Annotated in this window: 53 protein-coding genes and 1 pseudogene (1 of these 54 running past the window's edge); 24 read left to right on the plus strand and 30 right to left on the minus strand. The window is 75.3% G+C overall.

Annotation, left to right across the window (positions count from 1 at the left end; all coding sequences use genetic code 11):
• The 5 genes and pseudogenes from ABD994_RS16310 to ABD994_RS16330 all read left to right on the plus strand — a co-directional run.
• Positions 1–1,118, plus strand: a pseudogene (locus ABD994_RS16310) (hypothetical protein); the annotation flags it as partial.
• A gap of 40 nt (positions 1,119–1,158) precedes the next feature.
• Positions 1,159–3,066 carry a dynamin family protein gene (locus ABD994_RS16315; RefSeq protein ID WP_345416874.1) on the plus strand — a complete coding sequence of 636 codons (1,908 nt, stop codon included), beginning with the start codon at positions 1,159–1,161 and terminating at the stop codon, positions 3,064–3,066.
• A complete protein-coding gene (locus tag ABD994_RS16320; protein WP_345416877.1) occupies positions 3,066–4,658 on the plus strand; it encodes a dynamin family protein in 1,593 nt (530 codons plus the stop codon). Before ABD994_RS16315 ends, ABD994_RS16320 begins: the two co-directional genes overlap by 1 nt.
• A 31-nt stretch (positions 4,659–4,689) precedes the next feature.
• Positions 4,690–6,516 carry a hypothetical protein gene (locus ABD994_RS16325; protein WP_345416880.1) on the plus strand — a complete coding sequence of 609 codons (1,827 nt, stop codon included), beginning with the start codon at positions 4,690–4,692 and terminating at the stop codon, positions 6,514–6,516.
• Between the two features lie 38 nt (positions 6,517–6,554).
• Positions 6,555–8,426 carry an Hsp70 family protein gene (locus ABD994_RS16330; RefSeq protein ID WP_345416883.1) on the plus strand — a complete coding sequence of 624 codons (1,872 nt, stop codon included), beginning with the start codon at positions 6,555–6,557 and terminating at the stop codon, positions 8,424–8,426.
• Positions 8,427–8,462: 36 nt separating this feature from the next.
• Here ABD994_RS16330 and ABD994_RS16335 read toward each other — a convergent pair whose 3' ends face one another.
• Positions 8,463–9,650, minus strand: a complete 1,188-nt coding sequence (locus ABD994_RS16335) for a lysylphosphatidylglycerol synthase transmembrane domain-containing protein (RefSeq protein ID WP_345416886.1) — start codon at positions 9,648–9,650, stop codon at positions 8,463–8,465.
• A 219-nt stretch (positions 9,651–9,869) separates the two neighbouring features.
• On the opposite strand from ABD994_RS16335, the gene ABD994_RS16340 reads away from it, so the two are divergent.
• Genes ABD994_RS16340 through ABD994_RS16350 form a run of 3 tightly spaced genes read left to right on the plus strand, consistent with a single transcriptional unit; the run spans position 9,870 to position 13,331 of the window.
• Positions 9,870–10,931, plus strand: coding sequence for a hypothetical protein (locus ABD994_RS16340; protein WP_345416889.1), 1,062 nt, complete (start codon positions 9,870–9,872; stop codon positions 10,929–10,931).
• Positions 10,932–10,948: 17 nt separating this feature from the next.
• Entirely contained in the window at positions 10,949–11,836 is an 888-nt protein-coding gene (locus ABD994_RS16345) for a hydroxymethylglutaryl-CoA lyase (RefSeq protein WP_345416892.1), read from the plus strand.
• 22 nt (positions 11,837–11,858) lie between these two features.
• A complete protein-coding gene (locus ABD994_RS16350) occupies positions 11,859–13,331 on the plus strand; it encodes an aldehyde dehydrogenase (protein WP_345416895.1) in 1,473 nt (490 codons plus the stop codon).
• Positions 13,332–13,384: 53 nt separating this feature from the next.
• Here the strand turns inward: ABD994_RS16350 and ABD994_RS16355 are convergent, their stop codons facing one another.
• Positions 13,385–14,986: a TROVE domain-containing protein gene (locus ABD994_RS16355; RefSeq protein ID WP_345416898.1), complete on the minus strand. Its 1,602-nt coding sequence runs from the start codon at positions 14,984–14,986 to the stop codon at positions 13,385–13,387.
• Between the two features lie 314 nt (positions 14,987–15,300).
• A complete protein-coding gene (locus tag ABD994_RS16360) occupies positions 15,301–15,795 on the minus strand; it encodes an Lrp/AsnC family transcriptional regulator (RefSeq protein WP_345416901.1) in 495 nt (164 codons plus the stop codon).
• A 128-nt stretch (positions 15,796–15,923) separates the two neighbouring features.
• Between ABD994_RS16360 and ABD994_RS16365 the strand changes: the two genes are divergently transcribed.
• Together ABD994_RS16365 and ABD994_RS16370 are read left to right on the plus strand one after the other, a co-directional pair.
• On the plus strand, positions 15,924–18,260 hold the full coding sequence (locus ABD994_RS16365; RefSeq protein ID WP_345416904.1) for a transketolase-like TK C-terminal-containing protein: 2,337 nt from the start codon (positions 15,924–15,926) through the stop codon (positions 18,258–18,260).
• A gap of 146 nt (positions 18,261–18,406) precedes the next feature.
• Entirely contained in the window at positions 18,407–18,730 is a 324-nt protein-coding gene (locus ABD994_RS16370; RefSeq protein ID WP_345416907.1) for a hypothetical protein, read from the plus strand.
• Here the strand turns inward: ABD994_RS16370 and ABD994_RS16375 are convergent.
• From ABD994_RS16375 to ABD994_RS16390, 4 genes are read right to left on the minus strand one after another with little or no spacing between them, the layout of a single operon-like run.
• Positions 18,685–20,316, minus strand: a complete 1,632-nt coding sequence (locus tag ABD994_RS16375) for a phytoene desaturase family protein (protein ID WP_345416910.1) — start codon at positions 20,314–20,316, stop codon at positions 18,685–18,687. The two genes, ABD994_RS16370 and ABD994_RS16375, sit on opposite strands and share 46 nt — an antisense overlap.
• 37 nt (positions 20,317–20,353) lie before the next feature.
• Positions 20,354–20,611, minus strand: a complete 258-nt coding sequence (locus ABD994_RS16380; protein ID WP_345416913.1) for a hypothetical protein — start codon at positions 20,609–20,611, stop codon at positions 20,354–20,356.
• A 6-nt stretch (positions 20,612–20,617) separates the two neighbouring features.
• Positions 20,618–20,947, minus strand: a complete 330-nt coding sequence (locus tag ABD994_RS16385) for a DUF6247 family protein (RefSeq protein WP_345416916.1) — start codon at positions 20,945–20,947, stop codon at positions 20,618–20,620.
• A 31-nt stretch (positions 20,948–20,978) separates the two neighbouring features.
• A complete protein-coding gene (locus ABD994_RS16390) occupies positions 20,979–21,650 on the minus strand; it encodes a FadR/GntR family transcriptional regulator (RefSeq protein ID WP_345416919.1) in 672 nt (223 codons plus the stop codon).
• Positions 21,651–21,792: 142 nt separating this feature from the next.
• Between ABD994_RS16390 and ABD994_RS16395 the strand changes: the two genes are divergently transcribed.
• The 5 genes from ABD994_RS16395 to ABD994_RS16415 all read left to right on the plus strand — a co-directional run bounded on the left by ABD994_RS16395 (position 21,793) and on the right by ABD994_RS16415 (position 28,361).
• The gene (locus ABD994_RS16395; RefSeq protein ID WP_345416922.1) at positions 21,793–22,665 is read left to right on the plus strand and encodes a fumarylacetoacetate hydrolase family protein; all 873 of its coding nucleotides are present in this window, start codon (positions 21,793–21,795) and stop codon (positions 22,663–22,665) included.
• Entirely contained in the window at positions 22,662–23,441 is a 780-nt protein-coding gene (locus tag ABD994_RS16400) for an alpha/beta fold hydrolase (RefSeq protein ID WP_345416925.1), read from the plus strand. The genes ABD994_RS16395 and ABD994_RS16400 overlap by 4 nt, the downstream gene beginning before the upstream one ends.
• A 33-nt stretch (positions 23,442–23,474) precedes the next feature.
• The gene (locus tag ABD994_RS16405; RefSeq protein ID WP_345416928.1) at positions 23,475–24,773 is read left to right on the plus strand and encodes a metal-dependent hydrolase family protein; all 1,299 of its coding nucleotides are present in this window, start codon (positions 23,475–23,477) and stop codon (positions 24,771–24,773) included.
• A gap of 1 nt (position 24,774) precedes the next feature.
• Positions 24,775–25,095: a DUF1636 family protein gene (locus ABD994_RS16410; RefSeq protein WP_345416931.1), complete on the plus strand. Its 321-nt coding sequence runs from the start codon at positions 24,775–24,777 to the stop codon at positions 25,093–25,095.
• 86 nt (positions 25,096–25,181) lie between these two features.
• Positions 25,182–28,361, plus strand: coding sequence for an ATP-binding protein (locus ABD994_RS16415; protein ID WP_345416934.1), 3,180 nt, complete (start codon positions 25,182–25,184; stop codon positions 28,359–28,361).
• A gap of 152 nt (positions 28,362–28,513) precedes the next feature.
• On the opposite strand, the gene ABD994_RS16420 is transcribed toward ABD994_RS16415, so the two are convergent.
• On the minus strand, positions 28,514–29,560 hold the full coding sequence (locus ABD994_RS16420; RefSeq protein ID WP_345416937.1) for a thermonuclease family protein: 1,047 nt from the start codon (positions 29,558–29,560) through the stop codon (positions 28,514–28,516).
• A gap of 148 nt (positions 29,561–29,708) precedes the next feature.
• Between ABD994_RS16420 and ABD994_RS16425 the strand changes: the two genes are divergently transcribed.
• From ABD994_RS16425 to ABD994_RS16440, 4 genes are read left to right on the plus strand one after another with little or no spacing between them, the layout of a single operon-like run.
• Complete coding sequence (locus ABD994_RS16425; protein WP_345416942.1) at positions 29,709–30,992, plus strand: aminotransferase family protein; 1,284 nt, start codon at positions 29,709–29,711, stop codon at positions 30,990–30,992.
• A 1-nt stretch (position 30,993) separates the two neighbouring features.
• On the plus strand, positions 30,994–31,317 hold the full coding sequence (locus ABD994_RS16430) for a winged helix-turn-helix transcriptional regulator (protein ID WP_345416945.1): 324 nt from the start codon (positions 30,994–30,996) through the stop codon (positions 31,315–31,317).
• Between the two features lie 41 nt (positions 31,318–31,358).
• On the plus strand, positions 31,359–32,198 hold the full coding sequence (locus ABD994_RS16435) for an NAD(P)H-binding protein (protein ID WP_345416948.1): 840 nt from the start codon (positions 31,359–31,361) through the stop codon (positions 32,196–32,198).
• Complete coding sequence (locus ABD994_RS16440; protein WP_345416951.1) at positions 32,195–32,959, plus strand: LamB/YcsF family protein; 765 nt, start codon at positions 32,195–32,197, stop codon at positions 32,957–32,959. Before ABD994_RS16435 ends, ABD994_RS16440 begins: the two co-directional genes overlap by 4 nt.
• A 10-nt stretch (positions 32,960–32,969) precedes the next feature.
• On the opposite strand, the gene ABD994_RS16445 is transcribed toward ABD994_RS16440, so the two are convergent.
• From ABD994_RS16445 to ABD994_RS16470, 6 genes are all read right to left on the minus strand, one after another.
• On the minus strand, positions 32,970–33,326 hold the full coding sequence (locus ABD994_RS16445; protein WP_345416953.1) for a hypothetical protein: 357 nt from the start codon (positions 33,324–33,326) through the stop codon (positions 32,970–32,972).
• A gap of 167 nt (positions 33,327–33,493) precedes the next feature.
• Positions 33,494–34,849, minus strand: coding sequence for an acetyl-CoA carboxylase biotin carboxylase subunit (locus ABD994_RS16450; protein WP_345416956.1), 1,356 nt, complete (start codon positions 34,847–34,849; stop codon positions 33,494–33,496).
• Positions 34,846–35,088, minus strand: coding sequence for an acetyl-CoA carboxylase (locus ABD994_RS16455; protein WP_345416959.1), 243 nt, complete (start codon positions 35,086–35,088; stop codon positions 34,846–34,848). Before ABD994_RS16455 ends, ABD994_RS16450 begins: the two co-directional genes overlap by 4 nt.
• A 10-nt stretch (positions 35,089–35,098) precedes the next feature.
• The gene (locus ABD994_RS16460; RefSeq protein WP_345416962.1) at positions 35,099–36,073 is read right to left on the minus strand and encodes a 5-oxoprolinase subunit C family protein; all 975 of its coding nucleotides are present in this window, start codon (positions 36,071–36,073) and stop codon (positions 35,099–35,101) included.
• Positions 36,070–37,014, minus strand: a complete 945-nt coding sequence (locus ABD994_RS16465) for a 5-oxoprolinase subunit B family protein (protein WP_345416965.1) — start codon at positions 37,012–37,014, stop codon at positions 36,070–36,072. The genes ABD994_RS16460 and ABD994_RS16465 overlap by 4 nt, the downstream gene beginning before the upstream one ends.
• On the minus strand, positions 37,011–39,386 hold the full coding sequence (locus ABD994_RS16470) for a xanthine dehydrogenase family protein molybdopterin-binding subunit (protein WP_345416968.1): 2,376 nt from the start codon (positions 39,384–39,386) through the stop codon (positions 37,011–37,013). The genes ABD994_RS16465 and ABD994_RS16470 overlap by 4 nt, the downstream gene beginning before the upstream one ends.
• Before the next feature lie 299 nt (positions 39,387–39,685).
• Between ABD994_RS16470 and ABD994_RS16475 the strand changes: the two genes are divergently transcribed.
• Positions 39,686–39,976 carry a DUF1540 domain-containing protein gene (locus tag ABD994_RS16475; RefSeq protein WP_345416971.1) on the plus strand — a complete coding sequence of 97 codons (291 nt, stop codon included), beginning with the start codon at positions 39,686–39,688 and terminating at the stop codon, positions 39,974–39,976.
• On the opposite strand, the gene ABD994_RS16480 is transcribed toward ABD994_RS16475, so the two are convergent.
• From ABD994_RS16480 to ABD994_RS16510, 7 genes are all read right to left on the minus strand, one after another.
• Positions 39,961–40,383: a hypothetical protein gene (locus ABD994_RS16480; protein WP_345416974.1), complete on the minus strand. Its 423-nt coding sequence runs from the start codon at positions 40,381–40,383 to the stop codon at positions 39,961–39,963. The genes ABD994_RS16475 and ABD994_RS16480 overlap by 16 nt on opposite strands.
• Before the next feature lie 77 nt (positions 40,384–40,460).
• Positions 40,461–41,195, minus strand: a complete 735-nt coding sequence (locus tag ABD994_RS16485; RefSeq protein WP_345416977.1) for a class I SAM-dependent methyltransferase — start codon at positions 41,193–41,195, stop codon at positions 40,461–40,463.
• On the minus strand, positions 41,192–42,226 hold the full coding sequence (corA, locus tag ABD994_RS16490) for a magnesium/cobalt transporter CorA (protein WP_345416980.1): 1,035 nt from the start codon (positions 42,224–42,226) through the stop codon (positions 41,192–41,194). Before corA ends, ABD994_RS16485 begins: the two co-directional genes overlap by 4 nt.
• Positions 42,227–42,305: 79 nt before the next feature.
• The gene (locus ABD994_RS16495) at positions 42,306–43,064 is read right to left on the minus strand and encodes a CPBP family intramembrane glutamic endopeptidase (RefSeq protein WP_345416982.1); all 759 of its coding nucleotides are present in this window, start codon (positions 43,062–43,064) and stop codon (positions 42,306–42,308) included.
• Entirely contained in the window at positions 43,061–44,911 is a 1,851-nt protein-coding gene (locus ABD994_RS16500; RefSeq protein WP_345416985.1) for an alpha/beta hydrolase, read from the minus strand. The genes ABD994_RS16495 and ABD994_RS16500 overlap by 4 nt, the downstream gene beginning before the upstream one ends.
• An 87-nt stretch (positions 44,912–44,998) precedes the next feature.
• Positions 44,999–46,198 carry an amidase gene (locus ABD994_RS16505; RefSeq protein ID WP_345416988.1) on the minus strand — a complete coding sequence of 400 codons (1,200 nt, stop codon included), beginning with the start codon at positions 46,196–46,198 and terminating at the stop codon, positions 44,999–45,001.
• The gene (locus tag ABD994_RS16510; protein WP_345416991.1) at positions 46,195–46,707 is read right to left on the minus strand and encodes a hypothetical protein; all 513 of its coding nucleotides are present in this window, start codon (positions 46,705–46,707) and stop codon (positions 46,195–46,197) included. Before ABD994_RS16510 ends, ABD994_RS16505 begins: the two co-directional genes overlap by 4 nt.
• A gap of 195 nt (positions 46,708–46,902) precedes the next feature.
• Between ABD994_RS16510 and ABD994_RS16515 the strand changes: the two genes are divergently transcribed.
• On the plus strand, positions 46,903–47,538 hold the full coding sequence (locus ABD994_RS16515; RefSeq protein ID WP_345416994.1) for an L-threonylcarbamoyladenylate synthase: 636 nt from the start codon (positions 46,903–46,905) through the stop codon (positions 47,536–47,538).
• Between the two features lie 7 nt (positions 47,539–47,545).
• On the opposite strand, the gene ABD994_RS16520 is transcribed toward ABD994_RS16515, so the two are convergent.
• The 4 genes from ABD994_RS16520 to ABD994_RS16535 all read right to left on the minus strand — a co-directional run bounded on the left by ABD994_RS16520 (position 47,546) and on the right by ABD994_RS16535 (position 49,794).
• The gene (locus ABD994_RS16520) at positions 47,546–47,917 is read right to left on the minus strand and encodes a hypothetical protein (protein ID WP_345416996.1); all 372 of its coding nucleotides are present in this window, start codon (positions 47,915–47,917) and stop codon (positions 47,546–47,548) included.
• The gene (locus ABD994_RS16525; protein ID WP_345416998.1) at positions 47,914–48,405 is read right to left on the minus strand and encodes an STAS domain-containing protein; all 492 of its coding nucleotides are present in this window, start codon (positions 48,403–48,405) and stop codon (positions 47,914–47,916) included. The genes ABD994_RS16520 and ABD994_RS16525 overlap by 4 nt, the downstream gene beginning before the upstream one ends.
• Before the next feature lie 142 nt (positions 48,406–48,547).
• On the minus strand, positions 48,548–49,276 hold the full coding sequence (locus ABD994_RS16530) for a TSUP family transporter (RefSeq protein ID WP_345417000.1): 729 nt from the start codon (positions 49,274–49,276) through the stop codon (positions 48,548–48,550).
• 83 nt (positions 49,277–49,359) lie between these two features.
• Entirely contained in the window at positions 49,360–49,794 is a 435-nt protein-coding gene (locus ABD994_RS16535; protein ID WP_345417002.1) for a DUF4333 domain-containing protein, read from the minus strand.
• Between the two features lie 258 nt (positions 49,795–50,052).
• On the opposite strand from ABD994_RS16535, the gene ABD994_RS16540 reads away from it, so the two are divergent.
• Positions 50,053–50,778, plus strand: coding sequence for a PP2C family protein-serine/threonine phosphatase (locus ABD994_RS16540; protein ID WP_345417004.1), 726 nt, complete (start codon positions 50,053–50,055; stop codon positions 50,776–50,778).
• Between the two features lie 6 nt (positions 50,779–50,784).
• Here the strand turns inward: ABD994_RS16540 and ABD994_RS16545 are convergent, their stop codons facing one another.
• The 3 genes from ABD994_RS16545 to ABD994_RS16555 all read right to left on the minus strand — a co-directional run bounded on the left by ABD994_RS16545 (position 50,785) and on the right by ABD994_RS16555 (position 54,475).
• The gene (locus ABD994_RS16545; protein ID WP_345417007.1) at positions 50,785–52,263 is read right to left on the minus strand and encodes a serine/threonine-protein kinase; all 1,479 of its coding nucleotides are present in this window, start codon (positions 52,261–52,263) and stop codon (positions 50,785–50,787) included.
• A 68-nt stretch (positions 52,264–52,331) separates the two neighbouring features.
• Positions 52,332–53,777: a sensor histidine kinase gene (locus ABD994_RS16550; protein ID WP_345417010.1), complete on the minus strand. Its 1,446-nt coding sequence runs from the start codon at positions 53,775–53,777 to the stop codon at positions 52,332–52,334.
• Positions 53,774–54,475, minus strand: coding sequence for a response regulator transcription factor (locus ABD994_RS16555; protein ID WP_345417013.1), 702 nt, complete (start codon positions 54,473–54,475; stop codon positions 53,774–53,776). The genes ABD994_RS16550 and ABD994_RS16555 overlap by 4 nt, the downstream gene beginning before the upstream one ends.
• Positions 54,476–54,576: 101 nt before the next feature.
• Here ABD994_RS16555 and ABD994_RS16560 point away from each other — a divergent pair, with 101 nt between their 5' ends.
• Both ABD994_RS16560 and ABD994_RS16565 read left to right on the plus strand, forming a co-directional pair.
• Positions 54,577–55,155: a hypothetical protein gene (locus ABD994_RS16560; protein ID WP_345417016.1), complete on the plus strand. Its 579-nt coding sequence runs from the start codon at positions 54,577–54,579 to the stop codon at positions 55,153–55,155.
• 74 nt (positions 55,156–55,229) lie between these two features.
• Complete coding sequence (locus ABD994_RS16565) at positions 55,230–55,961, plus strand: HAD family hydrolase (protein WP_345417018.1); 732 nt, start codon at positions 55,230–55,232, stop codon at positions 55,959–55,961.
• Here ABD994_RS16565 and ABD994_RS16570 read toward each other — a convergent pair.
• Both ABD994_RS16570 and ABD994_RS16575 read right to left on the minus strand, forming a co-directional pair.
• Entirely contained in the window at positions 55,942–56,241 is a 300-nt protein-coding gene (locus tag ABD994_RS16570; RefSeq protein WP_345417021.1) for a hypothetical protein, read from the minus strand. The genes ABD994_RS16565 and ABD994_RS16570 overlap by 20 nt on opposite strands.
• Positions 56,242–56,304: 63 nt before the next feature.
• Positions 56,305–56,629, minus strand: partial view of a class II aldolase/adducin family protein gene (locus ABD994_RS16575; protein WP_345417024.1) — the 3' portion only. Its footprint extends 320 nt past the window's final position; only the last 325 of its 645 coding nucleotides appear in the window; the start codon falls outside the window, past its right edge; it ends in the stop codon at positions 56,305–56,307.

Consider the following 56,629-nt stretch of genomic DNA (forward strand, 5'->3'; position numbering starts at 1 on the left):
GCAACGTGAACCAGGGCGGCCTCGGCGGCAACGTCAACCAGGGCGGCGGGTTCGGCAACGTCAACCAGGGCTCGGGCGCGGGCAACGTCAACCAGGGCTCGGGCGCGGGCAACGTCAACCAGGGCGGCCTCGGCGGGAACGTCAACCAGGGTGCTGGTGGCGGAAACGTCAACCAGGGCAGCGGCGGCGGCAACGTCAACCAGGGCTCGGGTGCTGGCAACGTCAACCAGGGTGCCGGCGGCGGCAACGTCAACCAGGGCAGCGGCACGAGCAACGTCAACCAGGGCTCGGGCACGGCCAACGTCAACCAGGCTGACGGCGGTGTGGCTCCGGTGCACCTCGCCGGTGCGGCGGCGGCCGGCGGGGCGACCGGTGCCGGCGGCGTCGAGGCCGTGACCCGCTTCGACCCGTCCTCGGGCAGCGCGGCGCACGGCAACATCGGCTTCAACCCGCACGGCGGCAACCCCGAGCTCGGGGTTCCGCCCACGCAGGAGCCGCGTGAGGTCTCCTTCGGGCACACCGACCCGTTCGGCGAGGGCGCGGGGCAGCACACCCCGGCAGGCCCGACCGGCGCGGAGGGCGTCACCCAGCAGGCCATCGGCCCGGTGGGCTCGGAGGGCGGCCAGCCGTCCCACGTCCCCGGCGACCTCATCCCCAGCTCCGGGTCGATCTTCAACGGCGGGCAGAACTCGGAGGGCCCCGGCGGTCTCTCCGGCACGCTCGACCGCGGCACCGCGGGCGACCCGTTCGGGTCGCACGCCGGTACCGGCTCCGAGGGGGCCGGCCAGGGCGGGGTCTTCGAACCGACGGCCCGCGGCGGGGAGGAGAGCAGCGGCACCGGCGCCGGGCACGACGGCTCGGGCGGCGACGCACACGCCCTCTTCCGGTCCGACGACGACGGCTCGAGCGGCCACAGCGGCGGCAGCGAGGCTGCTGACTCCGGCAGCAGCGGCCACGAGAGCAGCAGCAGCCACGACAGCGGCTTCGAGTCGAGCGGCGGCCACGAGGGCGGCAGCAGCGGCGGTCACGAGACGAGCAGCAGCCACGACAGCGGCGGCAGCTCGGACCACGGCGGCGGCAGCGACAGCGGCGGTGGGGGCGAGCACCACTTCGGCTGATCTCGGCCACCACCCGACCTGACACCGAGAGAGGAGAACGATGGCTCAGCAGGCGCCGAGCGCAGCGGTCAACCACGCCCTGGAGACCCTCGACATGACCGTCAAGGGAGCCAAGGCCTACGGGCGAGAGGACATCGCCGAACGGCTGACCCGCGCTCGGCGCCTGCTGACCGACTCCACCATCACCGTGCACGTGGTGGGGGAGTTCAAGCAGGGCAAGAGCTCACTGATCAACGCACTCCTGACCGCACCCATCTGCCCCGTCGACGACGACATCGCCACGTCGGTGCCGACGGAGGTGCGCTACAACAACGAGGTCGCCGCCAGCGCCAGCTTCGACGCGGCGCCGGGATCCGGCGGTCCCGGCTGGACGGAGCCGATCTCGCCGTCGGAGATCGCGTCCTACGTCTCCGAGGCCGGCAACCCCGGCAACACCCGCCGGCTCCGGTCGGTGACGGTGGGGATCGACCGGCCGCTGCTCTCCAGCGGCCTGGTCCTCATCGACACCCCCGGCGTCGGCGGGCTCGGGTCGGTCCACAACGCCACGACGATCGGCTCGCTCCCGCAGTCGCACGCGGTGCTGTTCGTCAGCGACGCCTCCCAGGAGCTGACGTACGCGGAGGTGCGGTTCCTGCGCACCGTGCAGGACCTGTGCCCGAACATCGTCATGATCCAGACGAAGACCGACCTCTACCCGCACTGGGGCCGCATCCGCGACCTCAACGCCAACCACCTGCGGCGGGCCGGTGTCGCCATCGAGATCATCCCGGTGTCGTCCGAGATCCGGCAGGTGGCGGCCCGCTCGTCCGACCAGGCCCTGAACAACGAGTCGGGCTTCCCGGTACTGGTGAACCACCTGCACCAGACGATCGCCAACGCCGAGCGCGTCGCGCTCGACTCGACCGTCACCCACATCACCCGCGCCCTCCAGCAGCTCGACATCGCGATCGCCGCCGAGCGCGACGCGCTCGTCGCGCCGCAGAACGCGGCCCGGATCGTCGCCACCCTCGAGCGCACCAAGGCACGGGCCGACGCCCTGCGCGAGCGCTCGTCGAAGTGGCAGCTGGTCCTGCAGGACGGGTTCGCCGACATCAACTCCGACATCGAGTTCGACCTGCGCCAGCGCTCCCGCACCGTGCTCCACGAGGCCGAGGCGGCGATCGACGACGGCGATCCGGCCAAGAACTGGACCGAGTTCGAGGAGTGGCTGCGCCAGCGCCTGGCCGGCGAGGCGCTGGAGAACTACGCCATGTTCGTGCGGCGGGCGAAGGAGGTCGCCTTCCAGGTCGGCCAGCACTTCGAGCTCGCCGAGTCCCAGATCATCACCGCTCGCGACGTCTCGGCGCCGATCGACAAGCTGCGTGACTTCAGCGTCGACTCCGCGTTCGTGGAGAAGAAGGCGAAGGGCGCCGGCCTGGCCGCCATGCAGAAGGGCTACGGCGGCGTCCTGATGTTCACGATGCTGCCCGCCATGCTCGGGCTGGCGGTGCCGCTGCCGATCGGCCTCGCCGCCGGCGCCCTCATGGGCGGGTTCGGCTTCAAGGAGCAGCGCAAGCAGCAGCTCGAACGCCGCCGCGGGGAGGCCAAGAACACCGTGCGGCGCTTCGTCGACGAGTTCAACATCCAGATCGGCAAGGACTCCCGCGACGCCATCCGTCACGTCCAGCGCGAGCTGCGCAACGCGTGGTCCGAACGCATCACCGAGCTCCAGCGCTCGGCGGCCGACGGTCTCGCCGCGGCCCAGCAGGCCGCCCAGACCTCGGAGAGCGACGCGAGCACCCGCGAGCGCCTCGACAACGACCAGAAGTCGATGGTCATGCTGCGCGCCCGCGTCACCGATCTGCAGGCCCACCTCGAGCGGGCCCAGGCCGCGATCGAGAAGGCCCAGGCCGAGCAGCGCGCCCGTGAGCTGTCGGCCGCGGCGGCCAACCCGCAGGGCGTGGCGTGATGGCCGCACCGGCGCCCCCGCTGATCAACCGCGTCCGGGGCCTCGTCCACCACGCCTGCCAGATCTACGGCGGCGGGCCCGCGCTCCCCGACCTCCAGCGCGCCGCCGCGCGGCTCGACGAGCCGCTGCGCGTCGCGCTCGCGGGACGGATCAAGGCCGGGAAGTCGACGCTGCTCAACGCGCTCGTCGGCCAGGAGCTCGCGGCCACGGACGCCGGTGAGTGCACCCGGATCGTCACCTGGTTCCGCGACGGCCACACCTACCGCGTCACGGCGAATCCCCGGCAGGGACCGCCGCGCCAGCTGCCCCCCGGCCCGACCGGGGGCCTGCTCGACATCGACCTGCAGGGCATGCACGCCGACGACGTCGAGCGCCTCGTCGTCGACTGGCCCTCCCCCGCCCTGCGCTCGATGACGCTCATCGACACGCCCGGCATGGGCTCACTGACGACCGAGCTCTCGCGCCGGACCGAGTCGATGCTCGGCGCCAGCGGCGAGGAGGACGACGAGACCGAGCCGCGGGCCTCCGAGGCCGACGCGGTCGTCTACCTCATGCGCCACGTCCACGCCGCCGACGTCCGCTTCCTCGAGTCGTTCCGCGACGACCCCACCGAACGCCGGCCGATCAACACCCTCGGCGTCCTCGCCCGGGCCGACGAGGTGGGGCACGGGCGTCCCGACGCCCTCGAGAGCGCCGCCAAGATCGCCGGGCGGTACCGCGACGACCCCCGCGTCCGCGCGCTCTGCCAGACGGTCATGCCCGTCGCCGGCCTGCTCGCCGTCACCGCCGCAACCCTGCGCGAGGACGAGTTCCGGGCGATCAACGTGCTGGCCGAGGCCTCCGAGACGGAGCTCGAGCGCCTGCTGCTGTCCGCCGACCGCTTCGCGACCGCGGACACCGAGATCGGGCTCGAGCCGGCGCGCCGATCGGCGCTGCTCGACCGCTACGGGATGTTCGGCGTGCGGCTCTCGCTGCGGCTGGTGCACAGCGGTGTGGCGACGACCGCGGGCGCCCTGTCGCGCGAGCTGCTGTCCCGGAGCGGGCTCGTGCCCCTGCGCGAGGCACTGGTCAGCCGCTTCGCCGCCCGGGCCGACGTCCTCAAGGCGCGCTCGGCCCTGCTCGCCACCGAGTCGGTGCTGCGCCGCTACCCGTTCCCCGCCGCCGACGGCCTGCGCCACGAGCTGGAGGTCATCAACTCCAGCGCCCACGAGTTCGCCGAGGTCCGGCTGCTCGACACCCTGCGCGGCGGCGGCCTCATGCTCACCCCGCAGGAGCGCGCCGACGCCGAGCGTCTCCTCGGTGTGGACGGCGTCGAGCCCGAGATCCGCCTCGGGCTCCCGCCCGGGAGCCCGCAGGCCGAGGTCCTGCGGGGGGCGCAGGCGACGCTGTCGCAGTGGCAGCGCCGCGCCGAGCACCCGGCCTCCGCCCGCGACGTCCGCGAGGCCGCGCGCGTGCTCGTGCGCACCAGCGAGGGCCTGCTCATGGGCGCCCTGCCGCCCCCGGGCGGCTCCCCCATGAGCAACGCCGGCGGCCAGCCCATGAGCAACCGGCCCGTGGGCGGCGGGTACGACCGAGTAGTCGGCTGCTCATGACCCGGGCCCGGCGGCAGGCGAGGGTGGCGTCATGACCGCATCGACCGCGAGCCGACCCCCCGTCGGCATGCCCCCACACCTGTGGGAGCTCGCCAAGCGCGATGCGCACGGCGCGGTCCCCGAGCGAATCCGCCAGGCGAAGGACGACAGCGACACCGCGCCCTCGAGCATCCGTGCGATCGCCCGGCGTGCGGCGACGGCGAGCGCCACGTTCGGCGTCGCGGCCGCCGCGGTCGCCCTCGGCGCGGGCACGGCCACCGCCGAGCCGGCGGTGGACCTCAGCGGCTTCGACGGCGCGGTCCCGCCGCCCGGGCAGGGCCTCGCCGACCTGGAGGGACCCGGCGGCGGGCACGGCGGCGGCGCGGACGGCGGAGCGGGCGGTGGTCACGGCGGCGGCTTCGGCGGCAGCGCCTCCCACGAGACCCACGGCTCCCTCGGCGACGGCCCGGTCTCCTCCGGGCTGGGCGGGAGCTTCCAGGTCCACCACGGCGACGCCCCCGGCCCGGAGCACACGCTCACGGTGTCGATCTTCCAGGACGTCAACGTCGTCGAGACCGCGGACGGCAACTTCCAGGTCGACGCCTACCAGTACATCGTCATCCGCGACAGCCAGGGCCACGAGTACCACTTCGTCGAGCACTACCAGGTCACCGTCCCGGACCCGCCGGGCCAGGAGACCGACCTGATGATCCACGAGACCGGTCACGTCCAGGTCGTCGAGAACGCCGACGGCAGCTTCACCCCCGTCGCGGTCGACCACAGCATCACCGTCACGGTCGGCGCCGACGGCGACGGCCGTGACGAGATCGGCATCCGGCAGGACGAGTCGGTGCAGGTCACCGAGCACGGGCGTCCGGACCCCCACGACACCACCATCAACCTCAGCGAGCGGGCGACCAGCCAGAGCCACGACACGGGCGACGAGGCGACCACCGACGTCGACCAGAACGCCTCGGTCGGCTCCGGCCGGGGCGGGCACGGCGAGCAGCCCGGGCTGCCGGCCGGCACACCGGCGACGGGTGCGTCCGGTCAGGGCCCCGACGGCGCGACGGGAACGCCGAACGGGACGGGCCCGACCACCACGACCTCCGGTGCGGGAACCCCGGCGCCGCCGACCGGCAGCGGGGCGAGCACCACCGGTACGACCGGCACCACCACCGGCACGGGCACCACCGGCGCCACCGGGGCGCCGGCGGGCACGCCCGGCCCTGCCACGACCGCGCCTGCCACGACCGCGCCCGCCACGACCGCGCCCGCCACGACGATGCCGGCCGCGGCCGGAGCTGCGGGGGCTGCGGGGGCCGCCGGCGTGCTCCCGCTCGACTCCTCGCTCTCCCCGGCCTCCGTGCCCGTGACGACCGTGTCGTTCTCGGGACCGTCGCACGCCACCGGGCACGATCTCGACGGCCCGCCGCCCGACACGGGAGGCTTCGGTGGCCACGGCAGCCCGGCGACGGGCACCGCGACCGGGCCCGACCAGGCCCCGGCTCACGACCAGGTCTTCGCCGGCCACGGTCCGGCGGCCGGTCCGGTCGACCCGTTCCAGGGCGGTCCGGCCTCGCCGGCGGACGCGGGCGGCACGCACAGCCCATCCACCACCTCCGGGACCGGTGGCACGGGCGGGACGCACGACACGACGCACGACGGGAGCGGCGCGGGCGGTAACGACCACGACGGCACGGGCGACGCCGTCCACGAGACGAACGACATCGACGGATCCGGGCACAGCGGAACGAGCCACGAGGGCTCGGGCCACGGTGACGGCGGGCACGAGGCCGCGTCGTCGGGCCACGCCGACTCCGGCGGGCACGACACGAGCGGGACGGACGGGTCCGAGCACCTCGGGCACGTGGGCTGACGACCGGCTGACGGTTGCGGACAGGAGAGGGAAGATCGGTGGGATACGGACTCGGTGTCGACCTGGGCACCACGTTCACCGCCGCCGCCGTCGAGCGTGACGGACGCGTCGAGATGGTGACGCTCGGTGACCGGTCGGCGGCGGTGCCGTCGGTGGTGCTCGTGCGCGAGGACGGTCAGGTCCTCACGGGCGACGCCGCGGACCGGCGGGCGGCGACCGAGCCGGACCGCGTCGCGCGGGAGGTCAAGCGGCGCCTCGGCGACCCGATGCCCCTGGTGCTCGGCGGCACCCCGTACGCGGCCGCCCAGCTCATGGGCATGCAGCTGCGCGACGTCCTGACGCTGGTCAGCGAGCGCGAGGGCGGCATGCCGGACGCCGTGACGCTCACCCACCCCGCCAACTGGGGCCCGTACAAGAAGGAGCTGTTCAGCCAGATCCCGCGCACCGCCGGGCTGCGCGAGGTCCGGATGCTCACCGAGCCGGAGGGGGCCGCTGCCCACTACGCGGCCAACGAGCGCCTCGACGAGGGTGCGCTCGTCGCCGTGTACGACCTCGGCGGCGGCACGTTCGACGCCACCGTCCTGCGCACCGCGGGCAAGGGCTTCGAGATCCTCGGGACGCCCGAGGGCCTCGAGGGCCTGGGGGGCATCGACTTCGACGAGGCCGTCTTCAACCACGTCGACCGCAGCCTCGGCGGCCCGCTCTCCGCGCTCGACCCGTCCGACCCGCACGACACCACCGCCGTCATCCGCCTGCGTCAGGACTGCGCGCGCGCCAAGGAGGCCCTCTCGGCCGACACCGAGGCGACGATCCCGGTGATGCTGCCGAAGCTGCAGACCGAGGTGCGCCTCACGCGCGGCGAGTTCGAGGACATGATCCGCCCGTCCATCAGCGCGACGATCGAGGCGCTGAACCGGGCACTGCTCTCCGCCGGCGTCGCCCCGGACCACCTGAGCACCGTGCTGCTCGTCGGTGGCTCGTCGCGGATCCCGCTGGTCTCGCAGATGGTCTCCGCCGAGCTCGGCCGGCCGACGTCGGTCGACGCGCACCCGAAGCACGCGATCGTGCTGGGCGCCGCGGCGATGTCCGGGCGCGGCTACGTCGACGGCCGCGGCAAGTTCACCGGGCCGGCCAGCGGCGCGGCCCCGGTGACGACGGCGCTCGGCCAGGGCGGGCCCCGCACCGGGCCGACCCCCTCGGGCACCAACAGCGGCATGATCCCGGTCGCGTCCCGCACCGGCGGGCCACCGACCGGCGGTGGCTACCGGCCCACGACGCGGACGGGCGCGATCCCGACGGGACAGACCCAGGCCGTGCGCCCGGGCCCGCCGATCCGGCCCGCCGAGGCGGGCAGCCGGGTGCCGCCCCCGGCGCTCAACGCCGCCGGCACCCCCGCCGCGGGCATCCCCGCGCCGGCCCTGCGCGGGTCGGGCGCGCACCCCACGGGCGAGACCACCGCCACGAGCGGCGGCGCCCGGCGTCGCCTGCCGATCATCATCGCCGCGCTCGCGCTGCTGCTCCTCGCGGGCGGCGGCACGTTCGTCTACCAGCAGGTGTCGAACGCAACGCCGGCGCCGCCGGCGCCGCCGGCGGCCGTCATCGCCCCGGCACCGACCACCACCAGCGAGGCCGTGCCCGCCCAGGACCCGGCCGCGACCGTCGCGCCGACGCGCGCGCCGCGTGACACGGGGGGCGGGAGCGGCTCGAGCTCCGGGGGCGGCGGTGGCGGCGGCTGGGGCGGCGGCGGCCGCCACACGACGACCACAACCTGGAGCCGGCCCAGCAACGGCGGCTGCTGCGACAGCGGGTCGAGCGGCGGGACGGGCAGTTCCGGCACCGGGACGGGCGGCAGCGGCACCACCGACGGTGGCAGCAGCGGCGGCGGTGGCGGGACGGGCGGCACCCCGTAAGGGGCGGCCGCGTGCCGGCCGACCGCCTGCCGGGGGTCAGCCGCGTGGGCCGCGCCCCCGGTGCAACGGATCGGCGTCCGGCACGTCCCGCGCCTCGCGGGGCGGGTCGGCCACGGTCGGGAGCTCCGCGGTCGCGACGGCGTCGACCGTGTCGGTGGTGTCGGCGGTCTCGTCCGCGTCGTCGGGCAGCGCGGCGGTGGTGCGGGTGTGCACGACGAACCAGGCCACCCAGCCCGCGGCGGCGACGCCGACGAAGCTGACGAGGCGGTAGAGCAGCACCGCGGCCAGCGCCGGGTGCGACGGGACGCCGCCGGCCACCAGCGCGGCGAGCAGGGCGCCGTCGACGAGGCCCAGGCCGCCGGGCAGGAACGCCGCGCTGGAGGCGGCGGTCGCGGCGGCGTAGGCCACGAGGACCAGCGCGAACGTCATGCCCTCGGCGCCGACGGCGGCGCAGCAGGCCGCGAGGCAGGCGATGTCGAGCACCCAGTTGAGCAGCGCGCTGACCCCGACGACGGCGCGCCCGCCGCCGCGCAGCTCGATGAGCTGCAGGGCGTCGATCTGCTCGCCGAGCTCGGCGACGCCGGTGTCGCGGGGCCGGGACCGCAGGCGGTTGACCAGCCGCAGGCCCCACGTCCCGGCCGTCACCAGCAGGCCGGGCCGGCGGGCCACGACGACGACCCCGGCGCCGAGCGCGGCGACCCCGGCGATCTGCAGCACCATCCACGGCACCGAGTTCGGCAGCCCGCCGACGACCAGGCCCGAGCCCAGCGCGATCGCGGCCAGCGCCAGGCTCGCCGCGACGCCCCCGGCGACCATCGTCCACGTGGTGGCGGGCACGGTGGCGCCCCAGGCGCGGCGCCGCTTGTAGGTGTAGGCCGTGGACAGCGCGGCCCCGCCGGGCACGGTGAGGTGCAGGGCGTTCGCCGCCATCGTCACGAGCGTGACCTCGCCGAGCGAGACGCGGACCGAGGCGGCGACGAGCAGCCGGTGGTGCATCGCGGAGAACGCGACGATCGAGCCGGCCTCGCAGGCGACCGCGACCAGGACCCACCAGGGGTCGGCGCCGATCAGCGCGGCGCCGGCCGCCTCGACCGTCGGGAAGACGATGACCACACCGGTGGTGACCGCGGCGGCGACCACGACGCCGGTGACGATCCGCAGGACGCGCCGGGTGCGGGGCGTCGGGCGCGACGTGCCGGACGAGGTGGTCACGATCGCGCTCATCCCTCCAGTGTCCTCCTGCCCGGCCGGTCACCTCCGGGTGACCGATCCGGCGTCACACCACGCGCGGTGCGTCCTGCGGAACACCCGACCGGTGGTGTGCGGTCGACGGGCGGTCCACCGCACGGAGGCACCGGGATGACACCCGCCGTCGGCGGGACCATGCTGCCCGACGGCGTCACCCGGCGCCGACGTGCCCCTGCCCGACCCGGGAGGACCACCATGACCCGTCGCGTCGACAGCGACCTGCTCCTCGTCGGGAGCCTGCCCGTCGACTCGACCGACGAGGGCTTCCGGGCGGGCGCGGCGCTGTTCGGCGACCGGGTCGCCGCCCTGCCCGACGGCGAGTCCGGGGCCCGCGGCGGGTGGGTCGGCTACGACCGCGTGACCCTGCTCGAGCCGCACCCGGACATCACGGTGCTCGAGCCGTCGCCCTCCCCCACCGGGCGGGCCCGGCACGCCTACGACACCGCCCGGCTCACCGTGGCCGACGGCGTGGAGACGCTGCGCTTCGACTCCTGGCCGCGCATCGCCGAGACGCTGGAGTCGTGGGAGCGCTTCCGCACCCTGCGCGACGAGGGGGTGATCCCGCCGCACCTGCGCTTCCAGGTCGGCCTGCCGTTCCCGTCGAGCGTGTTCACCGGGGCGTTCAAGGACGCCTACGCCCGCAACTGGGCGATCGTCGGGCCCGCGCTCGAGGACCTGTGGCTGCGGTCGCTGGACGAGCTGCTCGCGGTGATCCCGGCCCGCGACCTGGCCGTGCAGTGGGACCTCGCCTACGAGACGCAGGACCTCGAGGGGGTCATCGCGTGGACCGAGGGGGACGCCTGGGATCGCTTCGCGGGGCCGTGGTCGCGCCTGGCCCCGCGGGTGCCCGAGGACGTCCTCATGGGCCTGCACCTCTGCTACGGGACGTTCCCCGAGTGGCCCATGTACGAGGCCCGCGACATGGGACTGATCGTGCGGATGGCCAACCACGCCGTCGCGCACGCGGGCCGCCCGCTCGACTGGGTCCACCTCGCCGGGCCGCGCTACCTGCGCAGCGAGGAGGACGCGTTCGTCGCCCCACTGGCCGACCTCGACGCCCCCGACACCCGGGTCTTCCTCGGCATCGTCCTGCCGCTCGACGGCGAGGCCGGCCTGCGGCGGCGCCACACCACGGCATCGCGCCACCTCGCCGACTTCGGCGTCGCGATGTACTGCGGCATGGGCCGCCAGCGCGGCGAGGACCCGGCGGCGACGATGCGCGACCACGCCGCGACGGTGGCCGCGGTCCTCGGCTGAGGGGCAGGATCAGGGACGTGGTCGGGATCGTGGAGGTCAGCCCGCGCGACGGGCTCCAGAACGAGCGGGCGCTGCTGGAGACGGGCGCGAAGATCGAGCTGATCGAGCGGGCGGTGGCCGCCGGCGCGCGCCGGATCGAGGCGGTGTCGTTCGTGCACCCGAAGCTGGTGCCGGCGATGGCGGACGCCGAGGCCGTCATGGAAGGGGTCCACCGGGCCGAGGGCGTGTCCTACATCGGGCTGGTGCTCAACCGCCGCGGCTACGACCGCGCGGTGCAGGCCGGGGTCGACGAGATCAACGTGGTCGTCCCCGCCTCCGACGGCTTCGCCAAGGCCAACCAGAACTCCACCACGGCGGCCCTGACCGAGGTCGCCGAGGAGGTGCTCGCCGAGGCCGCCGGGCGGGACCTGTTCGCGTCGTTGACCATCGCGACGTCGTTCGGCTGCCCCTTCGACGGCGAGGTCGACCCGGACCGCGTCGTGGAGGTCGCCCGGCGCTGTGCCGCCGCGGGCGCGCGGGAGATCGCGATCGCCGACACGATCGGCGTCGGCGTGCCCACCCAGGTGCGGACGCTGCTCGACGGGGTGCGCGAGGTCGCCCCGGACGCGGTGATGCGGGCGCACTTCCACAACACCCGCAACACCGGCTTCGCCAACGCGATCGCCGCGATCGAGTGGGGCGTCGACTGGCTGGACTCCTCCAACGGCGGGATCGGCGGTTGCCCGTTCGCCCCCGCGGCCACCGGCAACGTCGCCACCGAGGACCTCGTCTACCTGCTCCACCGCATGGGCCACCCCACCGGCCTCGACCTCGAGGCACTCCTGCCGATCGCGGACTTCCTCTCCGACCAGCTCGGCTACCGCGTCCCCGCCCTCCTCCCCCGCGCCGGCACCTTCCCCGGCTGAGCACCTCGACAGGAGCAGATACGTGAGCGAGCTCGAGCAGCTGTCCATGCTGATCGGCGGCAAGCCGACCGGCGCGATCTCGGGGCGGACCTTCGAGTCCGAGAACCCCTACACCGGGCAGCCGTGGGCGGTCATCCCCGACGGGGGCACGGAGGACATCGACGCCGCGGTCGGCGCCGCCCGCGCCGCGCTCGACGGCGAGTGGGGCCAGATGACCGGCTTCGCCCGCGCCGCCTGCCTGCGCCGGCTGGCCGACCTGATCACCGCCAACGCCGAGCGGCTCGCGCGCCTCGAGGTCAACGACTCCGGCAAGCTCTACCGCGAGATGCTCGGCCAGCTCAACGGGCTGGGCGGCTGGTACCACTACTTCGCCGGGCTGGCCGACAAGATCGAGGGCCAGCAGATCCCCTCGCCGAATCCGAACTACCTCGTCTACACCCGCCGCGAGCCCGTCGGCGTCGTCGCCGCGATCACGCCCTGGAACTCGCCGCTGCTGCTGATGAGCTGGAAGGTGGCGCCGGCCCTGGCCGCCGGCTGCACCGTGGTGATCAAGCCGTCGGAGCACGCGCCGGGCTCGACGCTCGGGTTCGCCGAGCTCATCACCCAGGCCGGCATCCCCGACGGCGTCGTCAACGTCGTCACGGCGAACTCCGGCGAGGTCGGCGCGCACCTGGCGAAGCACCCCGGCGTCGACAAGGTGGCGTTCACCGGCTCGACCGCGACCGGGCGGAAGGTCGCCGCAGCCGCCGCGGAGAACCTCAACCCGGCGACGCTCGAGCTCGGGGGGAAGTCGCCGCAGGTCGTCTTCCCCGACGCCGACCTGCAGGCCGCGGCGAACGGCCTGGTGGCCGGCGTGTTCGCCGCGACCGGACAGACGTGCATGGCGGGCTCGCGGCTGATCGTGCACGCCGACGTCCACGACGAGCTGGTGCGCCTCGTGGCCGAGCGGGCGTCGCAGATCACGCTGGGCGACCCGTTCGGCGAGGAGACCGAGATGGGCCCGGTCGCCAACAAGATGCAGTACGAGAAGGTCGTCGGCTACCTCTCCACGGCCCGCGAGGAGGGCGCGACGATCGCGTACGGCGGGTCGTCGGAGGAGTCGCTGGGCGGCTACTTCGTCCAGCCCACCGTGCTGTCGGTGAAGCCGACGGACACCGTCTTCCGCGAGGAGGTCTTCGGGCCGGTGCTCGCGGCGGTGACGTTCACCGACGAGGACGAGGCGGTGAAGCTGGCCAACGACACGCCCTACGGCCTCGCCGGTGCGGTCTGGACCAAGGACGTGCACCGCGCCCACCGCACGGCCGCCCGGATCAAGGCCGGCACGGTGTGGATCAACGCCTACCGCGTCGTCGCCCCGAGCGTGCCGTTCGGGGGCTTCAAGGCCTCGGGCATCGGCCGCGAGAACGGCGTCCACGCCATCGACGCGTACCTGGAGAACAAGTCGGTGTGGGTCGAGCTCACCGGCGGCACCCGCGACCCCTTCACCCTGGGCTGAGCCCTACGTGCGTGATCTTCTGAGCCATAGCTCAGAAGATCACGCACGTAGGGTCAGAAGTCGCCGCGGGAGAAGGCGGCGACGAGGCCGGGCGCGGCGGCGTCGAAGCCGGCGACGTCGAGCATCCCCGGGTCCGACGGATCGGCGATCGACACGTCGTTCGCCGTCATCCCCACCACCACGAGCTTCGCGTCGATGCCGGTCCGCTCGCGGTAGCGCCGCAGCGCCTGGTGCGGGTGCGTCGGCCCGGCCCACGTCTCGTTGTCGGTGAGCACGACGAACGTGTCCACCTCCCGTCCCGTCTCCTGCGCCCAGCGCATCGGCAGGGAGCAGTCGGTCCCGCCCCAGGGCAGGTCCCGCACGGCGCGGACCGCGTCGTCGAGCCGCTGGCGCGGGCTGATCGCCAGCTCGGTGAGCGCCGTGAACGACCCCCGCGTCGCCCAGCCGCCCGTCGAGGTGAACCCGACGCACGTCGTGTCGGGCTCGGTCGCCATCGTCACGAGGGCGAGCGCCGCCGACGCCTCCCGCGGGGAGATCGGTAGCCCGGACACGGTGCCGTAGTTCATCGACCCCGACACGTCGAGGGCGAGCAGCGTCCGCTTCCCGGCCGGCTCGATCGTGCCGAACGCGGTGGAGAAGGCCGCGTCGAGCGCGTCGACGATCTCCCGCTTCGGCGTCCAGCTCGCGCCGCGCCCCCGGCCCGCGGCGTAGGTGCGCAGCGCCACGAGCACCGAGATCGGGTGGATGCGTCCCCGTCGCAGCCGCTCGGGGTCGGCCAGCTGCGCCGCCACCCTGCGGAGGCGGTCCCCGGTCAGCACCCCGAGCCGCGTCAGCCGGGGCAGCTGGCGCATCAGGGCGGTCGGCGGCAGGCCGACCGCGAGCAGCGCCCGCCACACGTCCGGCTCCACGAGCGCGGCGTCGGGCAGCATCTCCCAGCCCAGGCGGTGGTCGATGACGAGACGGATCCACTCCGCCGGCGTCGTCGCCGCCCGCGCGCCCACCAGACCGCGCACGAGCTCCGGGGCGTCGTCGCCGACCTCACCGGTCACGATCCACCGGAACAGGGCCCGGCGGTCGGGCTCGGTCGTGGCGGGGTGCGCGAGGCGCAGCAGGTCGCGGTGGGACCAGCCCTCGCGCTGTCGGTACTTCACGGCCTGGAAGGCCACGTCGTCGACGGCGGGGGCGGTGTACCAGCGCGCCACGGCCCGGCGCAGCCCGCGGCCCCACCCGCGGAACTGCTCGGCGTACCGCGCGAAGAGGAACAGGTGCGTTCCGGTGCGGCACACCGCGGGCAGCGCGTCGAGCGCGGCGCGACGGCCCGCCTCGTCGCCGAGCGCGGCCGCCGCCGCCAGGGCGAAGACCGCCGGGTTCTGGCGCGGGGCGCGGCCCGCGGTGGAGATCGCCACGGCCTGCTCGACCAGCCAGGACGCCCGCGCCTGCGCGGTCCGCAGGACCACGCCGGCGTTCTGCGCGGTCAGCTCGCGGTCGCTCGCGTAGTAGGTGCCGCCGTCGACGCCCAGGGTGAGGAAGCGGAGCACGCGGGCGTCGTCGCCGAGGGCGAAGCCGAAGCCGCCGGCCGCGTTCGGGATCTGGCGATCCTCGGCACGCAGCCACTGCGGCGTGGCGCGGGTGGAGACGGTGGTGAGCGGGTCCATGGGTCCTCCCTCCGGGCACACGTCCGCGGACGGGTCGAGGTGGGGTGGGGAGGGCGGGCGTGGTGTCGACCACCGGGGAACACCGGGACTCCGGCCACGCCCCGCGACCGAGGTCGGGGACGCCGAACACCGACGGTCTGCCGGCCCGTCCTCCTCGTGGCAGTGGGTGCGAGGTCGGGCATGGTGTGACTGCCGCACGGTGCTCTCCCCCTGAGCTACACCGGGCGTCCGCCCGGCGGCGGGACTCGAACCCGCGACCTCCCCGGTTGCAGCGGTGAGCGACCGTCTCCGGCCCGCCCTCGCGGTGCAGGACGCTAGCCGGGCCGCGTCGACGTGTCGTCCGAATTCGCACGCCGTGCGAGCAGCGGGTCGAGCCGGAACGGGACGAGCTGGCGCATGACGAGCGCGGTCGAGGTGCGCTCCACGCCCGGCACGGCCAGCAGGCTCCCGGCGATCGAATAGAGCGCGTCGGCGTCGCGGGCGACGACCTGGACGAGCAGGTCGTCGTCGCCGGCCAGGCCGACCACCTCCACGACCTCCGGGATGCGGGCGAGCGCGGTGGTGACCTCGGCGAGCCGGCGCTGCTCGACGCGGGTGGTGACGTAGGCGCGCAGCGGGTGGCCGAGGGCCGCGGGCTCGATGCGGCGGTCGAACGACCCGAGCACGCCGCGCGCCTCGAGCCGGGTGAGCCGGGCCTGGACGGTGTTGCGGGCGAGGCCGAGACGTTCGGCCAGCGCGACGACGGTGGCGCGGGGCTCCTCGCCGAGGGCCTGCAGCAGGCGGGCGTCGATCGGGTCGACGGGCTCCATCCTGCTCACTCCCCACCGACGCCGGGACCGCTACGGCGACCATAGTGCTCAACCTCGTCGGCGTCGCTTGCGCACCTCGGCTCCATGACGAACGCTTCTCGGGTCAATGTGAGACCCGGAGGCCACCGATGACATCCACGCGTCCCGCCCCCGCCCCGCTGCCGGGCACCGAGCCTGAGCGCGACGCGCTGCAGGTGGTCGAGGACCGGGTGCTCTGGCTCGCCACCGCGATCATCGATCACGCCAACCGCGTGCGCCCCAACCCCGGCGGGCTCAAGGTCGGCGGGCACCAGGCGTCGTCGGCGTCGATGGTCTCGATCATGACCGCGCTGTGGTTCCGGACGCTGCGCCCCGAGGACCGGGTGTCGGTCAAGCCGCACGCCTCGCCGGTGCTGCACGCGATCAACCACCTGCTCGGCGAGCTCGACGCGTCGTACCTGACGACGCTGCGCGAGGCCGGCGGGCTGCAGGCCTACCCGTCGCGGTCGAAGGACCCCGACCCCGTCGACTACTCCACCGGCTCGGTCGGCATCGGCGCCACCGCCCCGATCTGGGGCACGATCGCGCGCCGCTACGCCGACGGCCTGCGCGGGGCCGCCGGCTCGGGACGGCAGTTCTCGCTGGTCGGCGACGCGGAGCTCGACGAGGGCGCGGTCTGGGAGGCCGTGCTCGACCCGATCGTCCGCGAGCTCGGCGAGGTCTGCTGGATCGTCGACTTCAACCGCCAGAGCCTCGACCGCGTGGTCCCCGACATCTCCGCGACGCGGCTGCACGGCCTGTTCACCGCGGCCGGGTGGCAGGTCATCACCGTCAAGTACGGGCGGCTGCTGGGCGAGCTGTACGCCCGGCCGGGCGGCGACGCCCTGCGCCGGCGCATCGACGAGATGACCAACCCGGAGTACCAGCGGCTGCTGCGCTGCACCCCGCTGCAGCTGCGCGAGCGCCTGCCCGGCGACGGCCCGGACGCCGAGGCGATCGCCGGGCTGCTCAAGGACGTCGACGACGGCGCGGTGCACGCGGCGATCCGCAACCTCGGCGGCCACGACCTCGGCGCGCTGGCCGACGCCTACGATGCGATCGACGACACCCGCCCGACGGTGATCTTCGCCTACACCGTGAAGGGCTACGGCCTGGCCACCCAGGGCCATCCCCAGAACCACTCGAGCCTGCTCACCGAGACCCAGATGCGGGCGCTGGCCACGGGCCTGGGCACCGACCTCGACGACCCGTGGGCGCCGCTTCCCGACGGCCCGGCCGCCGACCTGTGCCGCGACACCGCCGCTCGCCTGCGCCGCTCTCCCGCGACCCCGGCGGGTCCGCCGGAGATCCCCGCCGACCTCGACCGCACCCCCACCGGCACCGGCCACACCCAGCAGGCGCTGGGCCGGGCGCTGCTCGACCTCACCCGGTCCGCCCCCGAGGCCGCCCGGCGGGTGGTGACGGTCAGCCCGGACGTCACGTCGTCGACCAACCTCGGCGGCTGGCTGAACAAGGTCGGGTCGTGGTCGCCGCACGAGCGTCGCGACTGGTTCGCCGACGACGCCGAGACGATCCTGCACTGGCACGAGCTGCCGTCCGGCCAGCACATCGAGCTGGGGATCGCCGAGACCAACCTCGTCGGGCTCCTCGGCGAGCTCGGCGCCACGTGGTCGCGGTGGGGGGAGCCGCTGCTGCCCGTCGGCGTGCTCTACGACCCCTTCGTCGCCCGCGCGCTCGAGCCGTGGGCGTTCGGGATGTACGCGGGCGGCCAGTCGATCCTCGTCGGGACGCCGTCGGGGGTCTCGCTGGCGCCCGAGGGCGGCGCCCACCAGTCGATCACCACCCCGTCGATCGGGCTGGAGCAGCCGGGCTGCGTCGCGTTCGAGCCGGCATTCGGCGTCGAGGTCGGCTGGTGCCTGCTCGACGGCCTGGCGCGCCTGGGCCGTGCCGGCGGCTCGTCGACCTACCTGCGCCTGTCGACGGTCCCGGTCGACCAGAGTCTCGCCGCCGTCCCGTCGGACCCCGCGGCGCGCGCCGAGCGGCGCCGTCAGGTGCAGGCGGGCGCGTACCTGCTGCGCCGCGCGGCCCGCGCCCCGCAGGTGACGATCGCGGCCGTCGGCGCCGTGGTGCCCAACGCCCTCGAGGCCGCCGACCGGCTGGAGGCGCAGGGCGTCGCCGCCGACGTCGTGGTCGTCACCAGCCCGGACCGCCTGTTCCGCGCCCTGCGCGCCCGCACCGCCGCGACTGGCGCCGCCGAGGACGCTCCGAGCTGGGTGCTCGACGCCGCGTTCCCGGCCGACCGCGCCGCCCCGCTCGTGACCGTCCTCGACGGCCACCCGCACACCCTGGCGTTCCTCGGCTCGGTCCACGGCGTGCGCGCGGCCCACCTCGGGGTCACCGACTTCGGCCGCTCGTCCGACCTCGCCGGTGCCTGGGCCCACCACCGCCTCGACGCCGACGCGATCGTCGCGGCCGCGCTCGCCTGACGCCCCGCGCACACTCCGTGTGCGAGCAACGCGGCATTGCTGGCGTCCAGCGCCAGGATCGCCACACGCTCGCGATGACGACACGCCGGGCGCGTCGACCGGACGGCGGAGCGGGTACACGTCGCCTCCACGCCGGGGGGGGCGCCGTGCTCGACCGGCTCGCCGCACCGGCCTGCCTCGTCGCCCGCCGGGTGGTCCAGCACCTCGTCGCGCTCGCCGACGCCATCGCCTTCACCGTCGCCCTGGCGCAGTTCGCCCCACTGGCCCCGCGCATGGCCCGCGGCTGGCTGCCGGTGCTGCTCGACCGCCTCCTCGCCGCCGACACCGCCACGCTGCGGCTGCTCGGCCACGACCCGTTCGGCGGCGCGCGCCCGGCGTGGGTCCGCGCGACCGGCGCGTGGTGGCACCGCGAGCTGATCGGCGACTACCTGCCGGCGAGGACCCTGCCGCGGGAGTCGTCGGCCCCGTAGACCAGCCGCTGCGCCGCCCGGATCCCGGCCCCGTACACGCCGCCGAGCCGCCCCTCGCGTGCCAGCGCGGCCCGCGCCGCGTTGGCCCCGGGCGCGCCGTGCACCGCCCCGGCCGGGTGGGCCGTCGCCCCCGCGAGGTAGAGCCGTTCGACGGGCGTGTCCGGGCGCCCGAGCCCTGGCGTGGGCCGGAAGACCAGCATCTGGTGGACGTGCGCGGTGCCCTGCATCAGCGCGCCGCGGACCAGGGACGGGTCGCGGGCCTGCAGGTCGGACGGCCGCGAGACGACCCGCGCCACGACCCGCGCGCCGAAGCCCGGCGCGTGCCGCTCGATCACCGAGGTCATCCGGTCGACCTGCGCGGCGAGCTCCGCCTCGGTCTGCCGACGCGCGTGCGGCAGGTGCGTATACGCCCACACCGACTCGGTGCCCGGCGGCGAGCGCAGCGGGTCCGACAGCGTCATCTGCCCGAGCAGCATGAACGGCTCCCGCGGCATCCGGCCGGTGGCGAGGTCGGCCCCGAAGTCGACGAGCCCGGCGGTGTCGCCGCCGAGGTGCACCGTGCCGGCCTCGCGGGCCTCGGGCGCGGTCCAGGGGATCGGCGACGACAGCGCCCAGTCGACCTTGAGGATGGCGTCGTCCCAGTGGAACCGCGCGAGGTCGGACACGAGCCGCGGGGGCAGGTGCTCGTGGCCGACGAGGTCGCCGAACAGCAGCGGGGCGGGCACGTCGGCGAGCACCGCCCGCCGCGCCCGCACGAGACCGCCCGCGGCGTCGACCACCCCGACGGCCCGCCCGCCCTCGACGAGGACACGCGTGACGGGGCGGTGGCAGTCGACGGTGCCGCCACGCGCCGCGAGCCGCGCGACGAGGGCATCGGTCAGCGAGCGTGCCCCGCCCTCGGGCACCGGGAACCCGACGTCCTGGGCCAGCATCGAGAGCAGCCAGCCGAAGGCGGTGCTCGCGGTCTGGGTGACGGGCAGGTCGGTGTGCAGCGCGTTGCCGGCGATCAGCACGCGCGCACCCTCGCCGGCGAACTCCTCCTCGCCGAACCGCGTCGCGGGCAGCAGCATCCGCCGCGCCAGGCGCAGCGCGTCCGGGCCGCCGAGCGTCCGCAGCACCCGCGCTGCGTCGCGCACCGGCGGGAAGGGCCCGAGGAACGCGGCGATCAGCGGGTCCCGCAGCCGCTGCCACTCCGCGGCGAGGCGCCGCCACGCGTCGCCGTCGCCGGGGGCGAAGCGGTTGAGCGACGCAGCGGTGACGTCGACGTCGCGGGAGAGCAGCACGCCGCGGTCGTCGGGCAGGACGTGGGCCAGCGGCGCCGGCGCGTGCCGCCAGCGCAGGCCGTGGGCGCCGAGGTCCAGCCCGCGCAGCACCGGCGAGACGTAGCCCATGGGGTGGAACGCGCTGCCGAGGTCGCTGCGGTAGCCGGGCGCGGTGATCTCCTCGGTGCGCACCGCGCCGCCGGGGGCGTCGGAGGCCTCGAGCACCCGCACCGACCAGCCGCGGTCGGCGAGCAGGTTGGCCGCGACCAAGCCGTTGAGCCCGGCGCCGACGACCACGGCGTCGGCACTCTCGGTGCTGCTCATGGCCGCGGGGTGCCCGGTCGAGGGGTGACGGGCACGGTCAGCCGAGCCACTGGAGTCGGAGGACATCGACGATCCGCTCGAGGTCGCGGACCAGGTAGCTGATCAACGCCGAGCCGTCGTCGCTCTGCAGGAGGTGGAGACGCACCGGCGCATACGGGTTGTCCGGGTTGATCGACGGGGCCACCGTCCAGGGAGACAGCTCGACCGCGGCGCGGAACTCGGCGAAGGCGCGCGCAGCACGCGGCGGCAGCCGATCGACGTCGTGGGCCACGTCGTCCGCGTCGACGACGTACACCGTCGCTCACATACCGGTCCGGGATCGGGTCACGGCCAGGGACTCGTCCTCGGGCGGGATCTCGCCCGTGAGCTTCTCCGCAGCGCGACGCGCCGTTCGCGCGAAGGCCACGTGGTCCTGCTGCGCCAGCGCGAGGCGACGCCAGCGCTCGAGCATCGTGAACAGGCCCGTGAGGTCGAGGCTGGTCCGCACCTCGGCGAGCGCTGCGTCGAGCGCGCGGTCGAACCCGATGCGGTCCTCGGGCAGGAGCTTGGCGCGGATGTCGGCCGGCGTCGCGCCCGCGTCGAGGGGGCCGCGTCCGCCAACGCCGTCGTCGATGGAGTACGAGGCGGTCACGGCTCGCACGGTAGCGCACGACGCCGACGCGTCAGGGCGACCCGAGCAGGTTCGTGCGGACGTCCACGAGGTGGGCGCGCATGCGCTCGCGGGCCGCGTCGGCGTCACGTTCGGTGAGCGCGGCGACGATCTCGCCGTGGCAGCGCTCGTAGCCGCGCCGCCGCTCCGGGGACGCCGAGCGCCGCTTGATGCTGCCCCACACCGGCAGGTCGCGGGCCACGTTCATGGTGTCGAACAACCGCAGCAGCAGCCCGTTGTGCGCCGCCGCGGCGATGGCCCGGTGCAGCGCGGAGTCCCACGCCTCGAACTCCTCGTAGGTCGCGGACGCGTCGCCGCGGCGCAGGCAGTGCTCGATGTGCTCGACGTCGGCCTGCGTGGCGTGCCGCGCCGCGAGCGCGGCGACCTCGGGCTCGAGCACCAGCCGCGTGGCCATGATCTCCGCGGGGCTCGTCTGCAGCGGCGTGCCCGACGGCAGCGACGGGTCGCCCTCGAGCTCGGCGAGGAACGTGCCGCGCCCGACGTGGCGGGTGATCCGCCCCTCGCGCTCGAGCTCGGCCAGCGCCGCGCGCACCGCCGTGCGCGACGCCTGCAGCGTGTCGCTCAGCGCCCGTTCGGTCGGGATCTTCGAGCCGGTGCCGAGCGTGCCGGCGGCCACGGCCTCCTCGAGCAGGCCGCGCAACCGCGTCGCCACCGTCGTCTCCACCTGACCAATACTAGACCAATCTCGCGGCCCGTCACCCCTTGGCGTCGGCGCGAGCAGGTCCTACGGTCGAACGTGGGCCACCACACCGACTCATTGGTCGTGATTGGTCGCCACATCACCCCTGAGTCGAGGGAGCCTGCCCGTGAAGCTCGTGACGTTCGTGGCCGACGGCCGGGAGGCGGTCGGGCGCCTGGACGACGACGAGACGACGGTGCGCGACCTGACGCCCGTCGTGGACGGCGCGAGCCTGCTGGACCTGGTCGCGGACTGGGACGTCCAGGGTCCGCGCATCGCCGCGGCGGCCGATCTCCCCGCCGTCGACCGGCCGCACCTGCGCGCGCCGTTCCCGACGCCGCGTCGCGACCTGTTCGCCGTCGGCAAGAACTACCGCGAGCACGTCGCCGAGTTCGGGCGCTCGGGCTACGACACCCCGCAGCGCTCCGAGGACCTGCCCGACAAGCCGATCGTCTTCTCCAAGGCGACGACCGCGGTGACGGGCCCGTACGACGACGTCGAGGCCCACGCCGGCATCACCGCGGAGCTGGACTACGAGGCCGAGCTCGCCGTGATCATCGGTCGCGGCGGCCGCGGCATCACCCGCGACGACGCGATGGCCCACGTCTGGGGCTACACGATCGTCGACGACGTCACCGCCCGCGACGTGCAGCGCGACCACAAGCAGTGGCTGCTCGGCAAGTCGCTCGACACCCACGCGCCGATGGGTCCCTGGGCGGTCACCGCGGACGAGGTCGCCGACCTCGCCGCCCTCGAGGTCTCCTCGACGGTCAACGGCGAGCCCCGGCAGAAGGCACCGGTCGCCGACCTGATCTTCGACGTCCCCGAGCTCATCCGCGTGATCTCCGCCGGGATCACCCTGCTGCCCGGCGACGTGATCGCCACCGGCACCCCGGCCGGGGTCGGCATCGGCTTCGACCCGCCGCGCTTCCTGCGCCCCGGCGACGTCGTCGAGTGCGCGATCACGGGTCTCGGCGCGCTCCGCAACACCATCCGATGAAAGGTGATCCATTGCAGGTCAACGGCAAGGACCTGGCCGTCGAGGTCGAGGGTGACGGCCCGCTGGTCGTGCTGGTGCACGGCCTGGGCGGCACGTCGAACTTCTACCAGCCGCAGGTCGCCGCGCTGGCCGAGCGCTTCCGCGTCGTGCGCCCCGACACGGAGGGCTCGGGACGCTCGCCGCTGGCGGGCACGCTCTCGATCGAGGGCTTCGCCAACGACCTCGCCGCCCTGATCGAGGCCTTCGACGCCGGTCCGGCGCGGGTCGTCGGGCACTCGATGGGCACGATCTCCGTGCGGAGCCTGGCCGCCCGCCGTCCCGAGCTCGTCTCGCACCTCGCCCTGCTGGGCGCCGTGCCGGCGCCGTTGCCCGAGGCCGGGCAGCTGGGCCAGCACGACCGCGCGGCCAAGGTGCGCGCCGAGGGCATGGTGGACGTCGCCGACGCCGTGATGACCAACGCCACCGCCGAGGCCACCCGCCGCGACCACCCCGCGACGGCCGCCGCGGTCCGCGAGCTGGTGCTGCGCCAGGACCCCGAGGGCTACGCCCGGTCCTGCGAGGCGCTCGCCGGCGCCGGCGACCCCGGCCCGATCGACCCGTCGCTGCCGTTGCTGCTGCTCACAGGGGCCGACGACGGAGTCGGCGCCCCCGCCGTCACCCACCAGCTCGCCGAAAGCCACGGCGGTGCCGTCGTCGACGTGTTCGACGACTGCGGCCACTGGACCGCGCTCGAGAAGCCCCACGAGGTCACCGAGCACCTCCTGAAGTTCTTCTGATCCCGCACCACCCTCGCTGACGAGGAGACCGTCATGTCCAAGGTCCTGTTCCGCGACGTCTCGATCCTCGACTCCACCGGCGCCGACCCGTACCCGGGCGACGTGCTGGTGGAGGACGACCGGATCGCGGCCGTCGGCACGGTCGACGAGTCCCGCGCCCTGCACGCCCAGGTCGTCGAGGGCCGGGGCCGCACGCTGATGTCCGGACTGTGCGACGCGCACACCCACTTCAGCTGGAACAACTCCGCCGACCTCGACGGCCTCGGCACGATGCCCGTCGAGGAGCACCTGCTGTTCTCGATGGAGTCGGCGAAGAAGTACATCGACTCCGGCTACACGATGTGCCTCGGCGCGGCGTCGGCCAAGGAGCGCCTCGACGTCGTGTGCCGCGACGCGATCAACGCCGGACGCATCCCCGGCCCGCGCTACCTCGCCAACGGCCCGGAGATCGCGGTGACCGGCGGCGCGCTCATCAAGTCGATCACCAAGTTCGCGGACGGGCCCGAGGGCATGCGCCTCGCGGTGCGCCAGCTGATCGACCTGGGCGTCGACCAGATCAAGCTGTCGATGACCGGCGAGGAGATCACCGGCACCCAGCGCGCGGAGGACACCTACTTCTCCGACGAGGAGGTCGCGGCCGCCGTCACCGAGGCCCACCGCCGCGGCAAGCGCGTCTGCGCCCACGCCCGTTCCGCCGAGAGCGTCAAGATGTGTCTGCGGAACAAGGTCGACATCATCTACCACGCCAGCTTCACCGACGCCGAGGGCATGGACATGCTCGAGGCCAACAAGGACTGGGTGTTCGTCGCCCCCGGCATCAACTGGCTGATCGCGACGCTCTACGAGGCCGAGGCCTTCGGGTTCCCGCAGGAGGCCGCCGAGGCCGTCGGGTACAAGAAGGAACTGGAGATGGCCACCGACGGGCTGCGCGAGATGCACCGTCGCGGCATCAAGCTCCTGCCCGGCGGCGACTACGGCTTCGCGTGGACCCCGCACGGCACCTACGCCCGCGACCTCGAGCACTTCGTCGAGCGTCTCGGCTTCACGCCGATGGAGGCCATCGTCTCGGCCACCGCCTGGGGCGGCGAGATCATGCTGCGCCCCGACGAGCTCGGGAAGGTGCAGCCCGGCTACCTCGCCGACCTCATCCTCGTCGACGGCGACCCGCTGGCCGACATCACCGTGCTGCAGGACCACGACAAGCTGCACGCGATCATGAAGGACGGTCGCTTCCACAAGGAGGACAGCGGCGTCGCCCCGGTCAGCGGGCTCGACGCGCCGGCCGGCCCGGTGACCGAGTCGACGCGGCAGACCGTGCAGGCACGGCCCTGACGTGCCGCTGCTGATCTGCCGCACCTGCCCCCGCGACGAGCCGGCCAGCGGGTCCTTCGGGGACGCGCTGGACCGGGCCGTCGCGGGCACCGACGTCCGCGTCCGGCACGTGCCGTGCGTCGGCGGCTGCCCGAACCCGGGCAACGTCGCGCTCGACGGGCCGGGCAAGCCGCGCGTGCGGTTCTCGCGCATCACGCCCGACGACGCCGACGTCGTGCTCGAGGCGGCCCGCCGCTACGACGCCAGCGGCGGCGCGCCGGGCGAGTGGGACGTGCCGAGCGGGTTGGCCGACCGTCTGACGGCGGTCACGCCGAAGCGCTGATTCGTCCACTCGGCCGCATGTCGGGCTCGCCCGGACGACGTACCCTTCCGCGAGGCGATCACGTGACGTGACGCCCGGGGGGATGGATGACGTCGGTCGGGATCCGGCTGTTCGGCGGCGTCGCCGTGGTCCGGGACGGCGTCCCCGACCCGCGCCGCAGCCGGACCCACGCCGTCCTCCTCGCGCTCCTCGCCCTGCGGGCCGGGGAGGCCGTCGACGGCGACGTCCTCATCGACGAGGCGTGGGGCGAGGACCTGCCGAAGCACCCCCGCGGTGCGCTGCAGGTCGCGCTGACGCGGCTGCGCGACTGGCTCGGCGACCGCCCGGAGCCGTGGATCACGGCGAGCGGCGGCCTGTACACGCTGCACGTCGCACCGGACGCCGTCGACCTCCTGGCGTTCGACCGCCTCGCCGACGCCGCCCTGCGCGGCGCCGACCTCGCGCTCCACGAGGCCGCCCGCGGCGCGTGGCGAGGCACCCCGTTCCTCGGGCTCGGCGGCGACCGCCTCGCGGAGGCCCGCCGCGGCGCCGAGGAGCGGCGCCGCACGGTCACCGTCCGCCACGCGGAGCTGCTGCTCGACGCGGGGCGGTTCGGCGAGGTCGTCGACCTCCTCGCCGGGGAGGACCGCCTCGACGAGGAGCTCGCGGGGCTGCTCGTCCGGGCGCTGCGCGACGGTGGGCGCCGGCGCGAGGCCGTCGACACCTACCTCGAGGTGCGCCGGCGGCTCCGCGACGAGCTCGACGTCGAGCCGGGCCCGGAGCTGCGGGCGCTGTACGGCTCGCTCGCCACCCCCCGGACCGCCGACGCGGCGCCGGCGCCCGAGCTCGTGGGCCGTGACGACCTCACCGCGGCGATCCTCGACGCCCTGCACGGCGACGGGCGGGTGATCGTCCTGCACGGGCGCGCGGGCGCCGGCAAGAGCGCCGTGCTGCGGGCCGTGCTCCACGCGGCGCGGGCGCGGGGTGCGCGCACCGCGGCGTCGGCGTGGGGCGAGGACGACGTCCCGGCCGCCCCGTGGCACGAGGTGATCGACGACCTGGAGATCCGGGCGCCCGCCTCCGACCGCGACCTCGGTCCCTGGCTGCACGTGCGACTCGGCGACCGCGCGCAGGACGCGCCCGTGCTGGTGGCCCTCGACGACGCCCACCGCGCCGACTCCGCGTCGCTCGACGTCCTGCGGGCGCTCGCGCGCCGCGGACCGCCCGCCGGGGTCGTCGTCGTGGTGGCGGCCCGGGCGCCCGACACCGTCCCCCGCCCGCGGTGGGACCGCGCCCTCGCCGAGCTCCGCGGGCACGACGGCGTCGTCACCCGCACCGTCGGCCCGCTCGCCCCCGACGCGGTCGCCGTGCTCGTGCGGCGTCGCCTCGCCGCGCTCGCGCCGGACGAGGCCCTGGTCGCCGCCGTCACCCGCCGGTCCGGTGGGCTCGCCCTCCACGTCACCGCGCTGCTCGACCTGCTGGGGCGCTGCTCGGACCGGGCGGAGGCCCGTGCGGCGGTCGCCGACGTGCCCGACCAGGTCCGCGCGGTGATCGACCTCCAGGTCGCGCAGCTGCCCCTGGCGACCCGCCGGGCCGTCGAGGCCCTGGCGGTGCTGCGCCCGATCGACCTGGCCGGTCTCGCCGCCGTCCTGGGCCGGCGGCCCCTCGAGGTGGCCGACGACCTCGAGGTGGCCGCCGCGGCCGGCCTCGTCGCGGGCGGCGGCGACCGCTACGTGCTGCGCCACGACCTCGACGCCGACGGCCTGCGCGCCGGCGTGTCCGCGGTGCGGGCCGCCCACCTGCACCTCGCCCGTCTCGAGGCGCTCGACGGCCGCGCCGACGCGTTCACCGTGCTGCGCCACACCGACGGCGCCGCCACCCTGCTCCCTCCGGCCCGGGTCGCCGCGGCGCGGGTGGACGCCGGCGTCGAGTCCTACCGCCGGCGGGCGATCCCCGAGGCACTCGCCCTGTTCGCGGCGGCCGAGCCGGCGGCGACCGACGCCACCCGCGCGCGCCTGGTCGGGTACCGCGCCCTGTGCCTCTCGGCGCGGCGCACGACCGGCGACGTCGGGCCCGACGTCGACCTCGAGGACGCCCTCGACGAGGCGCTGGACGCCGCCCTCGCCGCCGGCGACGACGAGCTCGCCGTGCTGGTCGCGGTCGGCGACGAGCCGCTCGGTCTCTCCGTGCAGGGCGACCCGCGCCGGTACGCCCGCCTGCACCGCCTGCTCGACCGGCCGCTGGGGCCACGGCTCCGGCTCGACCTGCTCGTCGCGACGGCCCGCGAGGCGTCGGCGACGACGCAGGACGACGGCGCGGCGCTCATCGCCGAGGCGAGGGCGCTGGCCGAGAGGGTCGCCGGCGACGACCCCGTGTCCCGGGCGCGGGTCCGCGCCCTCGAGGCGCGTCACCTCGCCGACGGGACGGTCCCGGGTCTCGACCGGCTGGCGATCGCCGCCGACGCCCACCGCCTCGCCATCGCGACCGGGAACCCGTCGCTGCACCTGGACGGCACCGAGCTGCTCATGACCGCCGAGCTCGCCGTCGGCCACACCGAACGGGCGCACAAGCTTCGCGTCGAGCTCGAGACCGCCGCCGAGCGCTGGTTCCGGCCCCGGTCGATCTGGGCCGCGCAGGTGGCCGAGGCCGCGATGCTCCTGGCCGAGGGCGACCCGGGCGCCGACGCCGCCGCGAGCCGCGCCGCCGAGCGGGGCCAGGCGCTCGGCCTGCCGGCCGCCCCGTTCGCGGCGGGTGCCCACCTGCTCGTGCAGCACCTGCTGCTCGGGACCGTCGCCGGGCTGGAGCCCCTGGCCGCCCACGCCGCCACGCGGGCGCTCAACACCGCGGCCTGGTCCGCGGCGGCGGCCTACGCCGCGGCCTGCGGCGGGGACGACGACCGGGCCCGCGAGCACCTCACCGAGTACGCCCGGCGCGCCGCCGACCCGGCCATGTGGTTCTCCCGCGCGGCCGCGGCGCTCGCGGCGGCCGTGGCGTCCCGTCTCGGCGACGAGGCGACGGCGGCCCACGTCCGCGACGTGCTCCCCGTGGACCCGGACGCGGCGGTGCTCGTCGGGTTCGGCGGGGCGGTGCTCGGGCCGGTGACGCTGTGGACGGGCCTCGCGGCCCGGACCCTCGGCGACCTCGGCACCGCCGAGCGGGAGTGGTCGGCGGCCGTCGCCCTCGCCGAGCGGGCCGGCTGGACGCCCTGGGCCGTGGCGGTCCGCCGGTGCCTGGACTCCCTCGCGGACCCCGACGCGCCGTTGCCGCTGGGGCTGGGCGCGCCGTGATCGCTCCGGGTGCTCCGTCGACCGGACCACAACCGCCGCACGGAGCACCGGGGCGGATCATGGTCGGAGCGGGAGCGGCCGGACCGTGATCGCTGCGGGTGCTCCGGCAGGGCGGTGACGTCGACCCCGAGGAGCACGCGGAGCGATCGTGGTCAGCAGGGACGCCAGGTCCGGCCGCCGGGGGCGTAGCACCGAGGTCCGGTGTAGCCGGGGTACGCGCTGCCGGAGGCGCTGCTGCTCGCGCGCGGACTGCTCGACGAGCTCGAGTCGTCGGACGCGGTCGCCGCTGCCCGGCGTCGCGCCTGCTCGTCGGCGCGGGCCTGCGCGCGGGCTTGCCGGTCGGCCTCCTCACGCGCTTCCTGCTCGCGCTCGGCCTGCCGAGCGGCCTCCTCCTGCGCCCGCTGCTGGGCGGCGGCCTGCTCGCGTTGGTCGCTGGCACGACCACGGGAGATGCCTGCGTCACCGGCGGCGTCGTCGGCCACCGCCCGGGTACGCAGACGCAGACCTTCCTGCTCGGACACGCTGAACGCCGTCCAGGTGACCCCGACGCGCGGTCCATCGAAGCGCGCGAGGACGGCTCGAGCCTCACTCGCGATCCCCTCGAGTCTCGCGGCCTGGGCGTCCCACTGCTCCGGCGTTGCCGGAACGTAGCTCCACGGCTGGGCGGCGGCTTCCACGGCGGCCACCTGGCCGGGCAGAGTGCAGGTCACGCTCTCCGCGTAGAGACCCCGCCTCGCCGTCCGAGCCTCCTGGTTGGCGGCGACGACCTGCGGCTCGAACCGGTCGTTGCCACCGACGACCATGGGCACACCGAGGCCCTCACGGGCGAGCTCGGCGTTGACGAGTACCCCGTCCGCGTTCGTCACGCCGGCGAGCTCGCGGCCGTAACCGTCGACGGTCTCGGAATCGCGTTCCAGCGTGACCGTGCTACCCGACGGAAGGAGCTGACCGAGCCGCGCCGAGGCCTCCGGCCCCAGGCACTCGACCGGCCTGTTCGGGTCCTTGGTCTCCGGGGTGTCGACGTTGAGCAGGCGCACCCTCATCGTGCGGCCGTCCTCGGACAGGGCGTCGAAGGTGTCCCCGTCCACCACCCGCTGGACCACCGCCGTCTCGCCCGCCGACGCCATCACGGCCACGGTCGTGCCGCCGACGGCCGCCAACCCCACCACGCCAGCCACCAGCAGTGCCGGCAACGCCATCTCGTCCCCCAGGGTCCTGCGCCGCTCCGTCGGGCGCCGACAACCTCTCGTTCCGGACGAAACTCTTGTTACGTCGATCGGCGCAATGACGAGCGCCGACCGGCCGCTCCCCTCCCGTACGGACCGGTAGACGCGGAGAATCGCGACCATGAGCACCCGGCTGTGGCACCCGTTCTCCGACATGGCGGCCGTGGACGGCCACGAGTTCGTCGTCGACCGGGGCGAGGGGCCGTGGGTCTTCGACGAGGAGGGGCGGCGCTACCTCGACGGCTGCGCGAGCCTCTGGTACGCCAACGTCGGCCACGGGCGGCAGGAGATCGTCCAGGCCGCGATGGCGCAGATGGGCAAGCTCGAGGCGTACTCGTGCTTCTCCGACATCGCCAACCGCCCCGCGCTCGAGCTGGCCGAGCGGCTCGCCGACCTCGCGCCCGTCGACGACGCCCGCATCTTCTTCGGGTCGGGCGGCGCCGACGCCATCGACACGGCCGTGAAGCTGGCGCGCGGGTACTGGCAGGCCCGCGGCGAGCACCAGCGCGTGCACGTCGTCTCCCGCGAGACCGGCTACCACGGAACGCACGGCTACGGGACGTCGATCACCGGCATCCCGCCGAACCGCGAGGGTTGGGGCGTGCTGGCCGGCGAGGCGACGGTCGCGCCGCTGCACGACCTCGACGGCGTCGAGAAGATCTTCGCCGAGGTCGGTCCAGAGCGGATCGCGGCGTTCGTCATCGAGCCCGTCACGGGCGCGGGCGGCGTCCACCTGCCCGTCGACGGCTACGTCGAGGGCGTCGCGGAGCTGTGCCGGCGCCACGGGGTGCTGCTGGTCATCGACGCCGTGATCTGCGGCTTCGGGCGGCTCGGCACGTGGTTCGGCATCGAGCGCTTCGGCGTCCGGCCCGACATGATCACCTTCGCCAAGGGCGTCACCAGCGGCTACCTGCCCCTCGGCGGCGTGGTGGTGTCCGGCGAGGTCGCGGCGCCGTGGTGGACCACGCCCGGCGAGCGCACGCTGCGCCACGGCCCGACGTACTCCGGCCACCCGACGGCGTGCGCCGCCGGCATGGCCACGCTCGACGTCTACGAGCGCGAGGGGCTCATCACCCGCGGCGAGGAGCTCGAGACGCCGCTGTTCGAGGCGCTCGCGCCGCTGACGGCGCACCCCCACGTCCACGAGGTCCGCGCCGGCTTCGGCTTCCTCGCGGCGGTCGAGCTCGAGCAGGACGTGCTCGACGGGGTGCCCGACGCGCCCAACGCGCTGCTGCGGGCCGTCCGCAAGGAGGGCGTGCTCGTGCGCGGGCTCGGGCGGGGCGTGGCGGTGTCGCCGCCGCTCGTCGTCGGTGACGAGGAGATCGCCCTGCTCGCCGAGGCCCTGCGCGCCGGGCTGGACACGCTGTCGGTCGAGACCCCGGTGCCGTCGGCGCCGGGCGCGTGAGGTGAGCACGCCGGCGCCCGACGTCTTCCTCGCGGACTGCCCGGCGCGCTCGGCGCTCGAGCTGATCGCGGACACCTGGTCGGTGGTCGTCCTCGTGGGCCTCGCGCACGGCCCGCGGCGCTACACGGCGCTGCTCGACCGCGCCGGCGGGATCAGCAAGAAGATGCTCACGCAGACCCTGCGCCGGCTCGGCGAGGCGGGGCTGGTCGAGCGGCCGGAGGTCCGGGGCGGCGAGTACCGGCTCACCGCGCTCGGTGTCTCGCTGCTGGGCCCGCTGACGGCCCTGACGGCGTGGGCCGAGGAGCACGCCCACGAGCTCGCCTGAGGGCACCTCGCGGTTCCCTCGCGACGCCCACCATCGCGGCCATGGACATCGAGACCGTCGTGGTCGCCGGGGCGACCGGGAACGTGGGTACCGAGGTGGTGCGGGCGCTGGCCGGGGTGGCCGAGGTCCGTGCCCTGTCCCGGCGGGGCTCGCCCGTCGACGGGGCGACGGCCATGCGCGGGGACCTGGGCGACCGGGCCGCCGTCGCGGACGCGTGGGCCGGCGCGGACGCCGTCTTCCTCCCGGCGGGCCACCCCGACCCACCGGGGCTGCTGGCCGACATGCGGGCCGCGGGCGTCCGCCGCGTCGTGCTGCTCTCGACCGGGGCCGTCGTCGGCGGGGACCTCGACAACGCCGTCACCCGGTTCAACGTCGTCTCCGAGGCCGCCGTGCGGGACTCGGGCCTGGAGTGGACCGTGCTGCGCCCGAGCGGCTTCGCGTCCAACGCCCTGCGGTGGGTGCCGCTGCCCGACGTCGTCGTCGAGCCGTTCGCGGACGTCCCGGTCACCGTCATCGACCCGGCCGACATCGGCGCCGTCGCCACCCGCGCGCTCACCGGCTCCGGGCTCGGGGGCCGCAGCCTGCGGCTCACCGGACCGGAGGCGACGCGGCCGGCCGACCGGCTCGCGGTGCTGGGCGAGCTCCTCGGCCGCGACCTGCGCCTGGAGCCCGAGCCGGACGACGTGGCCCGCACGCGGATGAGGGGGGTCATGCCGGAGCCGTACGTCGACGCGTTCTTCCGCTTCTTCCGCGGCGGGGAGTACGGCGACAGCCGGGTCATGAGCACCGTGCCGGACCTGCTCGGCCGACCCGCCCGGACGTTCCGCGACTGGGCGGAGGTTCACGTCGGGGCATTTCGGGCGGACACTGACCGACCATGAAGACCCGTGTCGACCTCAACGCGGACGCCGGCGAGAGCCTGGGGCGCTGGAAGCTCGGGCACGACGGCGAGCTCATGGCGTACGTGACGTCGGTGAACGTCGCGTGCGGGTACCACGCGAGCGATCCGGTGACGATGCGCGACTCGGTGCGCACCGCCGTCGCGACCAACACCGCCATCGGGTCCCACCCCGGGCTGCCCGATCTCGTCGGCTTCGGGCGCCGGCGGATGGCCCTGCGCCCGGACGAGGCGGCGCAGCTCGTGCTGTACCAGACGGGTGCCCTGCAGGCGACGGCCCGCGCGGAGGGCGCCGAGGTCGTGCACGTCAAGCCGCACGGCGCGCTCTACGGGATGGCGCTCACCGATCCCGACATCACCACCGCGATCACCGAGGCCGTGCTGCGCCTCGACCCGGACCTGATGATCTTCTGGCTGGCCGGGCCGACCGCGGAGCTGGCCCGGTCGCTCGGCGCGAAGGTCGCGCGCGAGGGCTTCGCCGACCTCGAGTACACCGACGAGGGCCACATCATCGTCGAGCCCGAGCCCAAGGCGAAGGACCCGGAGGCCGTCGCGCAGCAGGCGGTCGACCTGCTCGAGGGGCACGTCACCTCGACGTCGGGCAAGCGCCTCGACGTCGAGGTCGACACCATCTGCCTGCACGGCGACCGACCGAACGCCGTCGAGATCGCCGACGCCCTCGCGCGCCGGCTCGACCACCACGGCGTCGAGCGGGTGCCGGCGGCGGAACTGCTGCGGACCTGATCGGCCCGGGCTAGATGACGAGGACCCGCTGGTCCACGCGCGCGCCGGGCATCGCGATCCCGGTGAGGTAGGCGAAACGCTCGGAGCGTGCGCACGCGTCGACGAGGGCCTCGACCCGCGTCTCGGGCCGCCCGCCCTCCCGGGCCCGCGCACCCGCCGTCATGGCCACCAGCCGGCGGACGTCGTCGACGAGGAGCGGGCCGAAGTCCTCCGGCGCGGCGCCCCGGCAGGCGAGCTCTCCGCCGAGGTGGTCGAGGGCGTGCAGCGCCGCGTGCGCCGCGTCCAGCGCGCTCGCCCCGGTCACGTCGTCGACCACGGCCGCGAAGTCGATCACGCCGGCGAATTCCGGGTCCTGCGCCACGTCCATGCCGTCCCTTCCCGCAGAGCCACACCGTCCGCGGCGACGATAGGGAACGACGGCGATCTTTGACCTGATGATTACCTGGCAATTCTCGGAAATTTACCCGACAGAGGACCACTATCGTCGCGATACGCCGAAAACGTATAACGGCGACGAATACCCCCATGGTGAGGTCACGGGTCGGAACCGGACCCGAGCCACGTCTCCAGGGTGGTGATGTCGTAGGTGCCGTCGACGACGGCCGGCTCGTCGAGCAGGCGGCGGTGCAGCCCGATCGTCGTCGGCAGGCCCTCGACGCGGTACTCGGCGAGCGCGCGGCGGCCGCGGGCCAGGGCCTGCTCGCGGGTGGGCGCCCACACCGAGAGCTTGGCGACGAGCGAGTCGTAGAACGGCGGGACGGCGTCGCCGGCCATCAGCGCGGTGTCGACGCGCACGCCCGGCCCGCCGGGGAGCTCCAGCCCGGTGACGTCCCCCGGCGACGGCAGGAAGTCCTGGTCCGGGTCCTCGGCGTTGACCCGGAACTCGATCGACGCGCCCCGGGAGACGATCTCGTCCTGGCCCACCGACAGCGGCGAGCCGCCCGCGATGCGCAGCTGCTCGGCGACGAGGTCGAGCCCGGTGACCCATTCGGTGATCGGGTGCTCGACCTGGATGCGGGTGTTCATCTCGATGAAGAAGAACTCCGACCCCTCGACGAGGAACTCGACGGTGCCCGCACCCACGTAGCCGACCTCGGACGCCAGCCGCACCGCCGCGTCGCACAGCGCCGAGCGGACCGACGGGTCGAGCCCCGGCGCCGGCGCCTCCTCCAGGATCTTCTGCCGGCGCCGCTGCAGCGAGCACTCGCGCTCGAAGCAGTGCACGACGTTGCCGTGGGTGTCGCCGAGCACCTGCACCTCGACGTGCTTCGGCCCCTGCAGGGCGCGTTCGAGGTAGACCGCGTCCGACCCGAACGCCGACGCCGCCTCGCGCTGCGCCTCGGCGACGACGGTGCGCAGCTCGTCGGCCGACGCCGCGGGCCGGATGCCGCGCCCGCCTCCACCCGCCGACGCCTTGACCAGCACCGGGTAGCCGATCTCCTCGGCCGCCGTCACGGCGTCGTCGACCGACGCGACCTCGTCGCTGCCCGGCACCACCGGCACGCCCGCGCGGCGGGCGACGGCGCGCGCCGCCGCCTTGTCCCCCATCGTCGAGATCGTCGACGACGACGGGCCGACGAACGTCAGTCCCGCCTCCTCGACCGCGGCGGCGAACGACGGCCGCTCGGACAGGAAGCCGTAGCCGGGGTGGACGGCGTCGACGCCGGCCGAGCGCGCGGCCTCGACGACCTTCTCCTCGTCCAGGTAGCTCTTGGACGCGGCCGACTTGCCGAGGTGCACGGCGTCGTCGGCCAGCCGCACGTGAGCGGCCTGCGCGTCCGCGTCGGAGTACACGGCGACCGCCCGGATGCCCAGCTCCCGGCAGGCCCGGACCACGCGCAGGGCGATCTCGCCGCGGTTGGCGACGAGGACCTTCCGCAGCCCGGTCACGTCTCCAGCTCGACCAGCTCCTGGCCGATGGTCACCTCGTCCTCGTTCTCGACGAGGAACTTCGACACGGTGCCCGCGGCGTCGGCCTTGACCTCGTGGAACGTCTTCATGACCTCCACCAGCCCGACGGTGTCGCCCTCCGCGACCGACGAGCCCTCGGTCACGTAGGGCTCCGCGTCGGGTGAGGGCCGGTGGTAGAAGACGCCGGGCGTGCGGGACGTGATGGTGTGGCTGCCCACCGAGGTCCTCCTAGGACGAGAGCGCGGAACGGATGCGGTCGAGCGCGCCGAGACGGTCCCGGCGGACCGCCAGCGCCCCGTCGAGGTCGACGGGGACGAAGCGCGTCCGGTCGCCCGTCTTGGTCTGGGCGAGCCGGTCGCGATCGACGGAGACGACGGTGCCGAGCGTCGCGTAGCCCCCGCCGGTGACGGCGTCCTGCAGCAGCACGATCGGCTCGACGCCGCCGGGCACCTGCACCGACCCGACGGGGTAGCCGCAGTCGGTGACGTTGGCGGGGTCGCTGCCGGCCCCGAAGGGCTGCTCGCGGGGCACGAACTCCAGCTCGGCGCCCCGGAACCGGTAGCCGACGCGGTTGGCGTCCGGGGTCACCTTCCACTCGGTGTCGGTGAACCGCGCGAGGCTGTCCTCGGTGAGCCGGTAGCTGTGCAGCCCGACCAGCAGGTGCACCTCGGCCGTCGACGGGTGCGACGGGATGTCCGCGTCGTCCACCCGGCGGCCGGCCCTCGGGTCCCGCGCGGCGTCGCCCAGCGGCAGCTCGTCACCCGCCCGCAGCGCTCGGCCCTCGAACCCGCCGATCCCGACGAGCGTGTACGTCGAGCGGCTGCCGTAGTAGAGCGGGACATCGATGCCACCGGCCACCGCGACGTACGGGCGGGCGCCCGCGCGCAGCTGCCCGAACGACAGCACGGAGCCCGCGGAGACCGCCACAGACTCCCAGAGCGGGATCTCCGCGCCGTCGACGAACGCGGGGATGTCGGCGCCGGTCACGGCGATGACCGTGTCGACGGTGAACTCGAGCGTCGGCCCGAGGTAGACGGCCTCCAGGGCGGCGGCCCCCGGCTCGTTGCCGACCAGGGCGTTGCCGACGTGGTAGGCGAACGAGTCGAGCGCGCCCGAGGGCGGGAAGCCGATGCTGTAGTAGCCGAGGCGCCCGGTGTCCTGGACCGTCGTCTCGAGCCCGGGGTCCTGCACCCTGATCGTCACCCGTACAGCACCTCCTTCATCGCGGTGTTCGTGCCGTCCGGGTCGGCGAGGAAGCGGCTCGGCGAGAACTCCAGCTCCCGGTACGAGTACCGCCACGTGCCGGCGTCGACCTGCGCGCGCACGTCGTCGTACTCGGCCTGGTCGACCCGCCGGTAGTTGATGACGTCGCCGTGCTGGAAGAACACCACCGAGTCGTTCTCGGCGAAGTCCGGCAGCCGCTGCTCGCCGTCGAAGATCGGGGCGGGCGCGGAGCCGAAGAGCTGGTAGCCGCCGGCGCCCTTCACCGGGTAGATCACCGCGAAGGCGCCGCCGAAGCCGAAGGCCCGCTCCGGGGTCTCGGTGCGCGGGCGGACGTACTTGGGCACCTCGACCTGGCGCTCGCGCGGCACCAGCTGGAAGCACCACGGCAGGCCAGGGACGAAGCCCATCATCGTCACGAGGTAGGGCGAGGCGGCCAGCGCGTCGATGAAGTCCTCGGTCGAGGAGTAGCCGTTGATCCGGGCGCCGTAGTCGAGGTCGGTGCCGGTGGGGTCCTGGTGGCGGTCGCGGAACTTCATGAGGACCTCGTGGGTCCACGGGTCGTTCAGCATGATCGGCACGTCGACGATGCGCGTGGCGATCGTGAGGTCGTCCGACAGCGACCCGACCTCACCCTCGATGCGCTGCAGCTCGCGGACGAGGTCGCGCGGGTCGAGGCGGTCGGGGTCGACGCGCACCATGTACGACGCGTTCGACGGGCAGATCTCCTCGACGCCCGGGATCGCCTCCTCGCCGAGCCGGCGCGTGATCGCCAGTGACGTGAAGTGCACCGGCAGGCTCATCGCCGCCGACAGCTCAACGTAGACGAACTCGTCGCCGCCGAAGTCGTACCGCGTCTCGGTGTCGGCCTCCTCCCCCGATGGTCCGGCTCCGCTGCGCTTCGCGTCCGCCCCGGCGCTCATGGGGTCACCTTGGCCGCGTCGGTGATCGCGCGCCAGACCCGCTGCGGTGTCAGCGGCATGTCGAGGTGCGTGACGCCGCGGGCGGCGAGGGCGTCGACGGCGGCGTTGACCACCGCCGGCGACGACCCGATGGCCCCGGACTCCCCGATCCCCTTGGCGCCGAGGGGGTTGGTCGGCGACGGCGTCACGGTCTGGTCGAGCTCGAAGCCGGGCAGGTCGCTGGCCGCCGGGACGGCGTAGTCGGCGAGCGTCGCCGCCGTCGGCTGGCCGGCCTCGTCGAACGTCGCCTGCTCGTAGAGCGCCTGGCCGATGCCCTGGGCGATGCCGCCGTGCAGCTGCCCGTCGACGATCTGCGGGTTGACGATGCGCCCGCAGTCGTCGACGGCGACGAACCGGCGCACCCGGGTGCGCCCCGTCTCGGTGTCGACCTCGACGACCGCGATGTGCGTGCCGAACGGCCAGGTGAAGTTGGGCGGGTCGAAGTGGTGGTCGGCGGTGAGGTTGGGCTCCATGCCCTCGGGCAGGTCCGCGGCGAGCGACGCCGCGCCCGCCACCTCCTGGATCGTCAGCGACGGGTCCGACGTCCCGGCCACCGAGAAGACGCCGTCGACGAACTGCAGGTCGTCCTCGGCGGCCTCGAGCAGGTGCGCGGCGATCGCCCGGGCCTTGGCCGCCACCTTCTCCGCCGCCCCGTACACCGCGGTGCCGCCGACGGCGAGGCTGCGCGAGCCGTAGGTGTCCCGGCCGAACGGGGCGATCATCGTGTCGGAGTGGAGGACCTCGACGTCCGCGGGGTCGATGCCGAGCGAGTCGGCCGCGATCTGCGCCCACGCCGTCTCGTGACCCTGGCCGTGGGGGCTGGTGCCGGTCACGACCTCGGCGCGCCCGGCCGTGGTCATCCGCACCGTCGCGGCCTCCCAGCCGCCGCTCTGCAGCCGCACCCCGGCCGCGACCTTCGACGGCGAGAGCCCGCCGGACTCGGTGAAGTTGCCGATCCCGACGCCCAGCTCGACGGGGTCGCCGGCCTCGCGGCGGCGCCGCTGCTCGGCGCGCAGGCCGTCGTAGTCGACGAGCTCGAGGGCCCGGCGCATCGCGCGCTCGTAGTCGCCCGAGTCGTACTGCACCCCCGAGGGCACGGTGCGGGGCTCGCTGAAGGGCGGGTGGAGGTTGCGCAGCCGCAGCTCGGCCGGGTCCATCCCCAGCGCCCGGGCCAGGTCGTCGAGGACACGCTCGTGGGCGTAGGCCGCCTCCGAGCGCCCGGCGCCGCGGTAGGCGTCGGTGGGCGTGAGGTTGGTGAAGACGCCCTCGCAGGCGAAGTCGTAGGCGCCGAAGTCGTAGAGCCCGCAGTAGGTGAAGGCGCCGAACACCGCGATGCCGGGCGTCAGGAGCTGCAGGTAGGCGCCCATGTCGGCGATCAGCCGGACCTTCATCCCGAGGATGCGCCCGTCGCGCGTGGCGCCCACCGTCATGTGCTGGACCTGACCGCGCCCGTGGGTGGTGGCGACCCCGTGCTCGGAGCGGGTCTCGGTCCACTTGACGGGCCGGCGCAGCCGCCGCGCGAGGACGAGCGCCAGCGCCTCCTCGGCGTAGACGTTGAGCTTCGCGCCGAACCCGCCGCCGACGTCCGGCGCGACGACGCGCAGCTTGGTGTCGGAGACCCCCGTGATCAGCGCCAGGAGGTCGCGCACGAAGTGCGGCACCTGGGTCGACGTGTGGATCGTGAAGCCGCCGCCGACGGCGTCCGGGGTCACGACGACCGCGCGGGGCTCCATCGGCGAGGCCATCACGCGCTGCTGGACGTAGCGGCCCTCGACGACGACGTCGGCCTGCGCGAGCGCGGCGTCGACGTCGCCGACCGCGAGCGGCCACGTGTAGCAGTGGTTGGTGCCGAACTCCTCGTGCACCAGCGGCGCGCCCGCCGCGAGCGCCGCCTCGACGTCGACGACGGCGGGGAGCTCCTCGTAGTCGACGACCACGAGCTCGGCGGCGTCACGGGCGGCGGCGGCCCCGGTGGCGACGACGACCGCGACGCCGTCCCCGACGTGGTTGACCTCGTCACGGGCCAGCGGCAGGTGCTCCGGGACGAGGATGTCCTCGGTGACCGGCCAGCCACAGGGGATGCCGATGGCGAACTCCCCGGCCAGCTCGGCGCCCGTGTGCACGGCGACCACCCCCGGGTGCTCCCGGGCCGCGGAGGTGTCGACCCCGGTGATCCGCGCGTGCGCCACGGGGCTGCGCACGACGGCGAGGTGCAGGGTGCCGGGCGGGGTGATGTCGTCGGTCCAGGTGCCGCGCCCGGTCAGCAGGGCGGCGTCCTCGCGGCGGGGCAGGCTGCGGCCGACGTGGGTCGGTCGCGGCACGGTCTCGGTCATCCCGGGGTGCTCCCTCGGCCGGCGGTGGTGGTGCGATCCACCGTGGCGTGCCCGATCCGTCCTGTGAAGTGGCTCGCTGTCCGTTGTCGATCTCGGCTCGTCCTGAGGTCAGGCGATCCTCACCCCGCGAGGTCCGGACGGGTGCAACACAACATGACCTACATCACAGGGTCGGCGGTTTGGCGCGCGTGTCGCGTCCGTCGCCCCTGGTCGCCGTCGGCCGGTGGGGCGTTCCGCCCCGGTCAGGCGAGCCTTCGCTGCCTGGCACCCACCCCGCGCGGGCCGCCACCATCGTCGCCATGACCTCGATCCAGAGCCTCCCCACGGTCCAGGGCTGTTCGGCGACCTCGTGCGCCTACAACGAGGCCTCCACCTGCCACGCGGGCGCGATCACCGTCGCCGGCGACAACGCCGCGTGCGGCACCTTCGTGGAGATTTCGTTCCGCGGCGGCGTCGAGGGCAACGGCGTCGTCGGCGCCTGCCACCGCTCGGAGTGCCGGTTCAACGACAAGCTCGAGTGCACGGCGTCGTCCGTCGAGATCGGGCAGAGCAAGGACGTCGCCGACTGCCTGACCTACGAGGCGCGGTAGAGCTCCTCCAGCGGCGCGACCGAGTCCGCGGAACCCACCGCGGGCTCCAGCAGGAGCCCCCGCAGGGGGTCGGCGCGCAGCGTGCCGTCGGCCACCGCCAGGGCGGCGACGCAGTCGACGTCGTCGACGAGCACCGCGGCGCCGCGGGCGGCCACGCCCCCGAGCGCGCCGAGCACGGCACGCCGGCCCGTGGCGTCCAGCCCGTCGGTGAGCCGGTCCACCAGCACCACCGCGGCGTCGCCGGCGTCCTCGAGACGCCGGCGACGTTCGGCGACCCCGTCGCCCGGCCCGGCCGTCACCCGCCGGGCGGGCGCGGATGTGTCGTCGAGCATCGCCATCAGCCTCCGGCGCACGATCTGCTCGCCGAGCAGCACCGTCACCTCGCCGGTGGGCAGTCGCAGCGTCATCGCCCGCCTCCTCGTCTGGTGAGGGCAGGCTAACCTCGCTTACGGCGCGAGGTCGAGAGTCCGGGCGGATCTCACCGTCATGTCCGGATCGCCCGCCAGGCCGCCGTCGCGAACGGCACGAGAACCGGGTCGGTGCCCACGTGGTGCGCGACGTGCGCCAGCGCCCGGCGCCGGACCTCCGCCCGCTCGTCGGCGGGCAGCGTCAGCACCGTCGAGTAGGTGCCGAGCATCCCAGCGACGTCGTCGACGGCCATCCACGTCGACGCCCGGAACACTTCGGACTCGCCGACGGAGAAGGGCGCTCCCGCCGGCAGGGCGATCTCGAAGCCGGCCGTGGGGCCGGGCTTGCCGGCGTCGTCGGTGTGCGCGATGGCCCGCAGCTGCGAGACCCACTCCTGCGCCGGGTCCGGGAAGCTCCACAGCAGGCCGAGCGTGCCGCCGGGCCGCAGGACGCGGGCGATCTCGGCGGTGGCGCGCTCCGGGTCGAACCAGTGCCACGCCGAGGCGACCAGGACGGCGTCCACCGACGCGTCGGGCAGCGGTACCTGCTCGGCGGAGCCGGCCAGCGCGGGCGCGCCCGGGCTGCGCGCGGCCAGCACGGCGCGCATCGCCTCGTCCGGCTCGACCGCCACCACGTCGGCGACGCCCTCGGCGGCCAGCGCCCGGGTCAGCAGCCCGGTGCCGGCGCCCAGGTCGAGCACGGTCGCGTCCGGGGACGGGACGAGCCAGCGCAGCGCCTCGGGGACCGGCGCCGGGCGCAGGCGGTCGTAGGCGTCGGCGGCGCCGCCGAAGGAGCGGGCCCGCGCCGTCACAGCCACCCGCGGTGGCGGAAGACGAGGTAGAGGATCACCGACGTGAGCACCATGAGGCCGAGCGCCATCGGATAGCCGAAGGCCCAGTGCAGCTCGGGCATCTCGTCGAAGTTCATGCCGTAGATCGCGCCGATCAGCGAGGGCGTGAAGAGGATCGCCGCCCAGGAGGAGATCTTCTTGACCTCCTCGCCCTGCGCGAGGCTCGTCTCCGAGAGGGTGCGCATCTCCTCGTTCTGCCGCTGCCCCACCAGCGCCGCGTTGACCTGCAGGATGTTGCCGAGCAGCTGGCGGAAGTTGTCGGCCGACTCGCTGGTCTGCGCGACGTGGTCGGCGACGTCGCGCAGGGCGCGGTGGAGCATCACGCCCTCCGGGTCGTCGGTGGTCTCGTCCAGCAGCCCGTCGAGGACGTCGCGCAGCGGGTCGACGGCGCGCTGGAGCTCGATCACCTCGCGGGAGAGCTGGTAGATGCGCCGCGAGACGCTCGGGTCGCCCCCGAACACCTGCGTCTCGATCTGGTCGATGTCGTGGCGCAGGCCGCGGACCACCGGGTGGTAGTCGTCGACGACGCGGTCGAGCACCGCGTACAGCACGGCCCGCGGGCCCTGGGCCAGCAACGCGGGGTCGCCCTCCAGGCGCGAGCGCACCGACGACAGGTCCGGGGTCTCGGCGTGCCGCACGGTGACGACGAAGTCCCGCCCGAGGAAGAGGTGGATCTCGCCGACCTGGACGTCCTCGTCCTCGTCGACGTACCAGGCGGGGCGCAGCACCACGAACTCGACGTCGTCGTAGCGCTCCAGCTTGGGCCGCTGGTGGGCGTGCACGGCGTCCTCGACGGCCAGCGCCGGCAGGGACAGCTCCTTGGCCAACCGGTCCAGCTCGTCCTGGTCCGGGCGCAGCAGCCCGATCCACGCGAAGCCGGCGTCGGGGCCGTCGCCGTCCCGGTCGCGCAGCAGCGCGAGCGTGCCGTCGAGCGAGCCCGGCTCGGTCTCGCGCTCACCACGCACGTACACCGCGTTGTCCACGACGGTCATCGCGGCATTGTCGCGCCACGGAGGCGACGTCGCTGGCCGGTGCGCGAAATGTCCGGCCCCGGGCCCCGTCACCGGGGTGTCAGTGGGCGAGGGCGACGCCGGCCGCGACGAGGCCGACGGCGTTCGTGCCCAGGTGCAGCCCGATCGGGGCCAGCACCGACCCCGTGCGGTGGCGCAGCCAGCCCAGCGTGAGCCCGCCGACGACGGTCACGGCGAGCACCGTCAGCGCCGAGGTCCACGCCCACGTCGGCGGCAGCGGGACCGCGGACGGCCCGAGGGCGACGGTGAGGTGCCAGAGCCCGAACGCGACCGCGGACACGCCGAGCGCGGCGCGCACCGGCAGGGAGCGCGCCGAGTGGCCGTGCAGCACGCCGCGGAACGCGAGCTCCTCGGCCAGCACCGTGCCGAAGGGGATGAGCACGAGTCCGCGCAGCAGCAGCGCGCCCGGGGAGGCGCCGGCGAGCTGCGGGTTCTCGAGCAGGTGCGGGGCGGCGACGAGCACCGCGCCGTAGCCGAGGACGGCGATCCCGATGGCGGCACCGCCCCAGCGCGCCCCCGCGCCCCAGGTGCCGCGCCCGACGCCGAGGTCCGCCCACGTCAGCCCGAGCAGCCGCGCGGAGACCACGAGCCCGGCCACCCCGCCGACGTTGAACAGCGCCTTGAGCACGGCGTCGGCGGGCAGCGCCGGGAGCACGAGATTGCTCCAGGCCAGCAGCAGCGCCGCGAGGGCCACCGGCGGGGCCAGCCGCCGCCAGTGCGACGGTGCGGGGTCGTCCTCCCCGGTGTCGCTGGTCGCGGGCGCGCCCTCGGTCGTGGCCGTGCGGTGGGGAGCGGTCACAGCCCCAGCATGCCCGCCGCCCGTTCGGTGTCCGCACCGGTCCACCCGGCGGGGCTACCCAGCGCGAGCCAGGCACCGAGCATGGTCCGGCGGTACTGGTGACCGTGGCCGTCGGGGACCGACGTCGAGTTGGTCATGTCGATGGTGACCTGCCAGAACGTCACCACCGGGTACCACTCGACGGCCTCCGCCACGTCCGGTCCGCGCGGTTCGGCGAGCCAGTCAGGGCGCCGCCAGAGCAGGGCCGGCGACCACCAGACCACCGGGTCGGAGGCGTGCTGGAGGTACACGACGTGTGGTGAGGACCACACGCCGGGTGGCTGCGCGAGGTCGTCGGCGGTGGCGCCGAAGCGCACGTCGCGGCCGCCGTCGACGACCGGCCGGTACTCCGGGGAGCCGGGGTCGCGCCGCGCGGTGAGGGCGGCGTGCAGGCGGTTGGAGTCCGGCGGGCCCACCCAGAGCACGCCGTCGGCCTGGGCACGGGCGTCCTCGATGCTCGAGAACGCCGCCTCGGAGCCCTGCGAGCCGAGGCTCTCGCCGAACGCGTACAGGCGCGGGCGCTGCCCCGGGGGCATCCGGGCGATGCGGGCGTGCACCGCGTCGAACAGCGCCCGGCCCTCGGCCACCGCGCGGTTGCGGTCCACGACGAACGACAGCCAGCTCGGCAGGTAGGAGTACTGCGTGGCGACCATCGCCGTGTTCCCACCCCAGATCATCTCCAGGGAGTCCGGCACCGGGTCGTCGATCCAGCCCGTCCCGGTCGTGGTCACGACGGCGATCACCGGCCGGGCGAACGCCCCGGTGCGCTCGAGCTCGGCGACCGCGAGGGACGCCCGCTGCTCGGGGGTCGGCGCGGACAGCAGGCCGACGTAGGCGCGGATCGGCTCCACCGGCGGCCGGCCCGACGCGGCGCCGAGCGCGGCGAGCGGGGGGCCGCCGGCGACGAAGTCCTGCCCCTCGCGCCCCAGCGTGTCCCAGCGCACCAGCGACGCCGGCGACCCGGAGCGCGTCGGGGCGAGCGGCTGCCTGACCCACGGGTACGTCTCGTCGTTGGCGGCGCTGAACGCGGCGTCGGCGATGCGCAGGCCGGTGGGCAGCACGACGTTGTCGGCGACGGTGACGACGAGGGCCACGACGACGCCGGTGGCCACCACCGTCGAGAGGCCGCGCGGCACGTGCACCCGGCGGCGCAGCACGCCGGCGAGCCACCGTGACACCCACAGCACGCCGCGCCCGAAGCCGACGATGAGCCCGGCGACGACGAGCGCCACGGGGGCGGCGCGCAGGTAGCCGCCGGTCGAGGGCTGCTCGACGCCCATGAGCACGGCGACCTGCCGCTGCCAGCCGGCGCCGGCGACGAGCATCAGCAGGAGCCCGGCGACGGCGGTGGACACCAGGACGGCCCAGGAGCCGGGCGTGAACCAGACCGGGGCGGCGCGCCGGATGCGGTCGCTGAGGTGGGTCCAGCGCGCGGTGCCCGTGACCAGCCACGCGAGCGCCACGCCGATGCCGTAGCCCAGACCGCCCGAGATGCCGGTGGCGAGGCCCTGGAAGAGGTAGCTGCGCGGGATGAGCGAGGGCGTCAGGGACATCAGCGCGAACGCGGTGCCGAGGATGAACCCGGCCGGGTGGGCGCGGGGCACGTAGCGCACGACGGCGGCCAGGCGGGGCCCGAGCAGCGGGGAGTCACCGCCGAACTGGTGGCGCTGCCCCTCGCGGTGCCAGAGGTGGTGGTGCTCGAGCTCCCGCTCGAACTCGACCTGGAACTCCGTGTCGAGCTCCTCGACACCGGACCCCGCGGACCGTGCCGAGCCCGGGGCCGACGACTCCCCGTCGCGGTCCACCACGGCCCCCACTCTTCCCCCGCGCGCAAGCCGGTACACGGCAGGTGACCCACCCCATGTGCGTGATCTTCTGAGCTATTGCTCAGAAGATCACGCACGTAGGAGGTCCTCCAGGTGGCGGCCGGCGGCGAGCAGGGCGTCCTCGCGCTCGGGGTGACCGAGGAGCTGCAGGCCGAGGGGCAGACCGTCGGCGTCGCGGGCACCGGGGACGGCGAGGGCCGGCAGGCCCAGGACGTGCCACGGTCGCGACATCGCCGGGTCGCCGGTGTGGTCGATCCCGGGCGGGGCGACGCCGAGCGCGCCCGGGGCGAGGACGGCGTCGACGGACCGGAGGTGCTCGAGCACCTCCGCGCGGGTGGCGGCCGACCGCTCGCGCGCCGCGGCGAGCTCGCCGGAGGGGACGGCCCGGCCCTCGGCGAGGAGCTCGCGCAGCTTCGGGCCGAGGCCCGGGGCGTCGGGGATCGTCGCCGCGGCCTCGGCGGCCATGATCGTGCGCTGGTCGATCGCCGCCCGGCGCATGTCCACCGGCCACGCGTCGACGACGATCCCCGCCGCGCGGGCCCGGTCCACGGCGGTCGCGTGGGCCTGCTGCATGGCCGGCGTGACGTCGGCGACCTGCGTGCCGTCCCAGGCGGCGAGCCGGACGGTGCCGGGGTCCGCGACCGCGGGCCCGCCCAGCGCCGCCCGGGCCTCGGCGACGTCGGCGACCGTGGCCGCGAACAGCCCCAGGGTGTCCAGCCCCGGCGCGAGCGGCGAGACACCGTCGGTCGGCAGGCTGCCGCGCGCCACGGCCAGCCCGGCGACGCCGCAGAACGACGCGGGCCGGATGACGGACCCGGCGGTCTGGGTGCCCACCGCCAGCGGCACCGCGCCCGACGCGACCGCGGCCGCCGACCCGCTCGACGAGCCGCCGGGGGTGCGCGCGGGGTCCCACGGGTTGCGGGTGGGCCCGGGGTCGAAGAACGCGAACTCGGTGGTCACCGTCTTGCCGACGACGACGGCACCGGCCGCGCGCAGCATCCGCACGACCGCGGCGTCGCGCTCGGCGGGCGGCGCGTCGGCGCGGGTCGCGGATCCGCAGCGCGTGGGGACGCCGGCGACGTCGACGATGTCCTTGACGCCGACGGGTACGCCGGCGAGCGGGCCGGACGTCCCCTCCTCCGGGTCCAGCAGCGTCACCCAGGCCCGGACGCGGTCCTCGACCTCGTCGATCCGGCGCCGCGCGGCGGCCGCGGCGCCGGGCCCGCGGGCGTTCGCGAGCCGCCGCGGCGCGACCAGCTCCCCGCTCACGACGTCGGCGGGGTGTCCGGCAGGTCGATGATCTTGGTCTCGCCCGGGGGCGGCGGGATGTCGTCCGGGTTGGTCGGCGTCGCGGGAGCGGACGCCGGTTGGGTGTCGGCCGAGGTGGACGACGCCGTCGACGTGGGCTCCGACGACATCGCCGACGTCGGGTCGGACCCGTCCTGGCCGTCGGACCCCTCGTCACAGGACGCCCGGTGTCCGTGGCCGTTCCCGCGACCTCCCAGCCCGAGCCCGCCGAGCAGGCCACCGACGACGTCCTGGTCGTCGCCGGCGCGGCAGTCGGCGGACGTCCCGCGGTCGGCGGCGTGGCCGGGGGGAGAGGCCGAGTGGCCCGGGGACCCGTCGCCGTCGTCGCCGTGGCCGGGGCTCGCGAGGGCCAGGCCCGCGCCGGCGCCGGTGAGGGCCAGGGCGGACGCCGTGGCCACGGCGCCGCGGCCGATGACGCGGGTCAGGCCGGTGTCGGTCGTGCGCACGTCCTCGAGGCGGTGGTCGCCCATCGGATCCTCCTCCCGCGTGACCACGGTGCAACGAACGGTCCAACGGGGTCTCGACCGCGCCCCGCTCAGGTCTCGATGTGGTCACGACCCACGGGTCAGGTGCCCCGACGCGCGGGCCCTCAATCACCGGTCGGGTGGCCCGCACGGGCCGTGGGCGCGCTTCCCGCGCGGCCGCACGGCTCCTAACCTGCGGCGATGGCCGCGACCACGGGCACCGCACGCTACGTCGAGCTGCACCCCCGCAACCCCCAGCGGCGGGCCGTGCTCGCCACCGTCGACCTCCTGCGCGAGGGGGGCCTCATCGCCTACCCGACGGACTCGTGCTTCGCGCTGGGCGCCGTGGTCGGCAACCGTGAGGGCCTCGAGCGCATCCGCGCGATCCGCCGGCTCGACGAGCGCCACCACTTCACGCTCGTGTGCCGCGACTTCGCGCAGCTCGGCCAGTTCGTCCGCGTCTCGACGCCGGTGTTCCGATCGGTCAAGGCCGCGACGCCGGGCTGCTACACGTTCATCCTGCCGGCGACGAAGGAGGTGCCGCGGCGCCTGATGCACCCGCGCAAGCGCACGGTGGGCGTCCGGATCCCGCGCCACCCCGTGGCCGAGGCGCTGCTCGCGGAGCTCGGCGAGCCGCTGCTGTCGTCGACGCTGCTGCTGCCGGACACCGAGGAGCCGCTGACCTCGGGCCACGAGATCCACGACCGGCTGGGCCACCAGCTCGACGCCGTCCTCGACTCCGGCGAGTGCGGCACCGAGCCGACGACGGTGGTCGACCTCTCCGGCGACGAGCCCGTGCTCGTACGCCAGGGCGCGGGTGAGGGGTTTCGCTGGTGAGGACGCCTCAGCGCGGTGCCGCGGTGGCGTCGCCGTCGGGCGGCGGGTCCATGCGGCGTGGCAGCCGGTCGACCGCCGCGCGCAGCGCGAGGTAGGCGTCCTCGAGCTCCGTGGCGGCCAGGTGCGCGCACGCCGTCCGCACCGCGGCCGCCGCCTCGTCCAGCGCGGCCCCGACCCCGCCGGCCCGGCGCGGACCCGCGAGGTGCGCCTGCACCGAGGCGCGGAGCATTCGGTCGAGCCGGCCGTCGCGGACCGCCTCGGCCGGTTCGGTGAGGTCGGCGAGGTAGCCCAGGGCGGCGCGGATCGCGGCGCCGAGCTCGGGCGGGGCCTCGGCGGACCCTGCCGGCCCGGACGCCGTCCGCCGCGTCACGGCGGTCACCGCCCGGCCTCCTCGGGCACGGACGCCCCCCGCCCGAGGGCGGGATGGGTGTCGGTGACGGCGATGCGGCGGTCCAGCGCCGTGAGGTGCAGCGGGCGCACGACCGCCCGGTGCCCGGCGACGAGCACGAGCCGCACCCGGTGGCGCCGTGCCGTCGCCTCCGCGGTCGCGAACACGTCGAGGCCCGAGGCGCCGAGGAACGTCACGCCGCCGAGGTCGCACACCACCGACGGCGTCTCGTCGACCGGTGTCGAGTCGTGGCCGGTGTCGCGATCGGCGGCGACGGTGCGGACCGCGCCGTCGAGGACGTCACAGAGACGCGTCGCGGTCAGCATGTCGACCTCGCCGATCACGCGGACGAGGACGAGGCCCCGGCGGGGCTGGGTGGGGGCGACGGTCAGCCCGCCGACGAGCTCGTCGTCGGGGTCCCGGAACGGGGGCCGATCGGTCGGCCAGGGCCTCGCGGGCCCGGTGGAACGTGCGGACATGGAGGGGGCCACCTCTTCCTCGGAAGGGAATCTCCGCCTCGCCTCGAGGGAGTGAAGCTGCGGGTGGCAGCCCTCACTGTCCCGTAGTGCGAACCGGCTGTCCACCCGGCGTCACGTGCCGAGCACCCTCCACGCGTGCGTGTCAGCTGGTGAGGACGCCGCGCACGATCGTCGCGAGACCGCCCAGGAGGGCGAGCACGGCGACGGCGCGGCGGGCCGTCCCGGCGTCGAGACGGCGGGCCACCGTGTCCCCCGCGAGGACGCCCACCAGCAGCGCGGCCGCCGCGGCGCCCCAGACGACGCCGTCGACGCGGGGCATCCCCTTGCTGACCAGGGCGATCAGGTTGATCCCCAGGAGGACGACCTGGGCCGTCGGGACCAGCACGTCGACGCTCCACCGGCGCACGAGCGCGTACGCGGAGATCACGGGCCCGCCGACGCCCGCGGTGACGTTGACGAAGCCCGCGAGGGCGCCGGCCACCAGCGGGCCGCTGCGACCGCGCATCCAGCCCCCGAGCCTCGGGACGAGGGAGACCACCACGGCGGCCACCGCCAGGATCCCGACGACGACGAGGAGCGGGCCCTCGGGCAGCGCGTCGACCACGAGGGCGCCGAGCGGGACGGCGACCACGGCGCCGGCGAGCAGCAGCAGCGCCTGGCGCCGGTCCACGCCCCGGGCGGTGCGCAGCAGGACCACGGTGCACAGCACGACCTGCAGGGCGTTGCCGAACGAGACACCGTCGCGGGGACCGAGGACGGCGACGAGGAACGGCGCCCCGACCAGGGCGAGCCCCAGGCCGGTCGCGCGCTGGGCCATCGCCCCGAGCAGCACCGGACCGACGACGAACGCCGCCGTCCCCGCCGCGCTCACGGGCGCGACGGGGACGGCGTGGTCATGCGGGCAGGGTGCCCGCAGGGTCGTGGGGAGCTACTGCGGGGTCGTCACCGGAGGGGTCACTGCGGGGTCATCGTGAAGTTCACCGTCGTGCCGTCGACGCCGGTCACCTCCACGAGCACGGGCGTCGGGGTCCCGCCCTCGGTCGCGGTGCAGGTCATCCGCGCGCCGACGGTGCCCTCGAGCGAGGACGGGCAGCTCACCTGGCTCGCGGTGAGCCCGAACTGGTCGGCGATCTCCTGCTCGACCTGGCGGTCGGTCACCGTGACGGTGCCGAAGACCATGACGAGCACGAAGATGCCGGCGATCAGCGCGGCGAAGACCCCCGCGACGATGCCGATGACCTTGCCGGCCGAGCTCTTCCGCGGCGGTGGCGGAGCGTAACCCCCGTATCCCGGAGCGGGAGGTAGGCCACCGACGGGCAGGCCGGCCGGCGGCGGCGACATCGGCGGGTAGCGGTGACCGGCGGGGGGCACGAACGCCTGCTGCGACATGCGGGAACTCCTCGTGGATCGGATCTCGGCGGGCCGGCGCCGAGGGGAGCGGGGACCGTCGGCGGTAGGAGGAGCATAGAACACGGAGAGCTACGAGCAAGCTGTCTTGCTACTCCATCAGAGCGATCTCAGGGATCCGCCAGAGAGCGCCGGACCCACCCCTGGACCTCATCGCGCGCACAGGTGTCTCCCAGACGGGCGACCCACTCTTGAGCCACGGCGCCCGCCCCGGCGCCGACGCCCGACGAGGGAGGGCCCGTGAGCGCCGCCGTCAGCATCCCGATCGCCCCCGTCCCCGCCTCCCCCGTCGGTGTCGCGTCCGCCCGCGGGCCGCGGACCCACCAGGCCGACGCGGCCGCGTCCCACCGCGGCCGGACGGGCCGGCTCGCCGTCGCCGTCGCCGACGGCGTCGGGGACTCCGCGGCCGCGGCCTTCGCGGCCCGGCTCGTCGCCGACCACGCGGTCCGGGTGGCGACGCTCGAGGGCCGCGTGGACACCGCGGTGCTCGCCGCGCACGACGTGCTCCACAGCGCCGGTGACCTCGCGCCCGGCGACGCGGCGGCCGTCGTCGCCCTCGCCCCGGGCGACGGCGACCCGCGCTGGCGCCTCGCGTGGGTCGGCGACTGCCGGGCGCTGGCCTGGGACGGGCGTGGCCTGCGGGCGCTGACGGTCGACCACACCGTCGCCGAGCAGATGCGCGCGTGGGGCCTGCGCGTGCACCCGCGCCTCGAGCACGTGCTCTCCACGAGCGTGCGCACCGCCGGGTCGCGGGACGTCGGCGTCGCCGACGTCGCCGGCCCAGGAGTCGTGCTGCTGGTCAGCGACGGTGTGCACCGCAGCGTCCCGGCGTCCGCGCTGGCCGCCGCCCTCGCCGCGGGCGGCTCGGCGCAGGCGCGCGCCGACCGGGTGGTCGACGTCGCGACGGCCGCCGGGACGCGGGACAACGCCACGGCGCTGGTGGTCGCCCGACCTCCGCTCCCGTGACGGTCGTCAGGGGTTCCGGCAGTCGCGCCCCGGGACCTGAGGCTCAGAGCCGGACGCGGACGGGTCCGTACACGGTGGAAGGGTCTGCTGGCTCCGCAGCCGGTCGACCGTTCGCCAGGCGCTCGCCAGGTCGTCGACGCGGATGCCGTCGCCCGCGAGCTGCTGGCGAGCCACCGGCGTGAGGTCCGCAACGCGCAGCCCGCTGTCCTCCGCCACGGACTGCAACGAGACTCCCAGGAGTGACCCCGGGAGACCCTGGTAGATCACCACCGTGTCCGCATCTGACGCAACGTAGTACTGCGCGCTGAGGTACACGGTGGCGGCGAGGACGCTGAGCACGATCGCGGCGGCGGTGCTCCCGAGCCAGAGGGCCCACCGCCGCGCGCGTCCCGCCCGAGCGGGCGGGGGCTCGTCCTCGTCAGGTCGCCGGTCCACCACGACCGGGCCCGCAGCCACGTCGGCTTTCGGCGGGCCGGGCGGCCGACCCGACGGCGGACCGGGCGGAGGCCCGGTCGGAAGTGGTGCGTAGGGCCGCGGGCCGTTCCACGTCGAGTGCCTCTGGATCGACGGCGATCCCGCCGCTGGACGAGGCGCCGCGGCGGGCCGACCCGCGCGGGGCGTGGCGGGCGGAGGCGAGGCCGATCGGGCGAGCGCCGCCCGCGCGCGGGTAGCGAGATCGCCGGCCCGGTGCGGACGTCGCGCCGCATCCTTCTCCAGCGCCGCGGCGACCACCTCCTCGAGCCCCGCGGGGAGGTTCGGCTCCACCTCGGACAACCGCGACGGGGCGACGTTGAGGTGGGCGTACATGAGCTGCGGGAAGCTCTCGCCCGCGAACGGCCGCTTCCCGGTGAGGAGCTCGAAGAGCACGCAGCCGAGGGCGTAGACGTCGACGCGGCCGTCGCCGCCGGGGCCCGGCAGGAAGCGCTCCGGCGCCATGTAGGCCGCCGTTCCCAGGGTGGCGCTGGTCGGCGTCAGCCGGGTGTCGAGCACGTTCGCCGCGATGCCGAAGTCGATGAGGTAGACGAAGTCGGGCGCGTCGGCGGTGTCCTCGGGGTGGGGGTCGGTCAGCAGGACGTTCGACGGCTTGACGTCCCGGTGCACCAGCCCGGCTCGGTGCGCGGCGTCGAGGGCGGCAGCGACCTGACCGACCAGATCGACGGCCCGGTGTGGCGGGAGACGCCCCGACCTGCGGAGAACGGATTCCAGGTTCGTGCCCTGGACGAAGCGCATGTCGAGGAAGAGCTGACCTTCGATCTTACCGTAGTCGTGGATCGGGATGACGTGCGGCTCGTGCAGCTGTGCGGTCACCTCCGCCTCACGGCGGAACCGGCTGACGAACTCGACGTCGCCGGCGAAGGCCGACGGCAGGACCTTGAGGGCGACGGCGCGGTTCTTCCGCGTGTCGACGGCGCGGTAGACCTCGCCCATGCCACCACGACCGATGAGCTGCTCGAGGCGGTAGGGGCCGAGATGGCGTTCGCCCACCTGTCACCCCCCCGTTCGGCGGCGATCGTAGCCGCGAGTGACCGCGGCTCCGAGAGTGACTCGACGGATCACCCGGCCGGACGGTCGGCTCCGAACTCCTTGTGGTTCCTGGGCAGGGTCACCCGGAAGCGGGCCCCGACCGTGCTGTCGACCGCGCGCAGGTCGCCGCCGTGCGCCCGGGCCAGGGCGCGGGCGATCGAGAGGCCGAGACCCGCGCCGCCCGCGTCCCGGGAGCGGGCGTCGTCGAGGCGCACCAGGCGGTCGAACACGCGCTCCCGGTCGGCGGCCGGGATGCCGGGCCCCTCGTCGGCGACGTCGAGCACCGCGTCGCCGGCCTCGGTGGTCAGCACGAGGCGCACCGTCCCGTCCGGGGGGCCGTGGCGGCGGGCGTTCTCCAGCAGGTTGGCCAGGATCTGGGTGACGCGTCCGGGGTCGGCCTCCACGCGGGTCGGCCCACCCTCGACGTCGACCGTGAGCTCCGGCGCGAGCAGGGCCAGCCGCTCGGCCTCCGCCGCGGCGAGCTCGAGGAGGTCGACGTCCCGGCGCTCCAGCGGCGCCCCGTCCTCGATGCGGGCGAGCTCGAGCATGTCGGCGACCAGCGCCCCGGCCCGGCGGGTCTCGCGCACCAGCGTGGTGGCCAGACGCTCGCGGCGGGCGAGGTCGGCGTCGGGGTGGCGCACCAGCGACTCGGCGAGCGTCTGCACGCCCGTCACCGGCGTGCGCAGCTCGTGGGCGGCGTCGGAGAGGAAGCGGCGGGTGCGCGCCTCGGAGACCTGGGCGCGGTGCGCGGCGTCCTCGGCGCGGCCCTGCGCGGTCTCGAGCGCGTCGAGCATGTCGTCGAAGGCCGCCGCGGTGCGCCCGAGCTCGGTGTCGGTGCGCTCGGGCCGCAGGCGCCGGCCGCGCTCGCCGGCCGCGATGTCGCGGGCCAGCACCGTCATGTCGTCGAGGGGCCGCAACGCGAGGCGGACACCGCCGAGGAGCGCGACCGCGACCACGGCGAGCCCGATCGCGCCGACGCCGATCATCACCACCCGCAGCCGGGCCAGCACGGCCTGGTCCTCGCCCGGCTCGGCCGCGAGGACCAGGCGGGTGCCGTCGGGCACGGCGACGACGCGCTGGAGGTCGGCGCGCGGCGGCCGGTCCGGGCGTCGCTGGGGTCCGCCGGGCGGCCCGGCCCCCGCTCCGGGCGGCCCGGGGTCGGCCGCCCCGGCGAGCCGCCGGCCCGACCCGTCCAGCAGCACCGCCCGGATGCCCTGCCCGTCGACGGCGTCGGCGAGCTCGGCCCCGGTCTCCCCGCCCGCGATGAGCAGGCCCGCCCGCGCGGCCCGGTCGTCGAGGCGGCTCTGCTGGTCGCGCCGCAGCTGGGCGCCGAGCGAGAGGTCGACGACGACCCCGATGACCACCAGTGCCAGCGCCACCACCACCAGCACGAGGGCGGTGACGCGCAGCCGCAGCGAGCGGCCCGCGGTCCACCGGCGGGCGGCCTGCACCGAGGCGGTGACGGGCGTGCTCACGTCCCCTCCGCCGGGCGCAGCGCGTAACCGAGGCCGCGGACGGTGTGCACGATCCGCGGGCCGTGCGCCTCGAGCTTGCGGCGCAGCGCGGAGACGTGCACCTCCACGAGGTTCGGGTCGTAGGCGTCGTAGCCCCAGACCTGCGTGAGGATCTGGTTCTTGGTGACGGTCCGGCCGCGCTGCTCGACGAGGTAGCGCAGCAGCCGCAGCTCGGTGGCCGTCAGGTCGAGGACGGTGCCCGCGCGCGTCGCCGTGCCGGCCTCGTCGTCCACGACGAGGTCGCCGACGCTCACCGCGGTCGGCACCCGGCCGCGGCGGCGCAGCACTGCCCGCACCCGGGACACCAGCTCGGCGAGCAGGAACGGCTTGACCACGTAGTCGTCGGCGCCCCCGTCGAGGCCGTGGAGACGGTCGGCGAGGGCGTCGCGGGCGGTGAGCAGCACGAGCCCCGCGTCGCTGCGCCCCCGCACGACGCCGAGCAGGGCGAACCCGTCCCGGCCGGGGAGCATGACGTCGAGGACGACGAGGTCGGGACGGAAGCCGTCGAGCAGCTCCTCGAGGCCCGCGCCGTCCTCGCGGCCCAGGGCGCGGAATCCCGCGTCGTCCAGCGCCTCGACGACCGACTCCCGGATCGCCGCCTCGTCCTCGACGACGAGCACACGCGCCGCCTGTCCGCCCTTCGTCTCCCGCGTCCCCACCCCCCGATCCTGGACCGTCGGCCCTGAACATGACCTGAAGACCCGCCCGCACCGTCGCGCACTTCAGGTCCGGTTCAGCCCGGGATCGGAGGGTCGGGGCCATGACCGAGACGCCCGGCTCCCCCGGCGAGCCGCCGACCCGCCCGACCCCGTCCGAGCCCGCCACCGCCGCCTCCCCCGACGGCCCACCGACGCGCTGGCAGCGGGTCCGCTCCGGCCCCTCGTCCTGGACCCGCCGCACCGCGGTCGTCGTGTCCGGCGTGGTCGGGCTGGTGATCGGCGTGCTGCTGGCCGGCCTCCTGCTCGCGACGACGCCCGCGGGCCGGCTGGTCGCCCACGACCGCGCGGACCGCGTGCCCGGCATGGTCGCCGACGGCCGCGGCCCGCACGGTGAGCGCGGCCCCGGCGCGCGGGGCGGGCCCGACGGCCCGGCCGGCCCCCGCGGTCCGGACCGCGCCGAGCGCGACGGCGCCGCCGGCCCGGGACGCGGGATCGTGGTCCAGGTCCAGCCGGGCGCGACGGTGCAGGTGGCGCCGGGCGCGACCGTCCAGACGGTGCCGGGCGGGGCCCAGCCGGCCCAGCCGCCCGTCCAGCCCACGCAGCCGGGCCAGCCCACGCAGCCGGCCCAGCCCACCCAGCCCGCCCAGCCCAGCCAGCCGGCACCGGGGCTGCCGGGCTGACCACCCCCAGGTGAGCGGAGTTCGCGGCCGTGGTCGCGAATTCCGCTCACGTGGGCTGGGGGATCATGGGTGGCGTGCGTGCGCTGTTCGACCTCCCCGCCGCCTACGACCTCTCCGCCGCCGAGCAGGACGCGCCGGTGCCGCCGGTGCAGGCCGTGCTCTGCGACTTCAGCAACACGCTGTTCCGCATGATCGGCACCGACGAGTGGCTGCGGCGCATCGCCGCGGACACCGGCCGGCCCCTGGACGACCCGGCCGCGGTGCTCGCCGACCTCGACGCCGCCGCGGCCGAGCCCGAGGTCGCCGCCGCGCAGGAGGGCCGCGACCTCGACGCCGACGCCCACGTCCACGCGATGCGGACGTGGTTCGCCCGCGTGCCGTACCTGGCCGGGATCGAGGACGCCGCGCAGGCGCGCGTCGTGGCCGAGGACTCGTGGGTGCCCTACCCCGACACCGGGCCCTTCCTGCGCTCCCTGGCCGAGCGCGGCGTTCCGGTCGGGGTCGTCAGCGACATCGGCTGGGACATCCGCGGCCACGCCCGCGCCGCGGGCCTCGACGCGCTCGTCGGCACCTGGGTGCTGTCGTGCGAGGAGGGCCGCGAGAAGCCGGCTCCCGAGCTCTTCCGCACCGCCTGCGCGCGCCTGGGCGTCGACCCGCGGCGCACGGTGATGGTCGGCGACAACCCGGCGCGCGACGGAGGCGCCGTCGCCGCCGGCCTGCGGGCGTTCGTGCTGGCGAGCGAGCAGCGCGACGGCGACCGCGGGCTGGCGGCCGTGCTGCCGCTGCTCAGCCCCGCAGGCGCGTGACGCCGGGCGCCACGAGCACGCGCGACGGCGCCGGCCGCCCCGCGCGCCGCACCCACCCGGCGACCACCTGGGCCACCGACCAGCCCTCGCCGGCCAGCAGCCCGGCGATCTCGTGGTCCGCCGCGCCGAGGGCGACGTCGGCGTCGTCGAGCACCCCCGTGAGCCAGCGCTCGCAGCGGTGCACGACCTCGTCGCCGTCGGCGTCGGCCGACAGCAGCCGCCCCAGGTCGAACGGCTCGAGCTCGAACGGCCCGGGCGGGACCTCGTCACGGTCGGCCATGGCGCCTCCCCTCGCTGGTGATCGGGGCCGACGCTATCCCCGACCACCGACAGCGGGCGGCCGTCAGCGCCCGGGCGCCGGGCGCCCGTAGCCCTCGAGCTTCTCCGCGACGCGGGCGATCTCGTCCCCGGCGAGCAGGTGCGGCGACCCGAGCAGGCTCGCCTGGTGGTGGAGCCGGCACAGCCACTCCAGGTACACGCTGCGGGTGTAGGCCTTCGCCAGGTCCGGGCCGTGGGTGGTGGCCCCGTGGTTCTGCAGCAGGACACCGGAGCGCCCCTCCATGGCGGCGACCATGTTCTCGGCCAGCTCCGGGCTGCCGTAGGTGGCGTAGGGCGCGACGCGCACCGGCCCGCCCAGCAGCGCGATCATGTAGTGCACCGGCGGCAGC

Origin of the sequence: Actinomycetospora chlora, assembly GCF_039542135.1 — a bacterium.
Classification (GTDB): Bacteria; Actinomycetota; Actinomycetes; order Mycobacteriales; family Pseudonocardiaceae; genus Actinomycetospora; species Actinomycetospora chlora.

Bases quoted from the DNA above. Each gene is read 5' to 3' on its own strand.
- ABD994_RS16315 (WP_345416874.1), top strand. From the start codon at position 1,159: ATGGCTCAGCAGGCGCCGAGCGCAGCGGTCAACCACGCCCTGGAGACC.
- ABD994_RS16320 (WP_345416877.1), top strand. From the start codon at position 3,066: ATGGCCGCACCGGCGCCCCCGCTGATCAACCGCGTCCGGGGCCTCGTC.
- ABD994_RS16325 (WP_345416880.1), top strand. From the start codon at position 4,690: ATGACCGCATCGACCGCGAGCCGACCCCCCGTCGGCATGCCCCCACAC.
- ABD994_RS16335 (WP_345416886.1), bottom strand. From the start codon at position 9,650: ATGAGCGCGATCGTGACCACCTCGTCCGGCACGTCGCGCCCGACGCCC.
- ABD994_RS16340 (WP_345416889.1), top strand. From the start codon at position 9,870: ATGACCCGTCGCGTCGACAGCGACCTGCTCCTCGTCGGGAGCCTGCCC.
- ABD994_RS16355 (WP_345416898.1), bottom strand. From the start codon at position 14,986: ATGGACCCGCTCACCACCGTCTCCACCCGCGCCACGCCGCAGTGGCTG.
- ABD994_RS16360 (WP_345416901.1), bottom strand. From the start codon at position 15,795: ATGGAGCCCGTCGACCCGATCGACGCCCGCCTGCTGCAGGCCCTCGGC.
- ABD994_RS16365 (WP_345416904.1), top strand. From the start codon at position 15,924: ATGACATCCACGCGTCCCGCCCCCGCCCCGCTGCCGGGCACCGAGCCT.
- ABD994_RS16375 (WP_345416910.1), bottom strand. From the start codon at position 20,316: ATGAGCAGCACCGAGAGTGCCGACGCCGTGGTCGTCGGCGCCGGGCTC.
- ABD994_RS16400 (WP_345416925.1), top strand. From the start codon at position 22,662: ATGAAAGGTGATCCATTGCAGGTCAACGGCAAGGACCTGGCCGTCGAG.
- ABD994_RS16405 (WP_345416928.1), top strand. From the start codon at position 23,475: ATGTCCAAGGTCCTGTTCCGCGACGTCTCGATCCTCGACTCCACCGGC.
- ABD994_RS16415 (WP_345416934.1), top strand. From the start codon at position 25,182: ATGACGTCGGTCGGGATCCGGCTGTTCGGCGGCGTCGCCGTGGTCCGG.
- ABD994_RS16420 (WP_345416937.1), bottom strand. From the start codon at position 29,560: ATGGCGTTGCCGGCACTGCTGGTGGCTGGCGTGGTGGGGTTGGCGGCC.
- ABD994_RS16425 (WP_345416942.1), top strand. From the start codon at position 29,709: ATGAGCACCCGGCTGTGGCACCCGTTCTCCGACATGGCGGCCGTGGAC.
- ABD994_RS16435 (WP_345416948.1), top strand. From the start codon at position 31,359: ATGGACATCGAGACCGTCGTGGTCGCCGGGGCGACCGGGAACGTGGGT.
- ABD994_RS16440 (WP_345416951.1), top strand. From the start codon at position 32,195: ATGAAGACCCGTGTCGACCTCAACGCGGACGCCGGCGAGAGCCTGGGG.
- ABD994_RS16445 (WP_345416953.1), bottom strand. From the start codon at position 33,326: ATGGACGTGGCGCAGGACCCGGAATTCGCCGGCGTGATCGACTTCGCG.
- ABD994_RS16465 (WP_345416965.1), bottom strand. From the start codon at position 37,014: ATGAGCGCCGGGGCGGACGCGAAGCGCAGCGGAGCCGGACCATCGGGG.
- ABD994_RS16470 (WP_345416968.1), bottom strand. From the start codon at position 39,386: ATGACCGAGACCGTGCCGCGACCGACCCACGTCGGCCGCAGCCTGCCC.
- ABD994_RS16475 (WP_345416971.1), top strand. From the start codon at position 39,686: ATGACCTCGATCCAGAGCCTCCCCACGGTCCAGGGCTGTTCGGCGACC.
- ABD994_RS16480 (WP_345416974.1), bottom strand. From the start codon at position 40,383: ATGACGCTGCGACTGCCCACCGGCGAGGTGACGGTGCTGCTCGGCGAG.
- corA (WP_345416980.1), bottom strand. From the start codon at position 42,226: ATGACCGTCGTGGACAACGCGGTGTACGTGCGTGGTGAGCGCGAGACC.
- ABD994_RS16510 (WP_345416991.1), bottom strand. From the start codon at position 46,707: ATGGGCGACCACCGCCTCGAGGACGTGCGCACGACCGACACCGGCCTG.
- ABD994_RS16515 (WP_345416994.1), top strand. From the start codon at position 46,903: ATGGCCGCGACCACGGGCACCGCACGCTACGTCGAGCTGCACCCCCGC.
- ABD994_RS16525 (WP_345416998.1), bottom strand. From the start codon at position 48,405: ATGTCCGCACGTTCCACCGGGCCCGCGAGGCCCTGGCCGACCGATCGG.
- ABD994_RS16535 (WP_345417002.1), bottom strand. From the start codon at position 49,794: ATGTCGCAGCAGGCGTTCGTGCCCCCCGCCGGTCACCGCTACCCGCCG.
- ABD994_RS16560 (WP_345417016.1), top strand. From the start codon at position 54,577: ATGACCGAGACGCCCGGCTCCCCCGGCGAGCCGCCGACCCGCCCGACC.
- ABD994_RS16570 (WP_345417021.1), bottom strand. From the start codon at position 56,241: ATGGCCGACCGTGACGAGGTCCCGCCCGGGCCGTTCGAGCTCGAGCCG.